Origin of the sequence: Alcanivorax hongdengensis A-11-3 (assembly GCF_000300995.1) — a bacterium.
GTDB classification, from domain to species: domain Bacteria; phylum Pseudomonadota; class Gammaproteobacteria; order Pseudomonadales; family Alcanivoracaceae; genus Alcanivorax; species Alcanivorax hongdengensis.
This window is the reverse complement of sequence record NZ_AMRJ01000001.1, coordinates 169,813-227,078: the sequence shown is the minus strand read 5'-3', so window position 1 is coordinate 227,078 and position 57,266 is coordinate 169,813. Positions and strand designations below refer to the sequence as shown.

Here is a 57,266-nt window from a genome sequence, read left to right as displayed (position 1 = left end):
GGTTGTCCATCAGGTAGGCGCGCCGGTCCTTGATCACGGTGCGGTTACCCCCTTCCTTGCGGACGGCTTTTTCCAGGGCGTGATGCACATTGCGCTCGATCATGGCGTCGCTGAAGAACAGCCCCTGTAATTCGCCGCCGCTGTCCACGCTCACATCGTCCAGTGGCTGGCAGTCACGCGGCGGGCTTTTCAGCAACAGCACATCGTCAGCCTGACAGACCGTGGTAGTCAGTAGCAGGCCGACCAGTAGCCATGGGCGCATGGGCACCCTCCTTGTTGTTGTGATTTATTCGCCACAGGCCCGGCGGGCCTTGCTGACGTTTTCCTGTAAATGCCGTGGGTTGATGGTGCCGGCAATGATGCTGCTGACCCCGTCGGTGCCCAGGATGCGGTTGAGACTTTGCTGCACCGGGTCGTCCCCGTCATGGCAAAGATGGCCGCTGGCAAAGGCCTTCTTGATCAGAATGCCCTTGCCGTGGCGGGCAGCATGTTCGATCACCGGCACCTCTTCATCGTGGGCCAGATTGTAGGTGACCATGGCCACGTCCGCTTTTTCCAGGGTGGCGATACCGCCGGCCACGGTCTTGGTGGACATGCCGGTGGTCCGGATCAGCCCCTTTTGTTTCAACGCGTTGAGCGCGTCCAGGGTGCCCAGGTGCTGGATAATCTCCAGATCGTTGCCGTCGGAATGCACCAGCACGCAATCCAGGTAGTCGGTGTTGAGCCGTGCCAGGCTGCGCTCCACAGAGCGCTGCACATGCTCCGGGGTGAAGTCGAAATGGCTGTCGCCAGTGTCGTTGTCGAACTCCTCGCCCACCTTGGTGACGATCACCCAGTCCTGGCGCTGGTGCAGCAGTTGGCCCAGCCGTGCTTCGCTGTGGCCATAGGCCGGCGCGGTATCAATCAGGTTGATGCCCAGATCCCGGGCCCGGGCCAGCAGATCGGCCACCGCCCTGTCATCGGGGATGGTGAAGCCGTTGGGGTATTTGACGCCCTTGTCGCGGCCGATCTTTACCGTGCCAAGGCCAAGGGCGCTGACGGTCAGACCTGTATTGCCCAGCGGGCGCATGAATGCCATGAGAAAATCCTTGAAAACAATCGGACGTCAGAGGTCAGACGTCAGCCCTTCATTAAAGCAGGTGTGCCAGTAAGGTACGCCCATGGGAGCCTGTTCCAACTCGGCCGGCACGGTTAATGGCGTCGCCCCCGGTTTCAGTCCGGATTCTTCCACCAGTGCCATGACCCGGTCGCCCAGATCCGGCGCCAGGGTCAGCTTGGTGGGCCAGCTGATGATCAGGTTGTGATCCCGGCGGGCGTAGGCGTTGTCCGGTTTGACCAGGCTCTGTTGTTTCGGTTCGGCACGCACCACGTTCAGGGTGGCCAGCTGTGCCTGGCTGAAGTCCAGCCACGGGAACAGCTTTTTCAGTTCCGCCCGGCCGGCGGCCAGTTGTTGCTCGTCGCTGCGGTCCACGCCCTGCTCGGCCAGATCCCCGCCCAGATACCAGACCAGCTTGCCGTCCGGGCAGTCATGGGTGGTGACGGTGAGCACCGGCTTGTTGCTGGTGCCGACGCAGTGGGCATAGAGGCGGTGGCCCAGATCGTGTTTGACCAGCACCATTTTCAATGGCCGCAGCTGACTGTGCTCGTCGGCCAGCAGGTGGGCCTGGTGGGCGCCGTCGAGCAGGCCCGGGTTACCGTTGCCGGCGGCCAGGATGGTCATGGCCGGTTCAATGCGCACGCCATTGACGGTGACGGCCTTGAGGCCATGGTCGCCCCATTCCAGGGTGTCGCGCTGGCCATCGAAACGCAGCAGGCGTTGGCGCACCGGCGCCGCCAGTGTTTCCAGCAGGGATTCGGTGTTGATGACCAGGTCGTCGAGCCTGTAGACGTTGCCCTTGAAGGCCTTGTCGGCCAGGGCACTGGGGAAATTGGCGCGTTTCAGTTTTTCGATGCGGCCGCGCAGCATCTTGCTGGCGAAAAAGTTCGTCATGCGCGAGGCCACCGAGCCGCTGGACCACATGTGCTGGGTGTCGCTAAGCACCTTGAGGCCACGCAGGTCCACCGGGTCGTCACCGGCCATGGCCGCGCGCCAGCGATCCGGCATGGCGGCAATGGCTTCCGATTCGCTGGACAGGTTGCCACCCAGGGCGTACTTGAGGCCGCCATGGATAATGCCCTGGCTGGCCAGGGTCTGGTCGCCGCCCAGGCTGGCATTTTCCAGCAGCAGACACTGGTAGCCCTGCGCCTGCAGCCGATTGATCAGCCACAGGCCGGCAATGCCGCCGCCGAAGATTAGAATGTCGGGTTTCAGGGTGGAGTCAGTCATGGCTCACCATCGTTGAACAGTGCGGCTATGCTAGCATAGACGGGTCGGGCGCCGGGTGTCCGACGTCCGACGTCCGACACAAGAAACCCTATGCGAACCTTTTACTCTGTCATCTGGTATTTACTGCTTCCTTTTCTGTTCCTGCGGCTGTGGTTGCGGGGGCGGCAGGCGCCGGCCTATCGTCAGCGCTGGAAGGAGCGCATGGCCTGGGGATACCGGCCCGGTACCCTGAAAAACAGTCTCTGGGTTCATGCGGTGTCGGTGGGGGAAACCCTGGCGGCGGTGCCGATGATCGAGCGGTTGCTGGCGGATTACCCGGATACGCCGCTGCTGGTGACTACCACCACGCCCACCGGCTCGGAGCGGGTCAAGGCCCTGTTCGGTGACCGGGTGACCCATGTGTATTGCCCCTGGGAATTGCCCACGGCACTGAACCGTTTCCTGCGGGCTTTCGATCCGAAAACGGTGATCGTGCTGGAGACCGAGTTGTGGCCCAACCTGTGTGCGGCGGTGAAGCGTCACGGAGCCAAACTGATGCTGATGAACGGGCGGCTGTCGGAGAAAAGCTACCGGGGCTACCGCAAGTTTCCCCGTCTGGTGCGGCCCATGATGGCGCGCTTCGATGCCCTGGCGGTGCAGACCCCGGTGGAGGCGAAACGCTATGTGGCTCTGGGTGCCTGGCCGGAACGGGTCCATGCCATCGGCAGCGTGAAATTCGACATGAGTTTGGATGATGCTGTGCGTCAGGCGGCAGGGGATTTACGTGCCGCTATTGGCGAGCGTCCGGTGTGGATCGCCGCCAGTACCCATCCCGGTGAAGACGAGCCGGTGCTGGCAGCGCACAAGGCTCTACTGGAAACGGCACCGCAGACCCTGCTGATGCTGGTGCCCCGGCATCCGGAGCGTTTCGACAGCGTGGCCCAGCTGGTCCGCCAGCAGGGACTTGGCCTGGCCCGGCGCAGCAAGCAGGACACCATCGCCGCCGACACCCAGGTTTACCTGGCCGATACCATGGGCGAGTTGTTGATGTTGTTCGGGGTGGCCGACGTGGCCTTTGTGGGCGGTTCCCTGGTGCCGGTGGGCGGGCACAATCTGCTGGAACCGGCCGGCTGGGGAAAGCCGGTGCTCACTGGCCCCCACCTGCACAACTTTACCGCCATCTCCAATCTGCTGGATGACGCCGGTGCCCTGACCCTGGTGGACAATGCGGATGCCCTGGCCATTGCCCTGCAGGCGCTGTTCCGTTATCCGGATCAACGCCAGCGTCAGGGGCAGGCGGCAGCAGCGGTGGTGGAAGCCAATCGTGGGGCGCTGGAGAAGGGGCTTAAACTGATTAGTGAACAGTAAAAGCAGGGGCTGTTGTAGGAGCCATGCTCGCATGGCGAACCTCACGAAACGAAGCACAAGCACCACAGGGCGAGAAGGCGTATCCGATTCCTCAGGTGAGATTCCGGAGGATCCTGCAACGCCTTTTCCTCGCTAGGGCTCGGTTCGCCATGCAAGCATGGCTCCTACATTGCCTTTCAATAACGTGTATCCGGCACCAGCGCGTCGCTGCGGCCTTCCAGGTCCGGCTGGTAGATGTTCAGAGTTTCCGTGTCCGACAACCACTGGTTGATGGCCGCCAGGTCGCCCTGCTGCAGGTCGCCGGTGGTGGATTTCAGGGTCAGGGAGTTGATGATGTAGTCGTAACGGGCGTTGGCATAGTCGCGCTCGGCGGCGAACAGCGCCTGTTGGGCGTTGAGCACGTCCACCACATTACGGGTGCCTACCTCGTAGCCGGACTGGGTGGCCTCCAGGGCAGAGCGGGCAGAACGAATGGCCTGCTTGCGGGCGCTCACGCGCAGGGCGTCGGCTTCCACCGTGCGGTAGGCGCTGCGCGCCTGCTGGCTGATGTCGCGAATCGTCTGCTGGTACCGCTGGCCGGCGGCGTCGGCGAGCAGGGCCGCCTGCTTGCGCTGGCTGTTGAGGCCGCCACCGCGGAACAGCGGCACGGTTACTTCAATGCCGATAGTCTTTGAATTAGTGTCCGGTTGCGTCGAGTAGAATTGCGTGAGTTGATTGCCGGGATCGCCTCCCGAGACGCTTGGATCGGTATTGTGGTTGTGCTGATACTCAGCGAACAATTGAACCTTTGGAAGCATGGCCCCCAGTTGTCGGTCGGCCGTAAAACCCGCTGCTTTGGCGCTGTAGCGGGCGGCGAGAATCTGCGGATTCTGGTACGCGGCCTTATCGATCCAGGCATTCATTTTTGACGGTTGCGGCCCCTCCATCGGCAGATTGTCGCGCAACTCCGCCAGCGTCTCCCATTTACGACCAGTGAGTGTTTCTAACTGGTCGCGGGCGATATCGAATTCCTGCTCGGCGACGATCAGGTTCACCCGGGCCAGGTCGTAGGCGGCGCGCGCTTCTTCCACATCGGTGCTGGCCACCAGGCCCACGTCGAAACGTTCCTGGGATTGTTCCAGCTGCCGGCTGATCGCCTTCTCCTCGGCCTGGGCGGACACCAGGGTGTCCCAGGCGCGCAGCACGCCGAAGTAGCCCTGCGCCACGCGCAGCACGAAATCCTGGCGGGACTGGTAGAACTCGGCCTGGGCTACGGAGGTCAGCGACTTGGCTTCCTTGTAGCCGTAGAAGGCATCCAGGCGGAACAGCGGTTGCGTTAGCGTCACCGAGGTGGAACGAGATCTACCGTCTATCTCCAGGTCACCCGTCGATTCGTAGGTTTGGTTGATTTCCGAATGGCGGTGGCTGGCATCGATGGTCGGCAGCAGCGCGGCCCGCCCCTGTACCAGCGTTTCCTGATCCGCTTCCCAGGTCTGGCGGGCGGCGCGCCAGGTGCCGTCGTAGCTCCAGGCTGCGTTGGCGACTTCAGTAAGGTCAGCGGCCTGAACGGCACTGGCCAGTGAGGTAAGAAGAAGAACTAGGGGCGTTGCCGGGCTACGCTTCATTCTGGTGCACTCTTTTTGTGTGTCTGGTTAATCATTATGGTACTGGCAAGTACAGAAAATTAACACCGCCTGTTTGGGCCAGTTCCGCGGTTGTTCGGCTGTTGGGCGCTGGCGTATAGTGTCCGCCATTCCTGAATTTCTCTTATTTGCTTCTGGAGGCCGACGTGCCAGACGATCAGCGCCCCATCGCCAACGCCATTGACGAATCCTGCCAGCCTATCGCGGGTTCACGAAAGATCTATGTCACGGGATCGCGCCCGGACATTCGTGTCCCCATGCGAGAAATCCAACAGCATCCGACCCCATTGGCGGACGGAAAGTTCGAGGATAACCCACCGCTGTCGGTTTATGATACCTCTGGTCCCTATACCGACCCGGATACTCAAATCGACATCCGTAAAGGGCTGAATCCTATTCGGGCTGCCTGGATTGATGAGCGGGATGATACCGAGCAGCTGGCCGGGTTGACCAGCGAGTATGGCCGCAAGCGGGCCAACGACGTGGCCAAGGCCGGCCTGCGTTTTGAGCACACGCGCATTCCTCGCCGCGCCCGCGCCGGCAAGAATGTCAGCCAGATGCACTACGCGCGCCAGGGCATCATCACTCCCGAGATGGAATATATCGCCATCCGCGAAAATCAGCGGCTGCGTGAGCATCGCGAAGCGGGCCTGCCGGTGAACCAGCATCCGGGGCAGAGCTTCGGCGCGGCGATTCCGGCGGAAATTACCCCGGAGTTCGTCCGTGATGAAGTGGCTCGGGGCCGGGCGGTGATCCCCGTCAACATCAACCACCCGGAAATCGAGCCGATGATCATCGGCCGCAACTTCCTCACCAAGATCAACGCCAACATCGGCAACTCGGCGGTGACCTCTTCCATTGAGGAAGAAGTCTCCAAGATGACCTGGGCCACCCGCTGGGGCGGTGACACGGTGATGGACCTGTCCACCGGTGACAATATTCACGAAACCCGCGAGTGGATCCTGCGCAACTCGCCGGTGCCGATCGGCACGGTGCCGATCTACCAGGCACTGGAGAAGGTCAACGGCATTGCCGAGGACCTGACCTGGGAGATCTTCCGCGACACCCTGATCGAGCAGGCGGAGCAGGGCGTGAGCTACTTCACCATCCACGCCGGCGTGTTGCTGCGCTATGTGCCGATGACCGCCAACCGGGTGACCGGCATTGTCTCCCGCGGCGGCTCCATCATGGCCAAGTGGTGCCTGGCGCATCACAAGGAAAACTTCCTCTACACCCATTTCGAAGACATCTGCGAGATCATGAAGGCCTATGACGTGACCTTCAGTCTCGGTGATGGTCTGCGCCCCGGCTCCATTGCCGACGCCAACGACGAGGCCCAGTTCAGCGAGCTGCGCACCCTGGGCGAGCTGACCAAGATCGCCTGGAAGCACGACGTACAGGTGATGATCGAAGGCCCGGGTCACGTGCCCATGCACATGATCAAGGCCAACATGGATGAGCAGCTGGAGCACTGTGGCGAGGCGCCGTTCTACACCCTGGGCCCGCTGACCCTGGATATTTCTCCGGGTTACGACCACATTTCCAGCGCCATCGGCGCCGCCATGATCGGCTGGTACGGCACCGCCATGCTCTGCTACGTGACGCCCAAGGAGCACCTGGGCCTGCCCAACCGGGAAGACGTGAAGGAAGGCATCATCGCCTACAAGATTGCCGCCCACGCCGCCGACCTGGCCAAGGGCCACCCGGGCGCCCAGCTGCGTGACAATGCCCTGTCCAAGGCGCGCTTCGAGTTCCGCTGGGAAGACCAGTTCAATCTGGGGCTGGACCCGGACCGCGCCCGTGCCTTCCACGACGAGACCCTGCCCAAGCAGGCTCACAAGGTGGCGCATTTCTGCTCCATGTGCGGGCCCAAGTTCTGTTCCATGAAAATCAGCCAGGAAGTCCGCGAGACCTACGGCGACGGCAAGGCCCAGGTGCAACAGGCCGACGCCGAGGCCGGCATGGAAGAGAAATCCCGCGAATTCCGCGAGCAGGGCAGCGCCCTGTACCATGAGGCCCATGACTGATATCCGCCCGCCGTTCGGTCCGGAGGATGTGGAAATCCTGGAGCGGGAAACGCCGTTCCAGGGTTTCTTTCGCCTGGATACCCTGACCCTGCGTCACCGCCTCTATCAGGGCGGCTGGAGCGGGCCTATTCGCCGTGAACTGTTCGTACGCCACCGGGCCGCCGCCGTGTTGCCCTATGACGCCGATAACGGCCTGATTCTGCTGGTCGAGCAGTTCCGGGTGGGCGCGCTGGAATGGCGTGACAGCCCCTGGTGCCTGGAGCTGATTGCCGGCCTGGCCGACAAGGATGGCGAGAGCGCCGCCGACCTGATTCGCCGCGAGGCGGTGGAAGAGGGCGGCCTGACCCTGGGCGAGATGCTGCCGGTGACCCGCTACATGCCCAGCCCCGGCGGCACCAACGAGCGCCTGGAAGTGTTTCTCGGCCAGGCCGACCTGAGCCAGGCCGGTGGGTATTTCGGCCAGGCCGACGAGGGCGAGGATATCCGCGCCCTGACCGTGCCGGTGGACGACATCCCGGCGCTGTTGGACAGCGGCCGGATGGATAACGCCGCGTCCATCATCGCCCTGCAGTGGTTGCTGCTGCATCGCGAGCGTATTGATGCCCGCTGGAGGCGGCGGTGAGTCGGCGAAACCGCTACCGGTTGGATTTTCGCGCGCTGATGACACAGTGCGAGGAAAACTATGCCCGTCTGTTGCCGTTGATGAAGGCGCTGGGCGAGCGCGATGCCATGGATGTGCAGGTGGGGCATGACCATCACCCGCATACCCTGCACATGAAGGTGCTGGAGCGCTCTCCCTACACCACCACGGTACGCCTGGAGGACCAGGAGCTGCTGGCACACATGCCGGCACCGCGCCTGACTGTGCGCCTGTATCACGATGCGCGCCTGGCGGAAGTCACCGAGGCGCGGCCTTTCCGCCGCGTCAACGCCCGCTATGCCTACCCCAACCGGCATATGCATCAACCGGACGAAAAGGCGCAATGGAACCTGTTCCTGGCCGAGTGGCTGCGCCATCTACATGACCATGGCCGGGACAACAGCCAGGATTGGCGTCGCCGGGTCAGTGGCGGACAGTGAGACGCTCTTCCTAGAAAACTGCCATCATCTTGGTTATAAGTGAGGCTGTGACGTCTACGACGTCCATGGGGATGGGGCCCCAGAACCAAGAAAAAACGACATGGGAGCGGGGATCTTGACGCAGCAGTTGCAGCCCCTACGAATTGTGCAGTTATCGGACTGCCATCTGTTTGCCGATACCGAAGGCAAGCTGCTGGGGCTCAATACCCAGTTCAGCCTCGATCGGGTGCTGGATCTGATCCGCCAGGAGCAGCCCAACCCGGACCTGATCCTGGCCACCGGCGACCTGTCCCAGGATGCCTCCTTCGAGTCCTATCAGCGGCTGGACCAGGCCCTGGCCGGCTTTCCGGCGCCGGTCTACTGGCTGGAAGGCAACCACGACAAGCCCGCACCAATGCTCAAGGCGCTCAATTCCCACCACCATCGCATGAGCCCCTGCGTGCTGGATGTGGGCAACTGGACCATCGTCATGCTCGACTCCACCATCCCCGGTGAGGTCCCCGGTGAGTTGTTCGACGAAGACCTGAAATTCCTCGACCAGTCCCTGCGCGATGCCAAGGGCGATAACCTGATGGTGTGCCTGCACCACCACCCGGTGCCCATGGACTGTGCCTGGCTGGATACCCAGGTGGTCGGCAGTGCCGACAAGTTCTTTGAAGTGATCGACCGCCACCCGCGAGTCAAGGCCATCATCTGGGGCCATGTGCACCAGGAATACGACAGCGAGCGCAATGGCGTGCGCATGCTGGCGGTGCCAAGCACCTGCGTGCAGTTCAAACCGAAAAGCGACGACTTCGCCGTGGATGATGCCAACCCGGGCTACCGCTGGCTGGATCTCTACCCGGACGGTCGCATCGACACCGCCGTCAGCCGGGTGCAGGGCATCACCTTCGAGGTGGATTTCTCGGTGAAGGGCTACTGATTAATGGATAATTGAGAATTGATAATGGACAACGACGGCGGGGCTTGAGAGCCTCTTTTGTTATCAATTATCCATTCTCAATTATCAATCGGGTATCCACATGTCTGCCCCGCAAACCTCCCTCCTCTACATCCACGGCTTCAACAGTTCCCCGGCGTCCCACAAGGCGGGGTTGCTGCGGCAGGTGTTTGAGCAGGCGGGCTGCCCGCAGCGCTTGATCACCCCGGCGTTGCCGCCCTCGCCGAAGCTGGCCATGGCCGAGCTGGATGCGGCCATCGCTTCCGCCGGGCCGGTGGCCCTGCTGGGCTCCTCGCTGGGCGGTTTCTACGCCACCTGGCTGGCCGAGCACCATGATCTCAAGGCGGCGCTGATCAATCCGGCGGTCAGACCCTGGCGACTACTGGACAAATACACAGGTATCCAGCATAACTATCACACCGGCGAGGCCTGGGAGTTCGATCCGGCCTGGCTGGCGGAGCTGAAACGCTACGAAGTGGCGGATATCAGCCAGCCGGATAACCTGCTGCTGCTCACCCAGACCGGCGACGAAACCCTCAACTGGGAAGACGGCTGGGACTACTACGGCGATTGCCACCGCTATTGTGGCTTGGGCGGCAGCCACGGCTTTGATAACTTTGACGCCTTCATTCCGCTGATCCTGCGGTTTTGTGGTGTAAGTCTGACGTCGGACGTCTAGAAGTCTGACGCTACAAACTGTTTGTCAGTCGTCCGACACTTGACGTCAGACGTCCGACCCTGAAATCAAGACAATCTATGGCCAATAATTATACGTCCGAAAATATTGAAGTTTTGTCGGGCCTGGAGCCGGTGCGTAAGCGCCCCGGCATGTACACCGATACCTCCCGCCCCAATCACCTTATCCAGGAAGTGGTCGACAATTCCGTCGACGAGGCCCTGGCGGGGCACGCCAAGTCCATCAAGGTGACGCTGTTCAAGGATGGCGGTGTGGAAGTGGAAGATGACGGTCGCGGCATGCCGGTGGACCTGCACCCGGTGCAAAAGAAACCCGGTGTGGAAGTGATCCTGTCCACCCTGCATGCCGGCGGCAAGTTTTCCAACAACAACTACCAGTTCAGCGGCGGGCTGCATGGGGTGGGCGTGTCTGTGGTCAACGCCCTGTCGAAAAAGCTGGAGATTCTGGTCAAGCGTGATGGTCAGCTGCACCGCATGGAATTCGGTGACGGCGAGAAGCGCAGTGACCTGGAGGTGATCGACACCGTGGGCAAGCGCAACACTGGCACCAGTCTGCGCTTCTGGCCCGATGAAAAATATTTTGATTCGCCCAGGGTCTCGGTGCCGCGCCTGCGCCATTTGCTGCGCGCCAAGGCGGTGCTGTGCCCGGGCCTGCTGGTGACCCTGGATAACCAGGCCACCGGTGAAAGTGAAAGCTGGCAGTTCGCCGACGGGCTGGTGGAATACCTGCTGGAATCCAGCCGTGGCTGGGAGCGGGTGCCGGAGGAGCCGTTCGAGGGCGCCATGAGCGCCGAGACCGAAGCGGTGGACTGGGCGGTGACCTGGTTGCCGGAAGGCGGTGAGCTGATTCAGGAATCCTACGTGAACCTGATCCCCACCGCCCAGGGCGGCACCCATGTGAACGGCCTGCGTTCCGGCCTGCTGGATGCCATGCGCGAGTTCTGCGAGTTTCGTAACCTGCTGCCGCGGGGCGTGAAACTGACCCCGGAAGATATCTGGGACCGTGCCGCCTACGTGCTCAGCGTCAAGATGCAGGACCCGCAGTTCGCCGGTCAGACCAAGGAGCGCCTCAGCTCCCGGCAGACCGCCGCCTTTGTCTCCGGGGTGGTCAAGGATGCCTTCTCCCTGTGGCTCAACCAGCACACCGATGAAGCGGAGAAGCTGGCGGACCTGTGTATCAATAATGCCCAGAAGCGTTTGCGGGCGGCCAAGAAAGTGACCCGCAAAAAAGTCACCAGTGGCCCGGCCTTGCCCGGCAAACTGGCCGACTGCACCAGCGATGATCCGTCCCAGAGTGAAATCTTCCTGGTGGAAGGGGACTCCGCCGGCGGCTCCGCCAAGCAGGCCCGTGACCGGGTCTACCAGGCGATCATGCCCCTGCGCGGCAAGATCATGAATACCTGGGAAGTAGATTCCGGTGAAGTGCTGGGTAGCCAGGAGATCCACGATATCGCCGTGGCCCTGGGCATCGAGCCGGGCAACGATGACCTCAATGGCCTGCGTTATGGCAAGGTCTGCATTCTTGCCGATGCGGACTCCGATGGTCTGCACATTGCCACCCTGATCTGTGCCCTGTTCCTGCGCCACTTCCCGGCGCTGGTGAAAAACGGCCACGTGTTCGTGGCCATGCCGCCGCTCTACCGCATCGATGTGGGCAAGGACGTCTACTACGCCCTGGACAAGGATGAACGCGACGGCGTGCTGGATCGCATCAAGGCCGAGAAGAAGCGCGGCAAGGTCAACGTCACCCGCTTCAAGGGGCTGGGGGAAATGAACCCGTTGCAACTGCGCGAAACCACCATGGCCCGTGATACTCGCCGGCTGGTGCGCCTGTCAGTGAGCGGTGATGACGATACCCACCAGCTGATGGACATGCTGTTGAGCAAGAAGCGCGCCTCGGACCGCAAGCACTGGCTGGAAACCAAGGGCAACCTCGCCGAAATATGATTTTTAAACCACAGAGCACACCGAGTGCACAGAGAGGCAGGCCTTTCAGTGGCTTTGTGGCTCCGCTGGTTGCAGGCGTTGAGTGGTTTGTAATTTGATTTTTCCCCAGTGATCCCCGTGATCTCTGTGGTCAATAAAAAAGAGCTGAGACATGGCTGACGAATTTGAAAGTTTTCCCCTGAGGGAATACACCGAAAAGGCGTACCTGGACTATTCCATGTACGTGATTCTCGACCGGGCCCTGCCCAACATCGGTGACGGCCTCAAGCCGGTGCAGCGTCGCATCGTCTATGCGATGAGCGAGCTGGGGCTGAAGAACACCGCCAAGTACAAGAAGTCCGCGCGTACCGTGGGCGATGTGCTGGGCAAGTATCACCCCCATGGTGATTCGGCCTGTTACGAGGCCATGGTGCTGATGGCGCAGCCGTTCAGTTACCGCTACCCGCTGGTGGATGGCCAGGGCAACTGGGGCAGCCCGGACGACCCGAAGTCGTTCGCGGCCATGCGTTACACCGAATCGAAACTGGCCCCCTACGCGGAAGTGCTGCTCGCCGAGCTGGGTCAGGGCACGGTGGAGTGGGTGCCCAACTTCGACGGCACCATGGAAGAGCCCAAACTGTTGCCGGCGCGCCTGCCCAATGTGCTGCTTAACGGCACCACCGGTATCGCCGTGGGCATGAGCACGGATATTCCGCCGCACAACCTGCGCGAAGTGGCCAACGCCTGTATCCACCTGCTGAAAGATCCCGGCGCTTCGCTGGACGATCTGATGCAGTACATCCAGGGGCCGGATTTCCCCACCGAGGCGGAAATCATCACGCCGCAGAACGACATTATCCGCATGTACGCGGAAGGGCGCGGCACCCTCAAGCAGCGGGCCGTGTACGAGCGCGAAGAGGGTGACATCGTTATCACCGCGCTGCCCTACCAGGTGTCCGGTGCCAAGGTGCTGGAACAGATTGCCGACCAGATGCAGAAGAAAAAGCTGCCCATGGTCAGCGATCTTCGTGATGAATCCGACCACGAAAATCCCACCCGCCTGGTGGTGACGCCGCGCTCCAACCGGGTGGACGTGGCGCAACTGATGAGCCACCTGTTCGCCACCACCGACCTGGAAAAGAACTACCGGGTCAACCTGAACATGATCGGCATTGATGGCCGTCCGCAGGTGAAAAGCCTGGATACCATTCTCAACGAATGGTTGCAGTTCCGCATGGTCACGGTGCGGCGTCGCCTGCAGTACCGCCTGGACAAGGTGCTGGAGCGGCTGCACATCCTGGAAGGTCTGCTGGTGGCCTTCCTCAACATTGATGAAGTGATTCATATCATCCGCACCGAAGATGCCCCCAAGCCGGTGCTGATGGAACGCTTCGGTATTTCCGACCGCCAGGCGGAAGCCATCCTCGAACTGAAACTGCGCCACCTGGCCAAGCTCGAGGAAATGAAGATCCGCGGTGAGCAGGACGAGCTCAATGAAGAGCGCGAATCCCTGGAAGCGACCCTGGGCTCCATGGCCAAGATGAAAAAACTGGTGGCCAAAGAGCTGGCCGATGATGCGGAAAAATACGGTGATGAGCGTCGCTCGCCGCTGGTGGAGCGCGATGCCGCTTCCGCCCTGGACGAAACCGACCTGGTCAGCGCCGACCCGGTCACCGTGGTGCTGTCCGAGAAGGGCTGGGTGCGTGCCGCCAAGGGCCACGAGGTGGATGTGGAAGGCCTGAGCTACAAGGCCGGTGACAAGTACCTGGCCTCGGCGAAGGGTAAATCGAACCAACCGGTGTGCTTTATCGACAGCACCGGGCGCAGTTACTCCTTGCTTGCCCATACCCTGCCCAGTGCACGAGGGCAGGGCGAGCCGCTGTCCGGGCGCGTCAATCCGCCGTCCGGTGCCAGCTTCATGGCGGCGGTGATGGGCAAGGAGAAGGACGCCTTCCTGATGAGCACCGATGCCGGCTATGGTTTTGTAGTGCGCTATACCGACCTGCTGGCCAACAAGAAAGCCGGCAAGACCGTGCTGACCGTGCCCAAGGGCGCCAGGGTGCTGTCGCCGAAACCGGTGGGCTCCACCGAGGAAGACCGGATCGCGCTGATTTCCAACGAAGGCCGCCTGCTGGTGTTCCCGGTCAAGGAGCTGCCGGAAATGGCCCGTGGCAAGGGCAACAAGATGATGTCGATCCCCGGTGCCCGGGTGGCCGAACGGGTGGAGTTCGTGCAGGACGTCCAGGTGTTGGGCCCGGAGGATGCCCTGACCATCTATGCCGGCAAACGTCACCTGACGCTCAAGCCCTCGGACCTGGAGCATTACTACGGTGAGCGGGGGCGCCGTGGTGCCAAGCTGCCGCGCGGCTTCCAGAATGTCGATCGCATGAGCGTGGACAGCAAGGACGGGTAAGCGGCTTCATCGACGGACAGGGAAGGAAACGGATGGGCGTGTTGCGAGGGATAACCGGCAGTATCCTGCTGTTGCTCAACACTGTGGTACTGATCGGCCCCATGATGGTGCTGGCGTTGTTACGATTGCTGGTGCCGGGGGCCGCCTTCAAGGGCGCCTGCGCCCGGGGCGTGATGGCGATTGCCGAGACCTGGGCAGAAATCTGCAAGGCGATTTTTGCCCTCGTCACGCCCACCCGCTGGGATATCCGTTGTGATGAAGCCCTGAGCCGGGATACCTCCTACCTGGTGGTCTGCAATCACCAGAGCTGGGTGGATATTCCGGCACTGGTGCAGACCTTCAATCGCAAGACACCGTATTTCAAGTTTTTCCTCAAGAAAGAGCTGATCTGGGTGCCGTTCCTGGGGCTGGCGTTCTGGGCGCTGGATTACCCCTTCATGAAGCGCTACTCCAAGGCCTTTCTGGCAAAACACCCGCACCTGAAAGGCCAGGATCTGGAGATCACCCGTGCCGCCTGCGAGAAATTCCGCGGCATGCCGGTGACCGTGGTCAATTTTCTGGAAGGTACCCGGTTCACCGCCGCCAAGCATGACCGGCAACAGTCGCCTTACCGGCACCTGCTGCGGCCCAAGGCCGGTGGTGTGGCGTTCGTACTGGCGGCCCTGGGCGACAGCCTGGATGCCCTGCTGGATGTGACCGTGGTCTACCCCGGCGGCCGGACGCCCGGATTCTGGGATCTGCTGTGCGGGCGTGTGCCACGGGGGATCGTGGATGTGCGCACCCGGAATCTGGATGCGGCCCTGTGGCAGGGCGATTACCAGAGTGACCCGCAGGCCCGGGAGCGGGTACAGCGGTGGGTCAGTAACCTCTGGGCCGAGAAGGACAGGCGGCTGGCAGACCTGTCCCGGGACTGACGGTCATGGGCTTGTCATGAGTATCTGCTATTTGCAAATGCGAACACTTCTCATATAACATTCAACTCCCGCTAACCTTTTCACCGCAGGGTCGTTATGCCTGATGATCTGAGCCATGTCGTTTCGTCGTCCCTGGGCAAGGTGCGGGTGGGAGCCCGCGGCATTGTCATGGGGCTGGATATGGCCGGTCGCGACGCGGATCTGGAGCGCCTGTTGCTGGAAATCGGCTTTGTCGAAGGCGCCCGTGTGGAAGTGCTCCACGAAGGCCCCTTCGGCCGGGATCCCATTGCCGTACGCGTGGATGACATGCGTGTCGCGTTGCGTCGCCGCGAAGCCCTGGCGGTGCTGATACAACCGGACCAAGAGACCTGAATTTGTGGATGCCGCTGTCGATCTGACCCGCCTTGCCCTGGTGGGCAACCCCAATTGTGGCAAGACCGCGCTGTTCAACGCCCTCACCGGCAGCCGCCAGAAGGTGGCCAATTACGCCGGTGTGACGGTGGAGCGCAAGGCCGGGCTGTTCACTACCCCCGCTGGCCGGGCCGTGCATATTCTTGACCTGCCGGGCACCTACAGCCTGCGGGCGCGCAGCCCGGACGAGCAGGTGACCCGGGATGCGGTGCTCGGCCAGCTGGCCGGGGAAAGCGAGCTGGATGCCTTTGTTTGTGTGGCCGACGCCACCAACCTGCGGCTGATGCTGCGCCTGGTGCTGGAACTCAAGCAGATCGGCCGGCCCATCGTGCTGGCCCTGAACATGTACGACATCGCCCGCCGCCAGGGCTGCGAGATTGATGTGGCGAGCCTGGCCCGGGAGCTGGGGGTGCCGGTGGTGCCCACGGTGGCGGTCAAGCGTGATGGCACCCGAGCCCTGCTGGATGCCATTGATGCCCTGCAGGTGCAGGCCGACGTGCCGGCCAGTCAGTGGCAGGAGCCGGATGCCAATGCGGTGCGCGCCACCCACAAGCAGGTGGAGCAGATCCTCGCCGACTGCGTCCGCGTGCCTGACAATGCGGATCGCTTCACCACCCGGGTGGACCGCATTCTGCTCCACCCGGTGGCCGGTCTGCTGGTGTTGTTCAGCGTGCTGTTCCTGATGTTCCAGGCGGTATTTACCTGGGCGGCGCCCCTGATGGACATGATCACCGTACTGTTTGACGGCGCCGGCGCTCTGGTCCAGCAGGCGCTGCCCGCCGGCATGCTGCAGAGCCTGATCTCCGACGGCATCATTGCCGGGCTCGGTGGCGTGCTGGTGTTCCTGCCGCAGATCATGATCCTGTTCCTGTTCATCATCCTGCTGGAAGATTTCGGCTACATGGCCCGGGCCGCCTTCCTGATGGACAAGCTGATGGGCCGTGCCGGCCTGCATGGCCGCGCCTTCATCCCCCTGCTGTCCAGCTTTGCCTGTGCCATCCCCGGCATCATGGGCACCCGGGTGATCAGCAGCTGGCGTGACCGTCTGGTGACCATTCTGGTGGCGCCGCTGATGACCTGCTCGGCACGGATACCGGTGTATACGCTGATCATTGGTGCCTTTATTCCGCGCGGCAAGGTGGCCGGCGTGATTGATCGGCAGGGGCTGGTGATGTTCGGCCTGTACGCCGCCGGCATCGTCAGTGCGCTGGTGGTGGCCATGGTCATGCGGCTGTTCTTCTGGAAGGGCGAATCCGAGCCTTTCATCATGGAGCTGCCCGGCTACAAGATTCCCGATGTGCGCAACGTAGTGCGGGGCGTGTTGCAGCGTGGTCAGATATTCCTGCGCCGCGCCGGCACCATCATCTTTGCCATGATGGTGGTGATCTGGTTCCTGAGTACCTTCCCCGGTGCGCCGGAAGGCGCCACCGAGCCGGCCATCAATTATAGCCTGGCCGGTATCATCGGGCATGCCATCGAGCCCCTGCTGGCACCCATCGGCTTCAACTGGCAGATCGCCATTGCCCTGATCACCGGTATGGCCGCCCGGGAAGTGGCGGTGGCCGCGCTGGGTACCGTCTATGCGGTCAGCGGTGAGGAAACCGGGGGGGCGCTGGGCGCGCTGCTGGCGGCGCAATGGTCGCTGCCGGTGGGCCTGTCTTTCCTGGCCTGGTATATCTTTGCCCCCCAGTGTGCGTCCACCCTGGCGGTGGTCAAGCGCGAGACCAACTCCTGGCGCTGGCCACTGTTCATGTTCGGCTACATGGTGACCCTGGCTTACGCGGCCTCCTACTTGGTCTACCATGGCGCCATGATGTTGTTCGGAGGCTGATATGTGGCAGCAACTGATCACCTATCTGATCGTGGCGTTGAGTGCTGCCTGGCTGGTCTGGCACCTGTTCCTGCCCGCCGCCCTGCGTCAGCGCCTGCGCCCCGGCAAACCGGTGGCCCAGGGCTGTGGCAGCGGTGGCTGCAATGACTGCGCCACCGGCTGTGCGCCGACGGGCGCGCAACCGGTGGTGATCAAGCCGGCGCCCCGGCGTTAGTGTTGCCTAGAAGTTGAGCGCCAGCGCCACGTAGGGACCACCCATGGTCAGGTTCGTATCCATGTTGTTCAGGTCATCCAGCGTTAGCTGCATGTGGCTGTAACCCAGCTCCACCCCCAGCAGAAAATCAGAGCGCCAGCCCAGCCGCACGTTGTAATCATTGAGGCTGTTGCCGTCGTAGCCAATGGCATTGAGCTCGGCACCGGCATAGACGCCGGGAACCGGCAGGTCGGCTTTCACCGCGGCGTACAGCATCGGCAGGGTGATATCGATGTCCTTGGCGGTCTTGGCCGCCACGCTGTTGAGATCCAGCGTGCCGTCCACCTTGCGCACGGTCAGCCCCAGATCCAGTTTCAGGGCATTGTCGATGGGCGAGTAGTAGAGGGTGCCGTCCAGCATGTTCAGGTCAAAGTCCGAGTCCACGCGGGTATTGGCGACGAACTGTTTGCCATTGAAGGTGAAGCTTTTGCTGATGCGGTTGCTGGCGGTGTCTGACAGGTCCATGTACCGCACCCGCATGTTGGGCACTACCGGTACCGCATGCTCCACGCCAACATAGAACACCGACTGGTCCGCCTTGTCGAAGCCCAGGTCGTCACGCACATCCACATCCCGGTTACCGGCGTTGAAGTCCCCTTCCATGGTCGCCTGCCAGCTGTAGGCGCCGCCGTAGATATTCAGTCCCGGCGCCGCCTGGGCCAGGGGTGTCGCAAGCAGTAGCAGTGGCATCAAAAAACGTTTCATGGCATTCCCTGTTGTCATTTGCTGTCGTCATTGTCTAACCCTGACACCAAGCCCCGGCGATTCTGTTAATATGGCGGCAAATACACCCGCAGCGCCGGGCCTTGGCTTCCGTGTTCAAGGTACTGCCAAACGTGATGGTTTCCTATGTTTCTTGATGAAATGCCCGGTCAGTTTCGCTACCCCGAGCCGGAGGATGCGGAAGATCGGGAACTGCTGGCGGATATCCAGCGCAAGGGTTGGCACCATTTTGCCGTGGCCGGTGGCGACGGGCAGCCGGGTTACACCTTCAGCGTCGGCCATTTCCTTAACCAGAATCACCCGGAGCTGATCGTGGTGGGCCTCAAGGACAGTCTGGCCAGCCGCCTGCTGGACAGTGCCGCCATCCGTATTCGCGGCCTCAACAAGCCCTACCAGCCCTACCGGCTGTACGGGGATATTGCCGATGGCCTGGAAGTGATGTTTCTGCCGGTGGCATTTCCCCATTACAAGGAATACCTGGGCTTTGCCAACTGGTTTTACCAGAGCCTGCCGGCACCGTATCCGGCGTTACAGATGGTCTGGCCGGACCCGAAAGGCGTGTTCCCCTGGCAGCCGGGTTACGATGCGCGCTTTCATCGTGCCCAGCCGTTACTGGGGCCGGCGCCGGCCTCGCCCCTGATGCAAAAATCCCGTTGAACCCGAGCGTAGAGAGAATCCTCCGATGGCCAACTCCCTGCAGCAACAACTGATGAAATCCGGCCTGGCGGACGCCAAGAAGGCCCGCCGCGCCAAGCAGCAGAAACGCGAAGACGCCAACAAGGCCAAACGTGGCGAAATCGAGCTGGACGATCCCGCCGAGCGGGCTCGGCGCCAGCGGGCCGAGCAGGCGGAAAAGGATCGCCAGCGCGAGGAGCAACGCAAGGCCGAACGCGAGCAGAAGGAAATCGCCGCCCAGATTCGGCAGATGACCGAGCAGAGCCGGCTGGACCGCCAGGCCGGGGATGTGCCGTTCCAGTTCGTGCAGGACAAGAAGATCAAGAAGGCCTATGTGACCGCCAAGCAGCAGAATCAGCTGGAGCGCGGGCAGATTGCCATTGTCGCCCTGGATGACAGCTACGAGCTGGTGCCCACGGTGGTGGCCGAAAAGATCCGTCAACGTGACGAACAGGCGGTGCTGTTCCTGGCCGAGCGCAACAGCAATGATGTGGACGAGGACGATCCCTACAAGGACTTCCCGATCCCCGATGACCTGATGTGGTGAAAACCCGATGACCGAGTCCCCCGCGCCCCGTATAGGTACCCGCCAGTCCCTGGAAGTGTTGCGACGTGTACGCAATGGCCTGTTGCTGGATGGTGGCCCCCTGGGCGACGTGCTGTTGCCGGAACGGGAGCTGGACGATGACACCCTGGCCCCCGGCGACAGCCTGATGGTGACGCTCTACAGTGACGGCCAGGGCCGGCCCATGGCCAGCCTGCGCACGCCGCGGGTGCAGCGGGGTCAGGTGGCATCGTTGAAGGTGGTGTCCACCAGCAAGCTGGGTGCCTTCCTGGACTGGGGCATGCCCAAGGATCTGCTGCTGCCGTTTTCCGAGCAGCGCGGCCCGGTCCGTGAAGGCGGCTGGGCACTGGTGATGGTGACCACCGACCGGGAAGGGCGGCTGCTTGCCAGCGCCCAGCTGGACCATTTTCTCAAGGACACCTGTGACGCCTACCAGCAGGGCGACGAGGTCTCGCTGGTGGTGTCCCACAATACCGACCTGGGCTGCAAGGTGGTGGTGGACCAGCGTTACTGGGGCATGATCGCCGCCAGCGAACTGCGCGCGCCGCTACGCCCTGGCCAGCGTGTCACCGGCTACGTGGGCCGGCTGCGCCGTGACGGCAAGCTGAGTCTGTCTCTCAATGCTCCCGGTGCCGCCAAGCGCGACGGCCTGGCCGACCAGATCATGGCGGCCCTGGAAGCGGCCGGTGGCTCGCTGGCACTGAGCGACAAAAGCAGCCCGGAAGATATCTTCGCTGCCTTCCGTTGCAGCAAGAATGCCTTCAAGCAGGCCATCGGCGGGCTCTACCGTGCTCGCCGCCTGATTATCGAACCGGGCCGTATCCGTCTGCCCTGAAATATCTACGCACTTCCCTCAGGCATTGATGCGCCGCAGTAACTCGGCAATCTCTCCGGCGTCCTCTTTGCCCAGGGCCATCAGCACCGCGCCGCTCTGGCCGCGGGTCTCAATGGTGATCATGTCCCAGATCAGTCCCTCCCGGTGACTGAAACCGGCGATTTTTTCAAAGCGCAGAATTTCGTTGCTGCGGGTCAGGCCGAACAGGGCCGGGGTGGTGACGATCAGACGGTCGGTTTCAAAGGCAATGGTTTGCGGCAGAAAACTCAGTCGAATCAGCAAGCATCCAGCCACTGACGCGGCAAAGCGCCGGGGCTCGATATCCAGCACCGTGGCGTCTTCCACCAGCGGCGTCTGGCACCATCCGCACAGACGAGCCTGGGGGCGGTTATGGTTGGCGCATTGTGGACACTGCAGGCCATCGATACGGGTATGGCAGTGCTGGCATACCTGGGCGGCGGCGGCAATCTCGCCACCACATTCAAAGCACAGTTTCTGTTCCATGACGATCTCCCTCGCTGCCAGCACATTATCGCGCCAGCCCCTTTTGTAAAAGTGTGAGCCCGGTGAACGGCGGGGTCATCATCTCTGTCATAATGACGTGCGGGCAATCTGGCCCGCATGGATGAAAGAACAAACAAGGAGTCACAATGAACGCTCTGCATCGTGGTGTAATCGGGGTCTCTCTGCTGGCCATGTTGTCCGGCCCGGCCCTGGCCTTTGATCTGAAAAGCATGACCGACTCCGCCAACAAGGCGGTGGATGATGCCTCCAAACAGGCGACGGGTGCCATGGACAGTGCCAGTGACAAGATGTCGCTGACGCCGGAAACCCAGGGTATGGTTGATAGCCTTACCAGCCAGCTGGGGGTGACCCCCAAGCAGGCCGCCGGTGGGGCCGGTGCCATGCTGGCGCTGGCGCAAAACCAGCTTTCCTCCGACCAGTTCAGTGCCATCACCAGCAAGGTGCCGGGCCTGGGTGCCCTGTTGGGCGGCGGTGACGGCTCCTCCAGCCTGACCAGCTCCATGCTCAGCAAGGTCACCAGCCTGAGTGGTGTGAAGAGCGCGTTCAGCGCGCTGGGCCTGAGCCCGGAAATGGTCAGCCAGTTTGCCGGCCCGATGCTCAATTATCTGGGCAGCCAGGGGGTGGGTGGCACCGTGCTGAACAGCCTGAAAGGCCTGTGGGGTGTCGCAGCCTGAGACGGCGGCCGTGGCATGGGTGCCACGGCGCCACCGTTGTGATCAGCGTGCGGCGGTATAACGCTGGCGCTGTTCACCGGGCTTGCTGAAGACCCACTGCCACAGCTGAATGTCACGGGCCTGGAAGGCCCCGGCACAGCAGTTCAGATAATAGCGCCACATGCGGTAGAAGCGCTGGTCGTAGCGCTCCTGCAGCTGTGGCCAGTGACGGCAGAAATTGTCGTCCCAGGCCCGTAGGGTGGTGGCGTAGTCCGGCCCGAAGTTGTGCACGTCCTCCGGTACAAACCAGGGCTCCGCCGCCCGTGAAATCTGACGAATGGAGGGCAGCTCGCCGTTGGGGAAGATGTACTTGTCGATCCAGGGATCGTGGCGGTGGCTGTTGAAATTGTTGCCGATGGTGTGCAGCAGCATTAGTCCGCCCCGCTTGAGCAGGCGGGCGTTGTGTTTCATGAAGGTGGCGTAGTTCTTGCGGCCCACATGTTCGAACATGCCCACGGACACCACCCGGTCGAAGGTCCCCTGTACCTTGCGATAATCCTGTAACTCGATGTCTACTGGCAGATCCCGGCAACGCTGCCGGGCCAGGCTGGCCTGTTCTTCGGACAGGGTGACCCCGACGCCCCGGATGCCGTAGTGCTGGCTGGCATGGTGCAACAGCCCGCCCCAGCCACAGCCGATATCCAGCAGCGTCATGCCCGGTTCCAGTTGCAACTTGCGGCAGATCAGATCCAGCTTGTTGTACTGGGCCTGTTCCAGGGTGTCGGCATTGCGCCAGTAGCCACAGCTGTAACTCATGGACGAATCGAGCATCGTCTCGAACAGATGGTTGTCCAGATCGTAGTGCTGCTCGGCCACCTTGGTGGCGCGGCTAAGACTTTGCCGGTTGAAGATCGCCTGCCCCAGCCATTGCAGCACCACCTGCCAGCGCGCCTGACTGACACTGTCGCCACCATGGCGCAGCAGGCGGTAGAAGAACTGGTCCAACGCCTTGCAGTCCCACCAGCCATCCATATAAGACTCACCCAGACCCAGCGAGCGTTGCAGGGCGATGCGTGACAGGGTGCGAGGGTGATGGATCTGCATGTCCCAGGGGCGGGAGCCGTTGATGCGGATATCCGCGTTGGCCAGCATCTGCTGGACCCTGGCCGGCAGGCCGCGTGTTTGCTGGTGTGCATCCAGAGGTTGTGATTGCAGTCCCGACATGACGCCTCCTTGCAGGGATAAGGCGCGGCATCAGCGCAGAGGCGCGTGGCGCCGCGCGTTGCAATGTATCGCAATCTGGCAGGGCGACTGGCTGGCTGCCCTTCAGGGCTGTTTTCCAACAGCCTGCTACCTGTCTAGCATAACGGTCGGGTAAAAAACTGTGATCCCGGTCGGCCGCCCGGTAACGGGCGAGGACAGGCCTCTTCATTGTTGTTTCACGGCATGCTCACGGGCAACAAAGGCCGGGCTATGTCTGTGATCGGGATTTTTTATCACGGTATGTCGGGCGTTATTCCAGCCCCAGATGGCGGAACCAGCACTGGCGACCGGCCAGAATGAAGTCCGGCATCAATTTGACCAGTTGTGCCCGCGGGGAGGTGCCGGCCAGGCTTTGGGGTAGCAGCGGGTCGGTATTGAGGGCGCGGATGCTGGCCCGGCCCAGCTGCAGAAAACGCCGACAGCTTTGCTTGTCCTGGGGGGCGGTTTTCTTCATCAAGTCCTTGATCTGCCCGTACACGTCTTCCAGCAACCGGTGGCGCTGTTGAACGCCCCATAAGGCGGGCTTGGGCGCCAGCGAGATTTGGGAGGCCTTGGCCAGCACGGTATTTTCGTGCATGCCCAGTTCGCTGAGTTCGGACCATAGTTCATCGAAGCGGTTTTTCAGGTTGGCCGGGCGCAGGAAGATATCCCGCCGGGCTTCCCGGAAGCCCCGTTGCAGCAGGGCGCGCTCGTGCTGGCGCCAGAGGCTGCGCTGGGCCCGTGGCACCAGGGCGGTGCTGGCAATCCACCAGTGCCCTTTCCACTGGTCGATGTCGTGGTCCAGCTGCATCTGCCAGCGCATCTGTTCCCGGGCCCAGGGGCTGTGCAGGGTCAGCTTCCATTCGCCCCGCTGTGGGCTGTGCAGCAGGTCCTGGGCGGCCAGGCGGCTGATGGCCACGCGGATGGCGCCGGGCTTGAAGCCCATCAGTTCACCGCCGGTCGCCAGCGCCGGGGTCGGCATGCTGCGCCCGCCGGCGGCACTGAGAATATCCAGTACCACGGTTTTCGGGGTCAGCCGTGACAGGGCCTTGATGGACAATGGAACCGGTTGTGGATCAGTCAACGCCGTTACCTCAGCAGGCAATCAACGGAGCACCAGTTCCTTTAGTCGGTCCGTTTTTATGTGTGTGACCGGGATTCAGTCCCACCCGGCCAGCACCAGTTTACCAATGGTACTGGCGGATTCCAGTCGCCGATGGGCGGTCTTGAGATTGCTGGCGTTGATGGGGCCAAGCCCCTCGCTAACGGTGCTGTCGATGGTGCCGGCGTCCACCAGCTCGCTCAGTTGCGCCAGAATGTCGCCCTGGCGCTGCATCTGGCTGGCGAACATGGCGCGGGTGAACATGAACTCCCAACAGAAGCGGGCGCTCTTGGCTTTCAGCGGATTCAGGTCGAGCGGCGCGCGGGCATCGACAATGCCGCAGATGCCGCCCAGTGGCGCAATCAACTGACATACCGACGGCCAGTACTCATCCGGCTGCTGGGCCAGCAAAATGGCATCCACCTGCTCCAGCCCCAGTGATGCCAGCTGTTCGGGCAGCGGCTTGCGGTAATCGACAATGGCATCGGCGCCCATGGCCTGGCACCAGTTGGCGGAGGTTTCCCGGCCGGCGGTGGTGATTACCCGCAGGCCAAAATGCCGGGAGGCCAGCTGGGTGGCGATGGAGCCCACGCCACCGGCGCCGCCGATGATCAGCAGGGTTTTGCCGCTGTCTTCACCGGGTTTGAGGCCCAGTTGATCTTCCAGTGCTTCCCAGGCCGTCAGCGCGGTCAGGGGCAGGGCGGCCGCTTCCTGCATGCCCAGTTTTCTGGGCATGAGGGCCACCAGCCGTTCATCCACACACTGGTACTGGGCGTTGCTTCCCTGGCGTTGCATGGCGCCGGCATACCAGACCCGGTCGCCGACACGGAAATTCTTCACCTCGGCGCCCACCGCTTCCACGCGGCCGGCGGCATCGTAACCCAGTACCCGGTAGCCGGGTTGCTCCAGCGGGCGCTGGCGAATTTTGGTGTCCACCGGATTGACGGAGACCGCCTGCACTGACACCAGCAGATCCCGGGGGCCGGGGGTGGGCAGGTCCAGCTGGATGTCCTCCAGCGCGTGCACGTCTTCAATGGCTCTGGGTTGATTGAAACCAACGGCTTTCATGGGGCCCCCTTGTCGGAAACGCTGTCTGTGCGATTTTCATTTGGCACAACCGGAAGGGCAGACTATGCCACAGTAACGGTTTTATCGTCTTGCGGCGGTGCCGACAAAGGCCCATTTTGTGCTGCGGATATCGGGAGAGAGGAAGACAACAATGAAGTTCGAGGAATACCGGAAATTTGATGCCACTGGCCTGGCAGCGCTAGTCAGCAATGGCGACATTACCGCCGGGGAGCTGCTGGAGCTGGCCATTGCCCGCGCCGAGCAGGTCAACCCGGCGCTTAATGGTCTGATTATCCCTCTCTATGAGCAAGCCCGTGAGCGGGCCGGCCAGTCACTCGGCGGGCCCCTGGCCGGGGTGCCCATGCTGGTCAAGGATCTGTTCCAGGAAATGGCCGGCGCACCGGATTACCAGGGCAACAAGGCCCGTCGCAAAAACGATATTCGTGCCGAGCAGGATTCCACCCTGGTGGCCCGCTGGAAGGCCGGCGGGCTGGTGCCGTTCGGGCGCACCAACACGCCGGAGTTTGGCGCCAAGGGCATCACCGAGCCAGAGTCCTTCGGGCCCAGCCGTAACCCCTGGAATACCGATCATACCCCCGGCGGTTCCTCCGGCGGCTCGGCGGCCATGGTGGCAGCCGGTGTGGTGCCGGTGGCCGGCGCCAATGATGGCGGTGGCAGCATCCGCATTCCGGCGGCCTGCTGCGGGCTGTTCGGCCTCAAGCCCGGCCGTGGCAGAACCCCCTGGGGGCCCACCTTCACCGAGGCCATGCATGGTATCTCGGTCAACCATGCGTTGACCCGTTCGGTGCGCGACAGCGCACTGCTGCTGGACCTGACGCACGGCGACGAATGCGGCAGCCTGTTCCATATCGCGCCGCCGGCACAGAGCTATCAGGTGGCCGCGGCGACCCGTCCGGGCAAGCTGCGCATCGGCTATACCAGCCGCTCGCCGCTGGGCACGCCGGTGGACCCGGAAGCGGTGAAGGCGGTGGAAAACACCGTCGCCCTGCTGCGTGAGTTGGGCCATGAGGTGATCGAGGCCGAGCCGCAAATGGATGCCCGACAGATGTGTATGGACTGGCTGAATATCTGGTTTGGTCAGTGTGCGGCCACCGTGGATGCGGTGCGCGAACAGACCGGCTGCGGCAATGAGGGCTTTGAGCTGGATACCCTGGCCATCGCCGCGTTCGGGCGCGCCACCCCGGCTCATGAATACGTCAAATGCCAGGCCCGCTGGCAGCAGTACATGATCGCCCTGGATACCTTCCTGGCACAGTACGATTTCTGGCTGACGCCGACCCTGGCCATGCCGCCGGCACGTATCGGCGAGATGGACACCCCGGGCTGGCAGCAGAGTGCGCTGAAAATGTTGCTCAAGGTCGGTGGCGAAAAACTGTTGATGAAAACCGGCATGATCGAGCAGATGGCACTGGAAAACTTCAAGTACATGCCGTTCACCCAGTTCGCCAATGTCACCGGTGTGCCGGCCATGTCGGTGCCACTGCACTGGTGCCAGAACGGCTTGCCATTGGGCGTGCAGTTTGTCGGTGGGCATGGCGATGAAGGCAAGCTGTTGTCACTGGCTTCCCAGCTGGAGCAGGCAAAGCCCTGGTTCGACCGTGTGCCGATGACGTGATTGGCCGTTGCCAAAAGAAAGCCCCGCTCAGGGCGGTAATGCCGTTCAATTAAGCTCAGGGTGTCTGTGGGAGCGTGCTTGCACGCGAATGGCGCATTCTGAAATAAAGGCTTCGCGTGCAAGCACGCTCCCACAAAAAACCAAAATCACGACCTCAGTGAACAGCATTACCGCTCAGGGCGGGGCTATCATTAACTACAGTGCGATATCGTCGCTACTGCATCATGGCTTCCCGGGCCGCCGGTGAGCGGGCCAGGTAGGCCAGTGCCTGTTCGGTGTCCCCCTCGTGGATCGGGTGGAAGCGCGGTGAAATCCAGCGCAGGGTGGCGTTGACCAGGAAGCTGAAGGTCGGCACGTTGTGGCTCTGGTTGCCGACATTCTGCAGCTCCAGCAGCAATCGCGGAATCATCATCCTGGCGAGCTCACGGGCGCGCTTGTCCTTGTCCTGCCGGGCCAGACTGCGACCGCCTTCGGCGATAAAGTAGATGAACAGCGGGAAGACAATAGCCATCAGTGCCTGGCGGCTGACGTAAAAACCCAGCTGGCTCTTGCACAGATGCTCGAACAGGTCATAGGCCACGGTGCGGTGTTCCACTTCCTCGGCCAGGTGCCACTTGAACAGGTCCACCATGGTGGCGTCGCCATTCTGCTCCCAGCTTTCGTTGTCCATGGCCCATTGACCCAGCACCCCGGTGAAGTGCTCGATGGCCGCGATGATGCCCACGCGCATGATCAGCCACTGCTTGGCGAAGGCCCGGCGTTGCAGCTGTTTGATGCCAAACGGGGCATCTCCCAGGAAGGTGCCGAACAGCCATTCCACGCGATTGACGAAGGCATCCACGCTTAGCCCGTGGCGCTCCAGGTAGAGCTGGGCCTTGCTGTGTGCTCGCGAGTGCACCGCTTCCTGACGGATGAAGCCTTCCACATCGGCACGCAGTTGATCATCAGTGACCAGCGGCAGGGCCTGGTTGTAGACCCGGCAGAACCACAGCTCGCCGGCGGGCAGCAGCAAGTGAATGCCGTTAATCACATGGGTCGAGAACGGATCATCACGGAGCCAGTGCAACGGTGTGTCATCAAAGTTGAACTGCACGCGACGAGCTTTCAGTTGATGGCGAACAGGCGCATTCATGGTTGGTGTCCCCCTCCGGTCAGGGCGTGATATCCAGACGAGCCACGCGCCGGGACAGCACCGGTGCAAAGCGGCTCAGTAAACGGGTGGTCCAGGCTTCGGCGCCGACCAGTGACAGTGCCGGGTTGTTGAGCACGGCATCGACAATGGCATCGGCTACTTCCTCCGGGGAGAAGTTGCGGCGCTTGTAGAGCGCGTCGGCCTTGGCGCGTTTTTGCGCCTGTTCTTCTTCGCTGAGGCCGGCGTATACCGTGTTGCTGGCAATGCCGGTGGCCACAAAGCCGGGGCAGATGGCGGTGACACCGATCTGGTTGTCGGCCAGCTCCGCGCGCAGGCATTCGGTAAGCATGTGCACCGCCGCCTTGCTGGTGGAGTAGGCGGCCAGCTTGCGATTGGGGGCGAAGGCGGCGGCGGAGGCCACGTTAATGATGTGACCGGCGCGGTGGGCATCGACCATCTGCTGGGCAAACAGGCGGGAGCCGTGGATCACGCCCCACAGGTTGACCTTGAGAATACGGTCCCAGTCCTTCACCGAGGTCTCCAGCACGCCGCCGGCCATGCCGATGCCGGCGTTGTTGACCACGATATCGGCGCCACCGAGTTCCTTTTCCACCCAGTTGGCCAGGCGCTGCATGGCCTGGGCTGCGCCCACATCCACCTTGCGCGCCCAGGCGGCGGCGCCCAGCAGACGGGTCAGGTCGGCGGTGCGCTCGGCGGCCTCTTCATTGATGTCCACGCACACCACATCGGCGCCCTGCTCGGCAAAACGCAGGGCGGTGGCGCGGCCGATGCCGGAGCCGGCACCGGTGACCACGGCGGTCTTGCCATTGAGCGGCAAATGCAGGCGCTCCGGGCGAACGCGGGCGTGTTGCAGGGCGCCGCTCATCTTGCCGCTTTCCACCCCGGCCACGAATTCACCGATCCAGGCCGCGATTTTTTGCGGATGGCTCAGGGGCACCCAGTGATTGGCATTAAGATCGCGGCGGTAGAGTTCATCCACCCAGTGATGCAGGTCTTCAAACAGTTGCGTGCCCACATAGTTGTCGCGGGTGGGGACGATCAGCTGCACCGGGCAGGCGGCATGGCGCTCTTGCGGGTTGATCAGCTTGTTGCGGAAATTAGCCCGGTAGAGCTGCACGCCGTGCTTGCCGTCCTTGCCCTGGGTCGGGTTGGCTTCCGGTTCTTCCACCCTTTCCCGGTGCTTGAGGTACTGGGGCCAGAGCTTGTCCAGCCCGCCCTGCCAGGCACTGGGCGCCAGCACCGGCAGATGGAAAAAGCCGATGTACCAGGAGCTCAGCGCCTGCTTGAAGACCTTGGCTTTGGCGGATGGTGACAGGTTGAAGGTGCGCTCGCGCATCCAGTAACCCATGTGATCCAGGCAGGGGCCGGAAATGGTGGTGTAGGAGAGAATACGGGTCTTGAGCGGACCGTCGGCGGTGACCGATTCCCAACTCTGGATGGAGCCCCAGTCGTGGCCGGCCAGGTGAAAATCCCGGCCGGGGATGATGGCATCCACCACCGCGGCCAGATCCGCTGACAGCAGGCTCATGCGGAAGTCGGCCTGCTTGCGTGGCACGTCGGATTCACCCGCCCCGCGCACGTCATAGGTGATGACGAAATATTTTTTGGCCAGCAGCTTGGCCACCGGCTCCCAGACGCTGTGATTGTCCGGGTAGCCGTGCACCAGCACGATGGCGGTTTTCTTGCTGTCGCCGTAGGTATAGGCCTGCAGCTTGATGCCCTGGTTGTCGACGGTAATGGTGTTCATGCAGTCTCTCCCTGAACCGGCCACAGGCCACGTTCTTTCCAGCGCCGTACATGGGGGACGTCATCGTCCAGCCAGTAGGCATCATCTTCGGTAATGACCAGCAGCTCTTCGAACTTGGCACCCACGCCGCGGAAGCCCAGGTGAGGTTCCACCGCCCACAGGCCGGGCACCGGCGGGTGGTTGGAGCCCTCGCCGGAATTCCACAGCGGTGACCAACCCTGTTTTCTGGCCACCAGGGCGACACGGCCCAGGGTGGCGAGGAAATCGGTGCCGAATTTGAACGGCATGGTGCGGCGCGGTGTGTCGCGCGGTTCCATGCGGGTGACCTGGTGGGCCAGTACCTCGAAGGGGTAGGCCTTGTGGCGCGGCTCGAAACCCTGCTTGAGGATCAGCTGGTCCACCGCCCGGGACACTTCGCTCATGGGCAGGCCCTGGCGGATCAGCTTGAGGATCAGCGCCCGGTGTTCGGCCAGGTCATCGAGAATGCGGTCGAGTATCGGGTTCTCGCCCAGCACGCCGGCATAGCCGATATCGGCGGTGTAGCCGTTCAGCACCGGGGCATTGTCGAGAATGAACGGCATGTTCTCTTCCAGCCGCCGGTTGGTGGGCAGGAACTGCACCGCCACGCGAAAGCCCTGAAAGGCAGTGCGGTCACCAAACCAGGCAAAGGGGGCATGCAGCCAGTCGTGCACACCGTGGTCTCGCAACCAGGTCTCCTGCAGGGCGGCGGCCTGCTTTTCGGTCATGCCGGGTTTCAGTTCGGCGGCCACGGCTTCGGCGGCGGCGTAGGCCAGGCGCTGGGCGGCACGAAAACCGTCCAGCTCTTCGTCAGTGGCCAGGTAGCCACGGGCTTCCGGGACATCAGCAGGGTTCAGAAAAGGCATAATTCATCCATCTGGACAACGTCAAGATAAAATGAATGTATCAGTGCCCAATGTAACGGTCAACACACTGTTTATGGCTCTGCTGACAGACGGTGGTGGATTGCAGGGTCAAGGGAGCGGCGGTGGCCGTGGGCCACCGCCAGAGGGGGGAGCGGGCGGATCAGTTGCTGACGGTGCCCGGGTTGTTGCTGGTGGTCGGGGCCGGGGCGCTGCCCATGGACCCGGCACCCTGGATGGATTCGATCTTGTCCACCTCGACGATACTGCGACCGTCGTCGTGGTCCACCTCACCGGTAAAGGCCAGTTGGGTGCCGGCCTTGAGCGGGCGGCCGGAGGTCAGGTCGTCATCCAGTTCGATTTCCACCTGGCCCTTGCGGTCACGCAGCAGGTAATGCTCATCGCCCAGCGGCTGCACGATTTCACCTTGCAGACGGACCTGAGTGCCTTCCTTGAGGCCCTGCTGGATCGCTGCGCTGTCGCTGTTGATGATATTGCCGGCGGCCGCGGTGGCGGTGGCGCCAATCAGTACAGAAGCCAGAATCAGCTTTTTCATGTCATCCTCCTTGGTTGACGTTGGCAAGCTGTTAGTGGCGATACGCGAGGGCGTCGTTCCGGCGCTTTTGTAAAAAGCCCGTCAGAAAGGGGCCAGTGCACAGCCCGGCTGTGCACCGTTTCACAGGCAAGCGCGGATCAGGCGCCGTTGCCCTGGCTCAGGGGTGGCCACCAGTGGCGGATGGCGCCCCGCTCCCAGGCGGCCAGGTCGCCGAACTGCAGCAGCACGAACTCGCTCTGGGTGGGCCGGAAAAACAGCTGGTCATCCTGGTTGAGCGCGGTGGTGGTGGCGCCGTTGAACATCATCTGGTTGGTGCTGACGCCGTACAGCGGGTTGCTGGCAATGCCCGCCGGCGATACCGGCTCGGCTTTCCAGTAACCGCCGTAAATGAAGTAGGTTTCCCGGCGGTTGGGGTTCCACAGGCTCCAGGCCTTGCCCAGCGGCAAGGGGCCGGGCAGGTGCAGGCCGTCGATTTTTTTTATCACCGGGGTGGCGATGAAGGCGGCGGGCTGGAAGGCCTCCAGCAGCGGCAGGTCAAAGTCCGTGGCCTTGACCAGGCAGGAGCCGGCGGACAGTTCGTTCAGTGGCGTGCTGTCGTCATAGAGCGCGATCGTGGGGCTGCCGGCGCCGTTGAAGCACAGCGTTTGCTCGCGGTAACCCGGGTCAAAGGCATAGAGCCGTTCGATGTAGCGCCGGTAGAGGGCATCGGTTTGCCGGTGGCCCTCTTCGGCACTCTGGATAAAGGCCGGCAGTTTGCCCACATGGGCGTCGTAGCCCATGAAGCCGCTGAAGCGAAGATGGGCCGGGTTATCGCGGATCACGGCCAGCAGGGCGTCCAGCTGAGCCGGGTCGGTAAGGCCGCCACGGTGCAGGCCCACATCGATTTCCACATTGATGTTCAGTCGCCGGTTCTGCTGCCGGGCCAGCGCCAGGTATTGTTGCAGACGCTCGCCGGAATCGATCAGCCATTGCAGTTGCTGCTGTGGATCGAAGCCGCTATCCGTCGGCAGTTCCTGGTAAAAGCGGCGCGCCGCATTGATCGGCATGGGCTTGCCCAGCAGCATGTCGCAGCCGGGTTCGGCCCGGGCCAGGTCGGTCATGAAAGGCTGGTGGAAGACCATCACCCGGTGGCTGCCGGTGTCTGCCATCACCGCCTGAATCAGCGGCACGCTGGGTAGCGACTTGGCCACAATCCGGTAGTGACAGTGGGCCGGGAGCATGGCCATCAGCTGTTTGCCATTGGCGGCCAGGCGTTGGCGGTCGATCAGCATGATCGGATGGCCGGGGCCTTCTCTCTTCAGGTAATCATTGAGGGCCTGGAAGTAGGGTGTGTAGGGCGTGCCCTGATTGCCCGGGCGCAACCAGACGGCGCCCACCGTGGCCGCCCCGAGGCCGATGAGAAAATGGCGACGTCGCATATCACACTCCCAGAACGGTTTTCAGGTGGCCATTGAGCATCTTGCCGTTGGGGTCCAGTTGCTGGCGCACGGCCAGGAAGCGGTCGAAGGCCGGGTAGAGCTCACGCAACTGCCGCGCCGACAGGGTGTGCAGCTTGCCCCAGTGCGGGCGGCCCTGATAACGGCGCAACACCGGTTCCACCGCCTGGAACAGGGGCTGGTAGTCCTGTTTGAAGTACTGATGCACGGAAATGCTGGCGCCGGCGCGTCCATGGAACATGGACAGCAGCCGGTCGTCGGCGGCGATGTAGCGGAACTCGATGGGGAAGAACACGTTGATGTCGTCGCGCACAATGGTGTCGCAGACCTCGCGCAGACATTGCAGGCCCTGCTCCAGCGGCACCGTGTATTCCATCTCGTTGAAGCGCACCGTGCGGCGATTGGCATAAACCTGATGGGCCGGCCCGCGGCGCCATTCCTCATCCACGAACACCGATAGCAGCTTCTGGATGCTGGCGGTCAGCCAGCCGGCCCGCATGGATACCTCGCAGGCCATTTCCAGTGTCTCGTTGCTGTCTTCCGGCGGTGGTGTGTCTTCCGGGTTGTCGGTCTTTTCCATGGTCTTGACGATGGCGCTGCCGCCCAGCGGGAAGGCGAAGCATTCGATGCTGCGAAATTTGTCCTTGTGGCTGTCGACAAAGTCCAGCGCGTCATCCAGATCCATCACCCAGCTGTGTTCCTGCAGGCGGAAGGCCGGTGCATGCTCAAAGGTCACATCGCTGACAATGCCCAGGGCGCCCAGGTGGCAACAGGCGGCCAGAAACAGATCCCCGTCATCGGCATCCAGGGCCAGGGTGTCACCGTCCGGGGTGATCAGGGTCAGCGCCTGTACCTGGGCGGACAGGCTGGGCAGGGTGACGCCGCTGCCGTGGGTGCTGGTGGCAATGGCTCCGGCCAGCGATTGCAGGTTGATGTCCGGCTCGTTGACGAAACTGCTGCCCTGGGCATAGGCCATGGCGCTGGCCGCGCCCAGCCGGGTGCCGGCGCCGTAGCGGATGCGGTGGGCATCGTCCTGTTGCTGAATACCGCTAAGGGCTTCGATGGATAGCAGGGTGTCATCGCAGGGCACCAACGGACTGAAGGAATGGCTGCCGCCAAACGGGCGCACGATGCCCTGGCTGTTTTTCAGCAGGTTGGCGACCTGGTCCGTGCTGCGTGGATAGTTGAGCCGGGCGGGGCTGGCCTGCTGGTTGCCGGACCAGTTCTGCCAGTGAGGGGGCGTGTTGCCGTCGGCGAGCAGGGTAGCCGGGGTCAGGCCGGCGCTGGCGCCGAGGGCGGAAAGCGCCTTGAGAAAGGCGCGGCGGTTGACGCTATCAAAAGCAGGCATGGCATTCCCTTACGATCAGATTTCTTTTTATTGGAACGATCGTACCATATCGTCCGGCTAACGCCAGAGTGTATCGTCAGAGGGTAGCAATGATGGTGAGGGTTTTCGCGGCAGCCCGATCCAGGGTGATGTGATAGCCCGAAGTGCATGCCGGCAATGCCTTCGGGCTTATTGTTTACGAATTGTCGGGCTTGTCCGCGTTGCCGTCTTGGCTGGTGCCAATATGGTAAAGCGTTGCGGGCGGCTGGCTCGACACAGGCTTTAATGGTGCCTGGAGGCTGGGAGATAGCTGACTGTAGTCATGATCGAGTATCACGATATAGCCATGACCCTGTTTCTCCAATTGCTCCAGTTGCTTGTTGTCGATTACGCGCGTGTGGCCCCGGGTGTAGAACTCCGCAGAGTAATAGCGCTTATCCAGATAATAAAGCGGGTTGTCGTCGTTCTCCCGCATTTGTTCCCAGGCTTCTACAATCGGCAGCTGGCTGGCCTTGGGGAGGAGTTTCTGATTGAACACGGTTATCCCGGAGAAGATCAGCGCGACGATCGGTGCAAACATGGCCATTATGCCGATCGTCAGAAGTCGCCTGCGGGTATCCGGGTGTGGCCAGTATATGGCCAGTAGCATAGCGGCAGCCGGCAGCCCCACTAGTGGATAGGTGGGGATAATGTTGCGGCAGGGCAGGAACATGAGCGGCACCAGGGCCCAGCACAGCAGGTATCGGCGCATGGATTGGCTGGTGGTTTCAGCGGGCTGCCAGCGCTGGCGAATGCGGCGCCAGATAAGGCCCAGCAGTGCCAGGCACCATGGGAAGGTGCCTGAAGCCCAGTAAAGCAGGATTGTTCCCATGGGTTCGCGGTGGGCGTTGCCATAAAGGTCGCCCTGCCAGCCGGGAATCAGAAAACGGCTCAGGTACTCGCCGACGATAAAGTAGTGAAGAAATCCGGGCGTGCGATATTCGGCGAGAATGTACCAGGGCAGTGCAATAATGCACATCAGCAGCGTGCCACTAATCCAGGGTAGCGTCAGCAGTCGCCGCAGGGGTTCGCGTTGCCATAGCAGCCAGGGGGCGATGCCCAGACCGGCAAATGCAATGGCTACCGGTCCTTTTGCCAGCAGGCCCAATCCCAGGCTGGCGAAAAAGACCCAACCCCAGCGTTTGTCCCCAGTTTGCCAGGCATACCAGAAACTGACCATGCTCAACGTGGTGGCGAATACCAGGCTGATATCGGTCATTACCGTGCCGCTGACGGAATAGGTGAGCAGCATAGTGCTGAGAATGGTTGCGCCCAGCCAGGCCCGTTGCAGCCCGGCAGTTTTACGAAGCATGTAGAAGCAAAGCCCGATAAGTGCCGCCATCAGCAGCAGGTTGGGCAGTCGAGCGGCAAATTCATTAATGCCGAACAGCTTCATTGAAAAGGCAGATACCCAGGTGGAGAGTGGAGGCTTGGCCCAGAAGGGAATGCCGTAATCGTGCCAGAGGGTGACCCAGTTACCGGTCTCCAGCATCTTGCGAGCGATTTCCCCGTAGCGCGCTTCAGTGGTGTCGGTCAGCGGGAGCAGGGCCATGGCGATTAGTCGGATAATGACGGCAATGACGATCAACCACTGACAACGTCTGATTAATGCATCTGTGGCGCCTGGAGAATCAAGGTGTGATGTTGTGGGTGCCGGACGCTCAGTTACCTGTTTGGAAACATTCATATGAACTACTTGTTATCGGATATTCGGAATTACGCCCTTTGATGAGGCACAAGTGAAAAGACAGGGCGTAGGGATTGTAGTTCAATTTATCCCCAATAAAACTGGCTTCTGGCGAGTTATTTACCAGCGTTAAAATAAAGCGCACATATAATATTGCCTTAACGTTGGCGTGCTATGTATACAAGATTTTGCCTGTGATTCTGCACGCCCTTAATCAAGGCCCAAGCTAGTCCAGAGTTCATCCACCCTGGTTTTCACCTCATCACTCATGCTAATGGCCCGGCCCCATTCCCGGTGGGTTTCTCCCGGCCACTTATTGGTGGCGTCCAGACCCATTTTCGAGCCCAGGCCGGCCACCGGAGAGGCGAAGTCCAGATAGTCGATGGGGGTGTTGTCGACCATGACGGTATCCCGCTGCGGGTCCATGCGGGTGGTCATGGCCCAGATCACGTCCTTCCAGTCACGGGCGTTCACGTCGTCGTCGCAGACAATCACGAACTTGGTGTACATGAACTGGCGCAGGAAAGACCACACGCCCATCATCACCCGTTTGGCATGGCCCGGATACTGCTTCTTCATGGTCACCACCGCCATGCGATAGGAGCAACCTTCCGGTGGCAGGTAGAAGTCGACGATCTCCGGGAACTGCTTTTTCAGGATCGGCACGAAGATTTCGTTCATGGCCACGCCCAGCACCGCCGGTTCATCCGGCGGCCGGCCGGTATAGGTGCTGTGATAGATCGGCTCGCGACGATGGGTAATGCGCTCCACCGTGAACACAGGGAAGCGCTCCACCTCGTTGTAGTAACCGGTGTGGTCACCGAAGGGGCCCTCGTCGGCCATCTCGCCGGGGTAGATGTGGCCCTCCAGCACGAATTCGGCGCTGGCCGGTACCTGCAAGTCGCTGCCCATACATTTGACCAGCTCGGTCTTGGAGCCGCGCAGCAGACCGGCAAAGGCGTATTCACTGAGGGTGTCGGGCACCGGCGTCACGGCTCCGAGAATAGTGGCCGGGTCGGCGCCCAGGGCCACAGCCACCGGGAAGGGTTCGCCAGGGTGCTGTTGCTGCCATTCCTGGAAATCCAGGGCGCCACCGCGGTGGCTGAGCCAGCGCATGATGAGCTTGTTACGGCCAATCAGTTGCTGGCGGTAGATGCCAAGATTCTGACGTTCCTTGTGCGGACCGCGGGTAATGACCAGGGGCCAGGTTACCAGTGGCCCGGCATCGTCCGGCCAGCAGGTCTGGATGGGGAGCTGATAGAGGTCCACGTCGTCGCCCTCCAGCACCTTTTCCTGGCAGGGGCCGGAGCTGCTGACCTTGGGGCCCATGTTCAGGACCTGACGGAATATCGGCAGTTTTTCCCAGGCATCGCGAAAGCCCTTGGGTGGCTCCGGCTCCTTGAGAAAGGCCAGCAGCTCGCCCAGTTCGCGCAGCTCAGCCACCGAGTCGCGGCCCATGCCCAGGGCCACGCGCCGTTCGGTACCGAACAGGTTGCCCAACACCGGAATCTGCGAACCGCGCGGATTCTCGAACAGCAGCGCCGGCCCGCCGGCGCGCAGGGTGCGGTCACAGATTTCGGTCATTTCCAGCTTTGGGTCCACCGGCACCGTGATGCGCTTGAGTTCGCCCAGTTGCTCCAGCTGGTTGATGAAGTCTCGCAGGTCGCGATATTTCATAGGCTTCCTTGTTGTTCGGCTAACCGGAAGGTTGTGCGGCGAGTATAGCAGGATGAACGCTGGACGCCTGATGCTCGACGCAAGGGGCAAAACAGAACGCAGGCGCAAGTGTGCGGCGGGCAGAATGAAGGGTAGGTGATCTTGTCAGGCCGGTTTCGCCCAGGTGAGCTGGGCTCCTGCAAAAAACTCCCTTGCTACGAAGCCGCTGTGGGAGCTTGCTTGCAAGCGAATCAGTCTTTCCTGGCACCGTTTCGCTTGCAAGCAAGCTCCCACAGAAGTACGGCACGCAGTGCAGCCCAGAAGGGGTAGCGAATAATTGACCTGTTCTGGAAACACAAAACCCCGCCGAAGCGGGGTTTCGCGTGTTGCATGATGCGTGTTGCGTTTCTCGACTACTTGCGCTTCATGGAATCGAAGAATTCCAGGTTGGTCTTGGTCTGCTTCATGCGGTCGATGAGGAACTCCATGGCGCCGATTTCGTCCATGGGGTGCAGGACCTTGCGCAGGATCCACATCTTCTGCAGCTCGTCCTCGCTGACCAGACGCTCTTCGCGACGGGTGCCGGACTTCTTGATGTTGATGGCCGGGAACACACGCTTTTCCGCCACCTTGCGGTCCAGGTGCAGTTCCATGTTACCGGTACCCTTGAATTCCTCGAAGATCACTTCGTCCATCTTGGAGCCGGTGTCCACCAGCGCGGTGGCGAGGATGGTCAGGCTGCCGCCTTCCTCGATATTGCGCGCGGCACCGAAGAAACGCTTGGGTTTTTCCAGGGCGTGGGCGTCCACACCCCCGGTGAGCACCTTGCCGGAGCTCGGTTGTACGGTGTTGTAGGCGCGGGCCAGGCGGGTGATGGAGTCCAGCAGGATGATTACGTCCTGCTTGTGTTCTACCAGACGCTTGGCCTTCTCGATCACCATTTCCGCCACCTGCACGTGACGGGCCGGCGGCTCGTCAAAGGTGGAGGCCACCACTTCACCGCGCACCGTGCGGGACATTTCTGTCACCTCTTCCGGACGCTCGTCGATGAGCAGCACGATCATGTGGGATTCGGGATTGTTGCGGGCGATGGAGTGGGCGATGTTCTGCAGGAGCATGGTCTTGCCGGCCTTGGGCGGGGCCACAATCAGGCCGCGCTGCCCTTTGCCGATGGGGGCCACCAGATCAATCACCCGGCTGGTGATGTCCTCGGTGGAGCCGTTGCCGATCTCCATCACCAGACGCTCGGTGGGGAACAGCGGCGTCAGGTTCTCGAACAGAATCTTGTTCTTGGCGTTTTCCGGCTTGTCGGTGTTGATCTCGTTGACCTTGAGCATGGCGAAATAGCGCTCGCCATCCTTGGGGGGCCGGATCTTGCCGGCAATGGTATCGCCGGTACGCAGGTTGAAGCGCCGGATCTGGCTGGGCGAGACGTAGATGTCGTCCGGGCCGGCCAAGTAGGAGCCCTCGGCAGAACGAAGGAAACCGAATCCATCCTGAAGAATTTCCAGCACGCCGTCTCCGTAGATGTCGGAGCCGTTCTTGGCGGCGCGCTTGAGGATGGAAAAGATAACGTCTTGTTTGCGAGTTCTTGCCAGGTTCTCCAGACCGAGTTCCTTGGCAATATCCAGAAGTTCTCCAATCGGCTTCTGCTTCAGTTCAGAAAGATTCATTGGCGTCTGTTAGGTGTCATTGGATGAATTGAGAGGAAACGCCAGCGGGCGCATCGGTTGTTTTTTGGTAATCCGTTACTCGGAATCTGGCCCGGCAAGCCAAAAAGGGGCCATTAGATATGAATAACCAGAGGTTCCGAAGGATTTGCTAAAAGGGGGTGCTGATTAAAGCTGACTCTGGAATCTACCACCCTGCATGGGGGCTGTCTACCCTTGTCTGTCAAGAGCCATGACATAAAAATCCCCCCGCCGGGCGGCGGGGGGAAGGTACCATCTTACAGAGTGCTGTCCAGGAAGGCGGTCAGCTGGCTCTTGGAGAGCGCGCCCACCTTGGTGGCTTCCACGTTGCCGTTCTTGAATACGGTCAGGGTGGGGATGCCACGAACCCCGTATTTCTTGGGGGTTTCCGGGTTGTCATCGATGTTGATCTTGGCAATGGTCAGCTTGCCGTCGTACTCGCCAGCCAGCTGCTCCAGGATCGGCGCGACCATTTTGCAGGGGCCACACCAGGGTGCCCAGTAATCCACCAGCACCGGGCCGTCTGCGTTAATGACCTGGGCTTCAAAGTCCGCATCGGTCACATTGATAATCTCGCCGCTCATTGATTTCTCCTGATTAACGGGGTTTAGAGCCGGACATGGTGTCAGGGCCAGCCCTTTATGCTGGGGAATAATATCAGGTTGAGGGTGGCGAATTTCAAGCGAGTCGGGCAATTATGCTGAGAGCAGCAGCCTATGGCACCGTTGACCGGCTGTCTGGCGGGCCGTGAATTCGGCGTTTGTGACATCGTAACGCCATGATTTTTGGTTAGAATCGGCCCATTGGAAAGGAGTTCTTATGGAGCAAGGCGAACATCTGGCCGCCATCGATCTGGGGTCAAACAGTTTTCACATGGTGGTGGCCCGGCAGGCTCAGGGGGAAATCCAGTTACTGGACGGCCTGTCTGAGAAGGTGCAACTGGGGGCCGGCCTGGACAAGGAAAACTGCCTCGACGAAGACACCCAGCAACGGGCGCTGGACTGCCTGGGCCGCTTTGCCCAGCGCATTGCCGACATACCGCGTGGCAGTGTGCGGGTAGTGGGTACCAACACCCTGCGTCAGGCACGTAATGCCCGCCAGTTCATCCGCCGGGCCGAAAAAGTGCTGGGCCACGATATCGAGATCGTGGCCGGCCGTGAGGAAGCGCGTCTGATTTATCTGGGTGTTGCCCACACGCTGGCCGATGATGCCGGTCGGCGGCTGGTGGTGGATATTGGTGGCGGCTCCACCGAACTGATCATCGGTGAGCGGTTCGAATCCACCGAGACAGAGTCACTGCATATGGGCTGTGTCAGTTTCGGGCAGCGCTTTTTCCCGGAGGGCGTGATCACCGAGAAGGCCTTCGACCGGGCGGTGACCGCAGCCCGCCAGGAAGTGCTGTCGATCCACGCCAACTACCGGCGTCTGGGGTGGCAGCAGGCTGTGGGCGCCTCCGGCACCATCAAGGCCATCTGTCAGGTGTGCGTGGACAATGGCTGGTCGGAAGCCGGCATTACCATGGATGCCATGAAGAAGGCCCGCAAGCGGGTGATCAAGGCCGGGCAGGCCGACAAGCTGGATCTGAAGGGGCTGCGTGATGATCGCAAACCGATCTTCGCCTCCGGACTGGCGATTCTCTACGGTATTTTCGAGCAGCTGGATATCGACCGGATGGAGGTCTCCAGCGGCGCCCTGCGTGAGGGGTTGCTCTACGACCTGCTGGGCCGCTTCGGTCACGAGGATGTGCGCGAGCGCAGCATCCAGGCGCTGATGAACCGCCACCATGTGGAGCGCAGTCAGGCCGAGCGGGTCTGCGAGACCGCCGAACAGCTCTATCAGCAGGTGGCCTCCGCCTGGCAGCTGGACAACGACGAACTGGCCGACACCCTGCGCTGGGGCGCCCTGCTCCACGAGGTGGGGCTGGCCATTTCCCACAGCCAGTTCCACAAGCATGGCGCCTACCTGGTCACCAACTCCGACTTGCCCGGGTTTTCCAACCAGGAGCAACTGGCCGTTGCCTTGCTGGTGCGCGGCCATCGTCGCAAGCTGCCCACCTCGCTGCTGGCGGATATGCCCGATGACGAGCAAGCCGGCCTGTTGCGCATCTGTCTGTTGCTGCGGCTGGCCACCCGGCTGCACCACGCCCGGGGCGATGCGCCGCTGCCGATGATCACCCTGGCGGCCAGTGACAGCACCCTGACCCTGTCCTTCCCGGCCGGCTGGCTGGAAGAGCACCCACTCACCCTGGCGGACCTGGAGCAGGAACAGAGCTATTTCGAGGCGGTGGACTACCGTCTGGAGATCGGCTAGTGCCGCCCGTTAATACCGCAAGATGAGTCAGGCCTGCCGCACACCAACTTGGCATAGTGGCCGCCGTTGAGGAGGTGTGTGGCATGCAGGACGACAAGATTGCGGGTTATGAGGCGCGTTTTGGCAAGGTGTTTGATTACATCAATGAGCACCTGGACGAACCCCTGTCACTGGAACGGCTCAGCCGGGTGGCAAACTTCTCCAAGTTTCATTTTCACCGCCAGTTTTCCTTGTATGCCGGGATTAGTGCAGCGCGTTACATCCAACTGATGCGGCTGCGCCGTGCGTCCTACCGGCTGGCTTTCGAGGACGAAACCCGCGTTATCCAGATTGCTCTGGAGGCCGGCTTCGAGAATCCGGAGTCGTTTTCGCGGGCGTTCAAGCAGGCCTTCGGGCAGACGCCGACTCAATTTCGCGAGGACGCGGCCTGGCAGCCGTGGAATCAGCAATTTCAATTCCCCGTACGTACAAGGACGGCCAATATGGACGTGAAGATTATTGAATTCCCGGAAACCCGGGTGGCGGTGCTCGAACACCAGGGCCCGCCGGAAACCGTTAACGATACGGCCCGGCGCTTTATCCAGTGGCGCAAGGAAACCGGCCTGTCGCCGGTCTCCACCAGCCTCAGCCTGGGGCTGGCCTATGACGACCCGGCCACCGCCGAGCCGGCCAGCTTCCGGTTTGATCTGTGCGGCTCGGTCAAGTCGCCGGTGCCGGCCAATCGCCAGGGTGTGATCAACAAGGTGATCCCTGCCGGTCGTTGCGCGGTGGTGCGCCATTACGGCTCCCATGACTGCATTGGTGATGGTGCCTACTTTCTTTACCGGCAGTGGTTGCCGCAAAGTGGTGAGGAGCTGCGCGATTTTCCGTTGTTCTTCCAGTATCACAACCTGATGCCGGAGACGGCGGAGCACGAGCTGATTACCGATATCCATCTGCCCCTGCAGGGCTGACCCTTATGGGGGGCGGTCAGTGACCGCCGCCCAGGTTTTCCAGCAGTTCCTGCTGAGCGATGAATACCGGCTCGTCGCCCTCGGGCTGCGCTTTGAGGTAGTTGCCATCGGCCTGCAGCAGCCAGGCCCGGCTGTTGTCACGCAGGTAGAAGTGCAGCCCCTGTTCCAGCACCTGTGCCTTGAGCACCGGGTCGTTGACCGGGAAGCAGGTTTCCACCCGGTTGAACAGGTTGCGGTCCATCCAGTCGGCGCTGGAGCAGTAGACCAGATCGTCACCGCCATGGTGGAAGTGATAGATGCGGGTGTGCTCCAGGAAGCGACCGACAATGGAGCGCACGCGGATGTTCTCCGACAGGCCGGGGATGCCCGGGCGCAGGCAGCAGATGCCGCGCACGATCAGGTCGATCTGAACTCCCGCCTGGCTGGCCCGGTACAGGGCCTGCATGATCTTCTCTTCGGTGAGCGAGTTGAACTTGGCAATAATGCGTGCCGGCTTGCCGGCCATGGCCTGCTCGGTCTCGAACTCGATCCATTCAATCAGCGACGGGTGCAGGGTAAAGGGCGAGTGCTTGAGCTGCTTGAGCCGGGCGGCCTTGCCCATGCCGGTGAGCTCCTGGAAGATCTTGTGCACGTCCTGGCAGATGCCGATGTCACTGGTCATCAGGCCGTAGTCGGTGTACAGCTTGGTGGTCTTGGTGTGGTAGTTACCGGTGCCCAGGTGGGCATAGCGTTTGATGCCGTCACCGTCGCGGCGCACCACCAGCAACATCTTGGCGTGGGTCTTGTAGCCCACCACGCCGTACACCACGATGGCGCCGGCTTCCTGCAGGCGCCGCGCGCCCTCGATGTTGGACTCCTCGTCAAAGCGGGCCCGCAGCTCGACGATGGCAGTCACTTCCTTGCCGTTACGGGCGGCGGTTTCCAGATGATCAAGAATCTCCGACTTGGTGCCGGTACGGTAGAGCGTCTGCTTGATGGCCAGCACCTTCGGGTCCCGCGCCGCCTCGGCCAGCATGTTGACCACCGGCTGGAATGACTCGAACGGGTGGTGCATCAGGATGTCACCCTGGTCGATGGCATCGAACACGGTCTCGGTCTTGCGGATCAGCGCCGGCAGCTTGGGAGTGAAGGGCGGGTAGTGCAGGCGCGGGCGGTTAACGCTGGTGAACATGCGCGCCAGGTTCACCGGGCCGTTCACTTCATAAAGGTCATGCTCGGTGAGTTCGAACTGTTCGAGCAGGTAATCGATCAGATGGCGCGGGCAGTTGTCCGCCACTTCCAGACGCACCTCGTCGCCATAACGGCGAGATAGCAGCTGGCCCTTCAGGGCGCTGGCCAGGTCTTCCACTTCCTCGTCCACTTCCAGGTCCGCGTTGCGGGTCACCCGGAACTGGTAGCAGCCGGTGGCCTTCATGCCCGGGAACAGGTCGGACACATGGGCGTGAATCATGGACGACAGGAACACGAAGTTGTCGTCACCGTCGGCGCTGATTTCATCGGGAATACGGATCAGCCGCGGCAGTGAGCGCGGCGCCGGCACGATGGCAAGGCCGGTGGAACGGCCGAAGGCATCCTTGCCATCCAGCGGTACAATAAAGTTGAGGCTCTTGTTGACCAGCCGCGGGAAAGGGTGTGACGGGTCCAGGGCAATGGGGGTCAGTACCGGGTAGATCTGCTCACGGAAATACTTCTTCACCCATTCGGCCTGTTCCCGGGTCCAGTCTTCCCGGCGCAGGAAATCCACGCCTTCCTCGCGCAGGGCCGGCAGCAGGATGTTGTTGAGGATATGGTACTGGCGGTCCACCGCCTCGTGGGTGATGCGGCTGATTTCGGTCAGCACTTCATCGGCCAGCAGCCCGTCCGGGCCCGGCTCGCCGGTGTGGGTTTCCAGCTTGTTCTTGAGCCCGGCCACGCGGATCTCGAAGAACTCGTCCATATTGCTGGAGAAAATGAGAAGAAAGTTGAGCCGCTCCATCAGCGGATGGTTGTCATCCATGGCCTGCTCGAGGACACGCAGATTGAACTGCAGCAGGCTCAGTTCCCGGTTCAGGTAGTAGTCCGGATTGTTCAGATCGATGGCGTTATGGTCGCTGGCAATATCGTTCATGGTCTGCCGTCCAGGCTGGAGACTTCGGTGCTCCCTATTGCATGACATTCATGTGACACGCGAATGACAGACGCTCCTTGCGGGCACCTTCAGACAAAGCATAACGCCGGCCCCGTGACAGGGCGAGGGCGGCAGCATGACAGAGATAAAAAAGGTTCATCGAGGAATTCCGGGAAAACAGACAAGGTCGGACGTCAATCTCAACCCCGACAGTTGGCGCGGCACTGAGATTTCGGGGCGTCTCTTGCATGCGCGCACGCCTCTATGCCCTCCACCTGCAAACCGCCTCCTACAAGCCCTGGCATTGCCTGTGGGAGCGTGCTTGCACGCGAACAAGCACCCATGGGGGCGTAATGCTGTTCACTTAAGCGGTGCCAATCTGGCTCAACTCTTTCAGGCTGATCCCCTCTCCCCAACCCCTCTCCCGCAAGGGGAGAGGGGCTTAACATCTCAAGAGAACAGCATTGCCACAGGGGACGAGTCGGTGGGGGGGGGCTTTGGAGTTTCAACCTATCGCGTCCGACGTCAGACCTCAGACGTTGGACCAAGCTGATTTCCCTCTAATCCGCGAAGAACCATAAAAAAGCCGCACGGGGATGAGGCGTGCGGCTCTTTGTCTGCCCGGTGGAGATCAGCCCTGGAACATCCAGGCCGGGTTGATCAGCTCCAGTTGCTGTTGCTCCTGCTCGGTGAGAGCGCGGGGCTGGTCGTCGTTGCTCTGCGGTGCCGCGGGGGCGGCATGGGCCAGGGCGGCAGAGAAGCCCAGGACAATAGCCAGGTAACGCATAACACTTTCCTCATCAAACAACACGGTTACCGCCGGCCCAGCGCCAGGCCGAGCGGTAAACAAATGATAAGGATGTGTATGATCTAGTGCATTGACCTGGTCAGACAATCCGCAAAATATACGGTCAGCAACAGGGTGTTTACTTTTTCAGCAGGCGGGCGGCGTCCCTGGCGAAGTAGGTGAGAATGCCGTCGGCGCCGGCGCGCTTGAAGGCCAGCAGCGATTCCATCATCACCTGTTCCTTGTCCAGCCAGCCATTCTGGAAGGCGGCCATGTGCATGGCGTACTCGCCGCTCACCTGGTAGGCATAGACCGGTACCTTGAATTCGTCCTTCACCCGGCGCACCACATCCAGGTAGGGCATGCCCGGTTTGACCATCACCACATCGGCGCCTTCGGCCAGATCCAGGGCGATTTCGTGCAGCGCCTCGTCACTGTTGGCCGGGTCCATCTGGTAGGTTTTCTTGTCGGCCTTGCCCAGATTGCCCGCCGAGCCCACCGCATCCCGGAAGGGACCGTAGTAGGCACTGGCATACTTGGCCGAATAGGCCATGATGCGGGTATGGATGTGGCCGGCCTGTTCCAGCGTGTTGCGAATGGCGCCGATGCGCCCGTCCATCATGTCCGAAGGGGCGACAATATCGACGCCGGCCTCGGCGTGGGACAGGGCCTGTTTGACCAGCGCTTCCACGGTCTCGTCATTGAGCACATAGCCGTTGTCATCGATGATGCCGTCCTGCCCATGGGTGGTGAACGGGTCCAGGGCGCCATCGGTGATCACGCCCATCTCCGGCACCGCTGCCTTGAGGGCGCGTACCGCCCGCTGGGCCAGGCCGTCCGGGTTCCAGGCTTCCTGGCCGTCCAGGGTTTTCACTTCCGCCGGGGTCACCGGGAACAGCGCCATGGCCGGCACGCCCAGGTCCGCCAGTTCTTTCGCTTCCTCCACCAGCAGGTCGATGCTCTTGCGCTCCACGCCGGGCATGGACGGCACTGCCTCGGTCTGGTTTTTGCCCTCCAGCACAAACACCGGGTAGATCAGATCATCCACGGTCAGCGTGTTTTCGCGCATCAGGCGACGGGAAAAATCGTCGCGGCGCATGCGGCGCGGGCGAGAAGCAGGCCAGGGGGCACGAGTGACAGACATGGGGTGGCGTCCTTTAGTAACATGGGGCGCCGGATGCCGTGACCGCGGTGGCCAAAGTGCCGTCGGGTTTGAGCGGGCATCCGACTGAATGACGAGAGTTTAGCAAGAGCCGTAGACGATGGAAAAACAGCCGGCCTTTCATTTGGCCTTTCTGGTGAGCGAGCTGGAAGACGCCGCCGATTTCTATTGCCGGGTGCTCGGTGGTCGCCGGGGCCGTGATGCACCCAACTGGATTGATGTCGACCTGCATGGTCATCAGCTGTCCCTGCACCAGGGCGAGAATCTGCAGCCTATCCAGGGCTACAGTGACGTGGATGGCCACCCGGTGCCCATGCCTCATTTCGGCGTGGTGCTCGACTTTGCCACCTGGGAAACCCTGGTGGAACGGATCTACGAACACGACTGGCCGTTTCTTCTCAAGCCCCGCGAACGCTTTGTCGGCCAGCCGGCGGAGCAGGGCACCTTCTTCGTACAGGACCCCACCGGCAACGTGCTGGAGTTCAAGGGCCTGCGCGAGATCGACCGGATCTTCGAAATCTGATGGGACGCTGGCGACCAAAGGGCACCCCCGCCTCCAAGTACATTACCCCGGAAGGGTACAAGGCGCTCAACGATGAGCTGCAATACCTGTGGAAGGAAAAACGCCCGGCGGTGACCCAGTCGGTACAGGAAGCCGCCGCCCAGGGTGACCGCTCGGAGAACGCCGAGTACATCTACGGCAAAAAGCAGCTGCGTGAGATCGATCGCCGGGTGCGTTTTCTCAGCAAGCGCCTGGATGACATGACCGTGGTGGATCGCCTGCCCGAGGACCAGAGTCGGGTGTTCTTCGGCGCCTGGGTGGAGCTGGAAAACGAAGACGGCAAACTGGAAACCTACCGGCTGGTGGGCCCGGACGAGACCGATGCCCGGCGGGGTTACATCAGCATTGATGCGCCACTGGCACGGGCCTTGCTGAAGAAACAGGTGGACGATGAGGTAGAAGTGCGAACCCCCACCGGCGAGCGCTGTCTGTTCATCAACCGAATCTGGTATCGCAACGAAGACACTGACAATGAGCGCTAACCGCCGTATCTGGTTTTTTGTCCGCAAATCCCTGCTGGGTGGCCTGACCATCCTGCTGCCCATTTCCATCATCGTGTTCTTCTTCCGCTGGATCTACCAGACGGTGACCGAGATGATCGCGCCCTTCACCTCGGTGTTCATCAACGCCTTCGGCCTGCCCAAGTTTGTGGCGGACTGGCTGGCGGTGCTGGCCATTCTGGTGCTGTGCTTTCTGATCGGGACCCTGGTGGCCACCCGGGTCGGCAGCTGGATCTGGCACCAGTGGGAAGAGCAGGTGATGACTCGCCTGCCCGGTTACCGCACCGTGCGGGAAGTGATTGCCCAGTTGATGGGCAACAGTGAAGACAGCCCCTTTAACCGGGGCGAGGTCGCGCGGGTATGGCTTTACGGCCGTGACACGCCGGTGTCGGTCACCGCGCTGATTACCTCCCGGCACGCCGATGGCCACCTCACCGTGTTCGTGCCCACCGGCCCCAACCCCACCAGCGGGTTTATCTACCACGTGGCCGAGGAACTGGTGGAACGACATCCGGAAATCGGCGTGGAGCAGATGATGAAAACTGTCGTCGCCTGCGGCGCCGGCACCGCCACCCTGTTCCACAAGGGCCCGCCGCCGTCGGCGTAAGACTTTCGCGACTCGAGCGTCGCACCTACAGGTGTTTTATCCCCTGTTGTAGGAGCGACGCTCGAGTCGCGAACATGCCTGCGACAAGCCCTCTTCTTTACCCCGCCAGCTCCACGTCCCGCTCTACCAACGCCTGTTTCATGAAATCGCGCATGGCCTTCAGATACAGGCCCTGGTCCAGGTGCAGCAGATGGTTGCCCGGGAACCAGTGCAGGTCGCAGCGGTTCCAGTGTTGCCAGAGTAGCTGGCTGTGCTTGGGTGGGGCGAAGCGGTCGCCGGCGCCGCCGATGATCATGCGCCCGGACTGGGGCACCCGGCATGGCCAGGTCAGGGGTGAATGCAGGGCGGTGAGTTTGCGCAGGCCGCTCATATCGGTGTCGAAGATTTTCTGGAACAGGGGAATCTGCTGGTTGATCGGGAACCAGCTCTTCATCAGGTCCATGATGCTGACCAGCGGCACATTGGGAATGGCAAAGGCCAGGTCGTCTTCCAGGGCGGCCAGCAGGCCGGTGGTGTAGCCGCCCAGGGAGATGCCGGTGGCGCCGATGGCCGGGCTGCCCTGATCGCGCAGCATGGCCATGAACAGGCGCAGGTCATGGATGGCATGGGCAAAGGTCTCGTTGAGCATGGCCATGCCCTGGCTGAAGAATTCCGCCCCGCTGAACGGTGCCAGCCGCCCCTTGCGCCGGCCATGGAAAGGCAGCGTGTAGAGCAGCACATCAAAGCCCTGCTTGTAGAACCAGGGCAACGCCAGCCAGCGGGTATTGAGCCAGTACGGGTCGGCGACAAAACCGTGGATCATCACCAGCGTCGGGCGCGGCTCACCATGATGGCGCCAGTGCTGGGCCCAGGCGGTGCCGTTGGGTTTGTGGGCATGGTAACGCTCACGCAGCTCCGGGTTGCGGGTCTCGAACGGTGAGCGGAAATGCAGGGTGTAGGCGTCACCGTCTTCCGGCTGGAAGTGATAGCGGGCCACCGGGGCACGGTGAATGTCCGCCCGCTGCTGCGGCGGTGCAAAAAAGACATTGGGGTCGTCCTCGTCGAGGAACGACTGGTAAAAGCGGCTTTGTTCCCGATCCTGTTGCTGGCGTTGCTTGTTGAGCGCCGCAGGCAGCGCCGCGGCGCCGGCCATGCAGGCCAGGCCGGTACGGGCGATATTGTCGATGGATGCGGTGTAATCAATGCGCCAGCGGGTATCGCTGTCGGCCAGGAAGTGGTCCGGCAAGGCATGAAAATAACGTGGCAGGGTATCCCACCAGGGCTGGATCAGTTCCGGCAGGTCCTCATCGCAGTAATCGTGGGGGTGAATACGTGGCAGTTCGGTCATGCCGTCTCCCGGTTCGTGATCAGCGCAGAAACCTCAAGTAGACGCTGGCATGGCCGGGCCGACAATGACCCAAAGGGGCGCGATTTTGTCAGCCCGGCGCGGGCCCTGCCAGCCTGATGCTGTCAGTGGGCCTGGATGAAATCCACCACCCGCTTCACGTCTTTGCGGGCCTCCGGCAGGAAGGGCACCATGATCGGCCAGACATGGAAGACGCCACCGCGCTCCAGCCACTCCACCTTGACCCCGGCCTTCTCGGCGGACTTGCGCACCAGCTTGGCGTCCGCATAGAGCACCTCGTCGGTACTGGCGGTGATCATCAGCGGGCAGATGCCGGTGTAGTCGGCCAGGCCCGGTGAGGCGTAGGGGTGCTGGCGGTCCTGCGGGTCGGGCACATAAATATCGATCACGGTGCGGATGATATCCGCCGACAGCATGGCATCGCTGGGGTCCAGAGCGGCCAGTACCTTGTCATCCGGAAAACAGCTGCTGCCCGGCGAGAAGGTCACCGCGCAGCGCGGTTGCGGCAGCTGCTTGTCGCGCAGGTGCAGCAGTGTCGCCAGGGTCAGGCCGCCACCGGCGGAGTCACCGGCGATAACGATATCCTGGGGCGACTTGCCCAGGCTCAGCAGGTATTCATAGGCTTCCAGTGCCCGGTTTACCGCCGCCGGAAAAGGGTGTTCCGGCGCAAACGGGTAAGTGGCCAGGTAGACCTCGCCATGCAGTTGCCTGGCCAGCCGGCCGGCCAGGTTGTGGTAGGTCCTGGTAACGCCGCCGATGTAGGCGCCGCCGTGCAGGTAAAGCACGGTCACGCGTGGATCGCGCACACTGAGGCGTTCGCCCTGGAAGGCCGGCACCTTGATCTTCTCCAGCTTGACGCCGCGCGGCAGCAGGGTGATGGAGGGCGTGTTGTTGAAGACCTTGCGCAGATGGCGCACCAGCTGCTCCTGGTTGAGGCCATCACGCTTGATGGTGCGGCGGGTCACCGCCTTGATGATTCGGGCCTGGATACTCATTGCTGCGTCCGTTTGTTGTTGTGCTGGTGATCGGGTTCGTATGGATGCCTCAATGTAGAGGCTCGGGCCCCGCCGTGGCAGGGCCGATGGGGCCAGTCCGTGGTCAGGCCCGGCGTCGGGGCGCCTCCACCGGCGGGTTGTGCTGGCCCAGGGCCGGGCTGTCACCGTCACGGGTCTGCGCATTCACAAACCTGATCGGTGAGCGCAGCACCGGGCCGCGAGCGTTGCGGGTCATCAGCTCGCGGGCCTGCACCTGCTCGTTCGCCAGCGCCTCTTCCAGCGTCAGGATCGCCGACACACAGGTGTCCTTGTGGGCCAGGCGCGCCTCCCACTGGTCGCGGGTGCGGGTCAGAAGAATCAGCTGAATCGCCCAGCGCACCGGCACCATCAGGCGGCGCAGTTTTTTCGGGTCACCGGCCAGTTTGGTGAGCGCATCGTTGCCACTGCTTTTCGGTGTGCGGGCCGCGCTGTTCGGGGTGTTAGACGTTTTACTTTTGGCTTTCTTGCGCCACAGAAACGCCGGCGTGATTTCCTTCAGGAACGCCATAAAGAACTTGGGTTCCAGGGAGCCCACGGCCAGGTACCTGCCATCACGGCAGCGGTAGATGTTGTAGTTGGCCAGGGCACCGGTGAGCATGTCCTTGCCACGGGGCTGGCTGCTGCCATGCTGATGATGGGTGGCCAGCGCCATGCTCTGCAGGGCCAGGGCGCCATCCAGCATGCCCACGTCCACCCAGCAGCCCTCGCCGCTCTGGCGCGCGCCCATCACCGCCGCCAGGATGCCGATGGCGCAGTTCTGCGCGCCGCCGGCCAGGTCGGCAATCTGCACATTGGACATGGCCGGGCGCTTGCCCGGCAGGCCGGTCTGGTCGAGCACGCCGGCATAGCCCAGGTAGTTGAGGTCATGGCCGGGGCGGTCCGCATAGGGCCCGGTCTGGCCGTAGCCGGTGAGCGAGGCATACACCAGTTTCGGGTTGATCGCTCGCAGCGTGTCATAGCCGCAGCCGAGCTTGTCCATGACGCCGGGACGAAAGGATTCCAGTACCACATCGGCGTTCTTCACCATGGCCTTGAAATGTTCCACATCCTCGGCCAGGCGCAGGTCCAGGGTGATGGACTGCTTGCCCCGGTTGACGATATCGAACAGCTCCGGTGACAGCTCGCGGGCATAGTCCCCGCCGTCCGGTTCCTCGATCTTGATCACCTCGGCGCCCAGTTGCGCCAGCGTCAGCGAGCAGAAGGGGCCGGGCAGCAGGCGGGACAGGTCCAGGACCTTGAGGCCATCCAGTAATGGGTTCATGGGCAATACCTGTGCAAGAAGCTGGCACGCAGACATGTTTCACGTTGGTACGGCAAACCGTTGTGACTCGGTGAGCCAGGGCCACTCATGCTGTGTGCGTGTTGCGTTGTTATGGGCAGGGCGGAGATTGGCGAATGCCAATCTCCGCCGTTGGAGTTGTAGCGGGTTGACGGCGGAGAGGGGCTGACGCCCGTTTCCGCCCTACGGATCGATTACTCGCCGGACGCCTTGGCCAGTTCGTAGGCCGGCGGTTGTTCCATGCCGCCATCGCCGGTGGCGCTCATGGCCGGGATACCGCCGGCACCGTAGTATTCGTCCTTGGTAAACACGTCCACTTCAATGGCCTGCAGGCAGGCGGCGGTGGCGTCATTGAGCAGCGCCAGCTCGGCGTCGGTGATCACACCCTGGGCGGCGGCATCTGCGGCCACCTGGTCGATCTTGCCACGGCCCAGTTTGCGGGCTTTCTGGGCCGCACGAATTTTCTCGCGCACCGGCTCGGCCTCGGTGGTCAGGCGGAAGGCCTTGAGCAGGCGGCCCAGGCCCTGGTCGCTTTCCGGCGGCATGTAGTTGCCACCCACCAGACGCTTGTACTGGTCGCCATAGCTTTGCAGGGCCAGTGCTGCCTGGTGGCTGAGCTGATCATTGGGCAGTTTGGCCAGCGGGTTGAGGCCCAGCCAGACACGACCAACGGTTTTCAGGATCACGCCCACCGGGCCATCGAAGTTTTCGTAGATGCCTTCAAAGGCGTTCTGGATCTGGGCCAGGCCGTATTCGCCGGCGTACTGCACCAGGGCCAGGTCTTCGGCCTTGCGGCCTTCCGCCTCGAAACGGCGCAGGGCCGAGGTGGTGATGTAGAGCCAGGCAACCACGTCCGCATAGCGGCCGGTGAGATTGCCGCGGGCTTTCAGCTTGCCGCCCACGAAGAACATGGCCAGGTTGGTGAGCAGGCCGAAGCGGGTGGCCGCCCAGCCCAGACGGCGGTAAATGCTCCTGGTCTGCGGCGCCACACTGGGCACCTTGACGGTGAAGAAACCACGGGTGACGCCGCGTACCAGGGTCATCACAAAGCCGAGCAGGAACTGCACCATCCAGCCGGTCAGATTCTTGCGGAAAGCGCCCACGTCATTGTTTTCCACCGCCTGTACCACCTTGTAGGCGTACGGGTGGCAGCGGGTGGCACCCTGGCCGAAGATCATCAGGGTACGGGTCATGATGTTGGCGCCTTCCACGGTGACGCTCACCGGTGCGGAGTTGTACAACCGGCCCATGGTGTTGTTGGGGCCCTGCATGACGCCGTAACCGGCGGTCACGTCCATGGCATCGGTGCCGGTGTCGCGGCCCATCTCGGTGGAGTAGGCCTTCATGATGGCGGAGGTCACCGGCGGCTGAATGCCGTGGTCCACCGCGGAGCAGCCGAACACGCGGGCGGCGTCGAAGGCGTAGGTCATGCCGGCGGCCTTGCCGATCTTGTGCTCCACCCCTTCCATGCGGCCCACCGGAATGCCGAACTGCTGGCGCACCATGGAGTAGGCGCCGGCGATCATGGCGCCGTGGCGAATACCGCAGATACCGGTGGCGGGCAGGGAGACCATGCGCCCGCCGGCCAGTGCTTCCATCAGCATCTTCCAGCCCATGCCGGTGTATTCCACGCCGCCAAGCACATTGCCGGCGGGCACGATCACGTCACGGCCGACAATGGGGCCGTTGGGGAAGTGCTCGCCAATCGGTTGGTGGTGGTCGCCGATATGCAGGCCTTCGGTGCCCGGCGCGCCTTTCTCGATCAGTACCACGGTAATGCCCGGTTCCTCGCCCTTGCCGAGCAGGTTGTCCGGGTCGTGCAGACGCACCGCCAGGGAGACCAGGTTGGCCACCGGCGCCAGGGTAATGTAGCGCTTGCGGAAGTTGAGCTTGAATTTGATCTGGCCGTCACTGTCCTTGAACACCACGCCTTCGGCCTTGATGGAGGCCGCGTCGGAGCCGGCGGTGGGCTCGGTCAGGCCGAAGCAGGGCATGAACTCGCCCTTGGCCAGTTTCGGCAGGTAATAGTTTTTTTGCTCGTCGGTGCCGTAGTGGCCTAGCAGCTCGGCGGCGCCCAGGGAGTTGGGGATCACCACCATGGCGCTGAGCAGGCCGGAGTAGGAGCTGACCTTGGCCATGATGCAGGACTTGGCCTGGGTGGACATGGGCATGCCGCCGTATTCCTTGGCGATCTGCATGGCGAAGAAGCCGTTCTCGGCCATGAACTTGAACACATCATCGGGCAGTTTGCGGGTGCGCGACAGTTCATAGCTGTCAGCCATCTGCAGCAGCTCTTCCACCGGGCCATCCAGGAAGGCCTGCTCGTGGGCGGGCAGGGTGTCGTAGTGTTCGGCGAGGATTTTTTCGAAATCCACCTTGCCGCCGAAGAATTGCCCGTCGATCCACACATCGCCGGCTTCCAGCGCCTGGCGCTCGGTATCGGAAATTTGCGGCAGGACCTTGTTGTCCCGCATCCAGTTCATCAGTTGGTTAAACATGGTTGTTGCCATCCTGTTGGGTTATTCATGCCCTGCCTGGCAGGGCGTTATCTTTTCGGCGCCGGGCGTCCGGCGTCTGACGCTTCATTAATCCTGATAAAAGCGGGCTTTCTTTTTCGCCATGTCGATCAGTATCGGTGCCGGCTTGAAGCGCTCGCCGTACTGCTCGGTAAGCCGCTCCAGGGTGCGTACCGCGTTGACCAGGCCGAGGCTGTCCATGTAGCGGAACGGGCCGCCGCGGAACGGCGGGAAGCCGAGGCCGAAGATGGCGCCGATGTCACCGTGCATGGGCTCGCTGATGATGCCTTCCTGCAGGCAGTAGGCCGCCTCGTTGATCATCATCCACAAACAGCGGCTGACGATTTCCTCGTCGTCCGCATCCCGTGAGGTGGTCACATTCATCAGCTCGTAGAGCGCGGTGTTCACCGGTTTCTCGCCCTTGGCCACGCCTTCATAGATATAGAAGCCGCGGCCACTCTTGCGGCCCAGATAGTTGTTCTCGATCATCAGGCCGGCGGCATCCGGCGACGCCATACGCTCGCCAAAGGCCTTCTCCAGTACCGGGCCCACCTTGGTGCCCACGTCCACGCCCACCTCATCGAGCAGGGTGATGGGGCCCACCGGGAAGCCGAAGCGCACCAGCGCCTGGTCCACCTGTTTCACGTCCACCCCTTCGGTGAGCAGGCGGGTGGCCTCGTTCAGGTAGGGGGCGAGAATGCGGGTGGTGTAGAAGCCGGGGCCGTCCTTCACCACGATCACCGTTTTGCCCTGGGCCTTGCCGAAGGCCACACAGCCGGCGGTCACCGCCGGGTCGGTCTGGTCGGTGGTGATGATTTCCAGCAGCGGCATTTTTTCCACCGGCGAGAAATAGTGCAGGCCGATCACGTTCTGCGGGCGCTTGGCGGCGCGGGCAATCTCGGTGATGGGAATCGACGAGGTGTTGGAGGCAAAGATGGTCTGGTCGTTGCCGTGTTCTTCCACGTCCTTGAGCATCAGGTGCTTGAGCTTCACATCCTCGAACACCGCTTCCACCACCAGGTCCAGGCCCTTGAAGCCGCTGTAGTCGCTGGTGAAGCTGGCGCGGCCCAGCTCGGCGCTGGCATCGGCGGCGCTCATGGCGCCTTTTTTCACGCGCTTGTTGTAGAAGTCGCGCAGGTATTGCACGCCATGGGCCAGGCCCTTGTCGTCCCGGTCTTTCAGGCGCACCGGCAGCTTCGCCTTGTTGACCGTGGTCAGCGCGATACCGGCGCCCATCAGGCCGGCACCCAGCACCCCGGTGCGATGAATCTGGCGCGCCTGCACGCCATCGGCCACGAAGGTTTCTTTCTTCAGGGTGTTGGTGGCGTGGAAGATGCCGCGCAGCTGTTTGGACTGCGACGACATGGCCAGCTCGCCGAACAGCCGCGCCTCGGTGGCGTAGCCTTGCGCCAGGCCGTTTTCGTAACCGGCTTCCACCGCATCGATGATCGCCGGCGGCGCCGGGTAAAGGCCGTGGGTTTTCTTCGCCGCCTGCTTGCGGGCCTGGTCGAACACTACCTTGCGCCCCAGGCTGTTCTGTTCCAGCGCGGCCTTGGTCAGGCCTTCTCTGGAAAAGTAGTCGCCCAGGCTGATGCCGGCGTCGTCTTTTTCGCCGGCCAGTTGCGCGGCGCGGGCCACGGCGCGGTCGTACACGGCCACCGCGTCCACCACTTCATCCACCAGCCCCATCTTCCTGGCCGGGCGGGCTTTCAGCTGGCGACCGGTGAGCATCATGTCCAGGGCGCTGGCAATGCCCACCAAACGCGGCAGGCGCTGGGTGCCGCCGCCGGCGGGCAGCAGCCCCAGCATCACTTCCGGCAGGCCCAGCACGGTGTCGCCACTATTGGCGGCAATGCGGTAGGAGCAGGCCAGCGCCAGCTCCAGGCCGCCGCCCAGGCAGGCGCCCTTGATGGCGGCCACCACCGGAATGCCCAGGGTTTCCAGCTTGCCGAAGGTCTGCTGGCAAAGGGTGGACAGGTCGCTGACTTGCTGGGCGTTTTCGGCCTTTTCAAACAGGTTGATGTCGGCACCGGCCATAAAGGAGCCGGGCTTGGTGGAATACAGCACCAGCGCCTTGGGCCTGGCGGATTCAATGTCACTGAACGCCGCGTTGAAGTCGTCGGCGAATTCCGCCTTGAGGGTGTTCTGGGCGTCGCCGGGGACATTGATCTCCAGCACCGCCACACCGTTATCCAGCGGTTTCACTGTAAAAGCGCGTGATTGGGTCATAACCGTTTCCTTGATTCCGCTGCTTATTCCGTTTCCAGCACCATGGCCGCACCGATACCGCCGGCGGCGCAGGCGGTGGTCAGGCCCAGGCCGCCACCGCGGCGCTGCAGTTCGTAGAGCATCTGGCTGATGATGCGCGCCCCGGTGGCACCGAAGGGGTGGCCGTAGGCAATGGAGCCGCCGTTAACGTTGAGGATGCTGCGGTCCACCTCGCCGGGGGCGGCCAGGCCGGTCTGGCTGCGTACATAGTCGTCGTCGGCCAGGCCGCGCAGGTTGCAGGCCACCTGGCCGGCAAAGGCTTCGTGCATGTCCACCAGGGTCAGGTCGTTAAGGCCCAGCCCGGCCCGCGCCAGGGCAGCGGGGGCGGCCAGCACCGGGCCCATCAGCAGGTCATCCTTGGGCGTGCGGGCGGCAAAGGCGTAGGAGCGGATATAGCCCAGCGGCTGGTAGCCCAGTGCCTTGGCCTTCTTCTCGCTCATCAGCAGCAGGGCGCCGGCGCCGTCGGTGAGCGGGCTGCTGTTGCCGGCGGTGACGCTGCCGGAGACCTTGTCGAACACCGGCTTGAGCTTGCTGTAGCCGGCCCGCTCGGAGTGCTTGCGCACCAGGTTGTCGTCTTTCAGCGGCGTGGCCCTGGGCGGCAGGAAGGCGGTCATCACCTGCTGGTCCAGGCGGCCTTCGGCCCAGGCGCGGGCGGCGTTGGAATGGGAGGCATGGGCCAGATCATCCTGCTCGTCGCGGCCCACGCCCCACTTCTTGACCATCTTCTCGGTGCTCTCGCCCATGGTTTCGCCCACCGAGTATTCGGTGATCGACGGCGCCTGGGGCAGCAGGTCCCTGGCTTTCAGCTGGCTGAGCAGTTTGATGCGATCCTTCATGCTCTTGGCAAAGCTGA

50 protein-coding genes (2 of these 50 only partly in view) are annotated in these 57,266 nt (G+C 62.3%); 22 read left to right on the top strand and 28 right to left on the bottom strand.

Translation table 11 applies throughout. From position 1 onward, the window contains the following. The 3 genes in view from A11A3_RS00975 to A11A3_RS00965 are tightly spaced (at most 27 nt apart) and all read right to left on the bottom strand, a layout consistent with a single transcriptional unit that may run on beyond the window. Positions 1-262, bottom strand: the 5' portion of a protein-coding gene (locus A11A3_RS00975; RefSeq protein ID WP_008927385.1) for a hypothetical protein. The gene continues 68 nt to the left of window position 1, outside the view; 262 of the gene's 330 nt are visible here — the first part of the coding sequence; the start codon lies at positions 260-262; its stop codon lies beyond the left edge, outside the window. Between the two features lie 24 nt (positions 263-286). Further along, positions 287-1,078 carry an aldo/keto reductase gene (locus A11A3_RS00970; protein ID WP_008927384.1) on the bottom strand — a complete coding sequence of 264 codons (792 nt, stop codon included), beginning with the start codon at positions 1,076-1,078 and terminating at the stop codon, positions 287-289. Positions 1,079-1,105: 27 nt separating this feature from the next. Further along, positions 1,106-2,326 carry an FAD-dependent oxidoreductase gene (locus A11A3_RS00965; protein ID WP_008927383.1) on the bottom strand — a complete coding sequence of 407 codons (1,221 nt, stop codon included), beginning with the start codon at positions 2,324-2,326 and terminating at the stop codon, positions 1,106-1,108. Positions 2,327-2,416: 90 nt separating this feature from the next. Between A11A3_RS00965 and waaA the strand changes: the two genes are divergently transcribed. After that, positions 2,417-3,673, top strand: a complete 1,257-nt coding sequence (waaA, locus tag A11A3_RS00960) for a lipid IV(A) 3-deoxy-D-manno-octulosonic acid transferase (RefSeq protein WP_008927382.1) — start codon at positions 2,417-2,419, stop codon at positions 3,671-3,673. A 176-nt stretch (positions 3,674-3,849) separates the two neighbouring features. Here waaA and A11A3_RS00955 read toward each other — a convergent pair whose 3' ends face one another. After that, a complete protein-coding gene (locus A11A3_RS00955; protein WP_008927381.1) occupies positions 3,850-5,277 on the bottom strand; it encodes a TolC family outer membrane protein in 1,428 nt (475 codons plus the stop codon). 164 nt (positions 5,278-5,441) lie between these two features. Between A11A3_RS00955 and thiC the strand changes: the two genes are divergently transcribed. From thiC to A11A3_RS00900, 11 genes are all read left to right on the top strand, one after another. Further along, positions 5,442-7,322, top strand: a complete 1,881-nt coding sequence (thiC, locus tag A11A3_RS00950; protein ID WP_040296578.1) for a phosphomethylpyrimidine synthase ThiC — start codon at positions 5,442-5,444, stop codon at positions 7,320-7,322. Beyond that, positions 7,315-7,944: an NUDIX domain-containing protein gene (locus tag A11A3_RS00945; RefSeq protein ID WP_008927379.1), complete on the top strand. Its 630-nt coding sequence runs from the start codon at positions 7,315-7,317 to the stop codon at positions 7,942-7,944. The genes thiC and A11A3_RS00945 overlap by 8 nt, the downstream gene beginning before the upstream one ends. Then, on the top strand, positions 7,941-8,402 hold the full coding sequence (locus A11A3_RS00940; protein WP_008927378.1) for a DUF1249 domain-containing protein: 462 nt from the start codon (positions 7,941-7,943) through the stop codon (positions 8,400-8,402). The genes A11A3_RS00945 and A11A3_RS00940 overlap by 4 nt, the downstream gene beginning before the upstream one ends. Before the next feature lie 100 nt (positions 8,403-8,502). Then, entirely contained in the window at positions 8,503-9,324 is an 822-nt protein-coding gene (cpdA, locus tag A11A3_RS00935; protein WP_008927377.1) for a 3',5'-cyclic-AMP phosphodiesterase, read from the top strand. Positions 9,325-9,424: 100 nt separating this feature from the next. Further along, positions 9,425-10,021, top strand: coding sequence for a YqiA/YcfP family alpha/beta fold hydrolase (locus A11A3_RS00930; protein WP_008927376.1), 597 nt, complete (start codon positions 9,425-9,427; stop codon positions 10,019-10,021). Between the two features lie 77 nt (positions 10,022-10,098). Then, entirely contained in the window at positions 10,099-11,985 is a 1,887-nt protein-coding gene (gene parE / locus A11A3_RS00925) for a DNA topoisomerase IV subunit B (RefSeq protein ID WP_008927375.1), read from the top strand. Between the two features lie 151 nt (positions 11,986-12,136). Continuing rightward, a complete protein-coding gene (gene parC, locus A11A3_RS00920; RefSeq protein WP_008927374.1) occupies positions 12,137-14,377 on the top strand; it encodes a DNA topoisomerase IV subunit A in 2,241 nt (746 codons plus the stop codon). Positions 14,378-14,409: 32 nt separating this feature from the next. Beyond that, the gene (yihG, locus tag A11A3_RS00915) at positions 14,410-15,291 is read left to right on the top strand and encodes a 1-acylglycerol-3-phosphate O-acyltransferase, YihG family (RefSeq protein WP_008927373.1); all 882 of its coding nucleotides are present in this window, start codon (positions 14,410-14,412) and stop codon (positions 15,289-15,291) included. Positions 15,292-15,387: 96 nt separating this feature from the next. Further along, positions 15,388-15,663: a FeoA family protein gene (locus A11A3_RS00910; RefSeq protein WP_008927372.1), complete on the top strand. Its 276-nt coding sequence runs from the start codon at positions 15,388-15,390 to the stop codon at positions 15,661-15,663. Between the two features lie 4 nt (positions 15,664-15,667). Beyond that, positions 15,668-17,533 (top strand): ferrous iron transport protein B, encoded by a 1,866-nt coding sequence (gene feoB / locus A11A3_RS00905; RefSeq protein WP_008927371.1) that lies wholly within the window; start codon positions 15,668-15,670, stop codon positions 17,531-17,533. Position 17,534: 1 nt separating this feature from the next. Continuing rightward, positions 17,535-17,747 carry a hypothetical protein gene (locus A11A3_RS00900; protein ID WP_008927370.1) on the top strand — a complete coding sequence of 71 codons (213 nt, stop codon included), beginning with the start codon at positions 17,535-17,537 and terminating at the stop codon, positions 17,745-17,747. Between the two features lie 6 nt (positions 17,748-17,753). Here the strand turns inward: A11A3_RS00900 and A11A3_RS00895 are convergent, their stop codons facing one another. Continuing rightward, entirely contained in the window at positions 17,754-18,491 is a 738-nt protein-coding gene (locus A11A3_RS00895) for a TIGR04219 family outer membrane beta-barrel protein (RefSeq protein ID WP_008927369.1), read from the bottom strand. 144 nt (positions 18,492-18,635) lie between these two features. Between A11A3_RS00895 and A11A3_RS00890 the strand changes: the two genes are divergently transcribed. From A11A3_RS00890 to A11A3_RS00880, 3 genes are read left to right on the top strand one after another with little or no spacing between them, the layout of a single operon-like run. Beyond that, a complete protein-coding gene (locus A11A3_RS00890) occupies positions 18,636-19,166 on the top strand; it encodes a DUF4262 domain-containing protein (RefSeq protein ID WP_008927368.1) in 531 nt (176 codons plus the stop codon). A 25-nt stretch (positions 19,167-19,191) separates the two neighbouring features. Next, positions 19,192-19,731: a DUF2058 domain-containing protein gene (locus tag A11A3_RS00885; protein WP_008927367.1), complete on the top strand. Its 540-nt coding sequence runs from the start codon at positions 19,192-19,194 to the stop codon at positions 19,729-19,731. Between the two features lie 7 nt (positions 19,732-19,738). Continuing rightward, a complete protein-coding gene (locus A11A3_RS00880; RefSeq protein ID WP_008927366.1) occupies positions 19,739-20,584 on the top strand; it encodes a CvfB family protein in 846 nt (281 codons plus the stop codon). 18 nt (positions 20,585-20,602) lie between these two features. Here A11A3_RS00880 and A11A3_RS00875 read toward each other — a convergent pair whose 3' ends face one another. Beyond that, positions 20,603-21,088 carry a double zinc ribbon domain-containing protein gene (locus tag A11A3_RS00875; RefSeq protein ID WP_008927365.1) on the bottom strand — a complete coding sequence of 162 codons (486 nt, stop codon included), beginning with the start codon at positions 21,086-21,088 and terminating at the stop codon, positions 20,603-20,605. Positions 21,089-21,234: 146 nt separating this feature from the next. Here A11A3_RS00875 and A11A3_RS00870 point away from each other — a divergent pair, with 146 nt between their 5' ends. After that, positions 21,235-21,783 (top strand): DUF2780 domain-containing protein, encoded by a 549-nt coding sequence (locus tag A11A3_RS00870; RefSeq protein WP_008927364.1) that lies wholly within the window; start codon positions 21,235-21,237, stop codon positions 21,781-21,783. Positions 21,784-21,825: 42 nt separating this feature from the next. On the opposite strand, the gene cfa is transcribed toward A11A3_RS00870, so the two are convergent. The 3 genes from cfa to A11A3_RS00855 all read right to left on the bottom strand — a co-directional run bounded on the left by cfa (position 21,826) and on the right by A11A3_RS00855 (position 25,174). After that, entirely contained in the window at positions 21,826-22,986 is a 1,161-nt protein-coding gene (cfa, locus tag A11A3_RS00865) for a cyclopropane fatty acyl phospholipid synthase (protein WP_008927363.1), read from the bottom strand. Between the two features lie 289 nt (positions 22,987-23,275). Beyond that, positions 23,276-24,088, bottom strand: a complete 813-nt coding sequence (locus A11A3_RS00860; protein ID WP_157375198.1) for a hypothetical protein — start codon at positions 24,086-24,088, stop codon at positions 23,276-23,278. A gap of 75 nt (positions 24,089-24,163) precedes the next feature. Continuing rightward, on the bottom strand, positions 24,164-25,174 hold the full coding sequence (locus A11A3_RS00855) for a zinc-binding alcohol dehydrogenase family protein (RefSeq protein WP_008927361.1): 1,011 nt from the start codon (positions 25,172-25,174) through the stop codon (positions 24,164-24,166). 151 nt (positions 25,175-25,325) lie between these two features. Between A11A3_RS00855 and A11A3_RS00850 the strand changes: the two genes are divergently transcribed. Further along, complete coding sequence (locus A11A3_RS00850; RefSeq protein WP_008927360.1) at positions 25,326-26,810, top strand: amidase; 1,485 nt, start codon at positions 25,326-25,328, stop codon at positions 26,808-26,810. Positions 26,811-27,024: 214 nt separating this feature from the next. Here A11A3_RS00850 and A11A3_RS00845 read toward each other — a convergent pair whose 3' ends face one another. The 10 genes from A11A3_RS00845 to trxA form a co-directional block, all read right to left on the bottom strand. Next, the gene (locus A11A3_RS00845; RefSeq protein ID WP_008927359.1) at positions 27,025-27,942 is read right to left on the bottom strand and encodes a metal-dependent hydrolase; all 918 of its coding nucleotides are present in this window, start codon (positions 27,940-27,942) and stop codon (positions 27,025-27,027) included. Positions 27,943-27,961: 19 nt separating this feature from the next. Continuing rightward, on the bottom strand, positions 27,962-29,710 hold the full coding sequence (locus tag A11A3_RS00840) for an SDR family oxidoreductase (RefSeq protein WP_008927358.1): 1,749 nt from the start codon (positions 29,708-29,710) through the stop codon (positions 27,962-27,964). Next, a complete protein-coding gene (locus A11A3_RS00835; protein ID WP_008927357.1) occupies positions 29,707-30,594 on the bottom strand; it encodes a M24 family metallopeptidase in 888 nt (295 codons plus the stop codon). The genes A11A3_RS00840 and A11A3_RS00835 overlap by 4 nt, the downstream gene beginning before the upstream one ends. Before the next feature lie 160 nt (positions 30,595-30,754). Continuing rightward, positions 30,755-31,147 (bottom strand): NirD/YgiW/YdeI family stress tolerance protein, encoded by a 393-nt coding sequence (locus tag A11A3_RS00830; protein WP_008927356.1) that lies wholly within the window; start codon positions 31,145-31,147, stop codon positions 30,755-30,757. Positions 31,148-31,284: 137 nt separating this feature from the next. Next, complete coding sequence (locus A11A3_RS00825; RefSeq protein WP_008927355.1) at positions 31,285-32,565, bottom strand: alanine racemase; 1,281 nt, start codon at positions 32,563-32,565, stop codon at positions 31,285-31,287. A gap of 1 nt (position 32,566) precedes the next feature. Continuing rightward, complete coding sequence (locus A11A3_RS00820) at positions 32,567-33,931, bottom strand: D-arabinono-1,4-lactone oxidase (protein WP_008927354.1); 1,365 nt, start codon at positions 33,929-33,931, stop codon at positions 32,567-32,569. A 175-nt stretch (positions 33,932-34,106) separates the two neighbouring features. After that, positions 34,107-35,636, bottom strand: a complete 1,530-nt coding sequence (locus A11A3_RS00815; RefSeq protein ID WP_083851633.1) for an ArnT family glycosyltransferase — start codon at positions 35,634-35,636, stop codon at positions 34,107-34,109. A 210-nt stretch (positions 35,637-35,846) separates the two neighbouring features. After that, entirely contained in the window at positions 35,847-37,313 is a 1,467-nt protein-coding gene (ubiD, locus tag A11A3_RS00810) for a 4-hydroxy-3-polyprenylbenzoate decarboxylase (protein WP_008927352.1), read from the bottom strand. A gap of 392 nt (positions 37,314-37,705) precedes the next feature. Beyond that, positions 37,706-38,965: a transcription termination factor Rho gene (gene rho / locus A11A3_RS00805; RefSeq protein ID WP_008927351.1), complete on the bottom strand. Its 1,260-nt coding sequence runs from the start codon at positions 38,963-38,965 to the stop codon at positions 37,706-37,708. Between the two features lie 275 nt (positions 38,966-39,240). Then, positions 39,241-39,567, bottom strand: a complete 327-nt coding sequence (gene trxA / locus A11A3_RS00800; protein ID WP_008927350.1) for a thioredoxin TrxA — start codon at positions 39,565-39,567, stop codon at positions 39,241-39,243. Between the two features lie 235 nt (positions 39,568-39,802). Between trxA and ppx the strand changes: the two genes are divergently transcribed. Next, entirely contained in the window at positions 39,803-41,293 is a 1,491-nt protein-coding gene (gene ppx, locus A11A3_RS00795; protein ID WP_008927349.1) for an exopolyphosphatase, read from the top strand. 83 nt (positions 41,294-41,376) lie between these two features. Next, a complete protein-coding gene (locus tag A11A3_RS00790) occupies positions 41,377-42,246 on the top strand; it encodes an AraC family transcriptional regulator (RefSeq protein ID WP_008927348.1) in 870 nt (289 codons plus the stop codon). A gap of 16 nt (positions 42,247-42,262) precedes the next feature. Here the strand turns inward: A11A3_RS00790 and ppk1 are convergent, their stop codons facing one another. From ppk1 to hemB, 3 genes are all read right to left on the bottom strand, one after another. Continuing rightward, complete coding sequence (gene ppk1 / locus A11A3_RS00785; RefSeq protein WP_008927347.1) at positions 42,263-44,353, bottom strand: polyphosphate kinase 1; 2,091 nt, start codon at positions 44,351-44,353, stop codon at positions 42,263-42,265. Positions 44,354-44,984: 631 nt separating this feature from the next. Then, a complete protein-coding gene (locus A11A3_RS17635; RefSeq protein WP_157375195.1) occupies positions 44,985-45,140 on the bottom strand; it encodes a hypothetical protein in 156 nt (51 codons plus the stop codon). A 139-nt stretch (positions 45,141-45,279) separates the two neighbouring features. Beyond that, complete coding sequence (gene hemB / locus A11A3_RS00780) at positions 45,280-46,284, bottom strand: porphobilinogen synthase (RefSeq protein WP_008927346.1); 1,005 nt, start codon at positions 46,282-46,284, stop codon at positions 45,280-45,282. Between the two features lie 118 nt (positions 46,285-46,402). Between hemB and A11A3_RS00775 the strand changes: the two genes are divergently transcribed. The 3 genes from A11A3_RS00775 to A11A3_RS00765 are packed head-to-tail and all read left to right on the top strand — an operon-like array spanning position 46,403 to position 47,971. Continuing rightward, positions 46,403-46,825 (top strand): VOC family protein, encoded by a 423-nt coding sequence (locus A11A3_RS00775; protein WP_008927345.1) that lies wholly within the window; start codon positions 46,403-46,405, stop codon positions 46,823-46,825. Next, on the top strand, positions 46,825-47,346 hold the full coding sequence (gene greB, locus A11A3_RS00770; protein WP_008927344.1) for a transcription elongation factor GreB: 522 nt from the start codon (positions 46,825-46,827) through the stop codon (positions 47,344-47,346). The genes A11A3_RS00775 and greB overlap by 1 nt, the downstream gene beginning before the upstream one ends. Then, positions 47,336-47,971, top strand: a complete 636-nt coding sequence (locus tag A11A3_RS00765; protein WP_008927343.1) for a DUF502 domain-containing protein — start codon at positions 47,336-47,338, stop codon at positions 47,969-47,971. The genes greB and A11A3_RS00765 overlap by 11 nt, the downstream gene beginning before the upstream one ends. Positions 47,972-48,068: 97 nt before the next feature. Here A11A3_RS00765 and A11A3_RS00760 read toward each other — a convergent pair whose 3' ends face one another. The 6 genes from A11A3_RS00760 to fadI form a co-directional block, all read right to left on the bottom strand. Beyond that, positions 48,069-49,298: an alpha/beta hydrolase gene (locus tag A11A3_RS00760; protein WP_008927342.1), complete on the bottom strand. Its 1,230-nt coding sequence runs from the start codon at positions 49,296-49,298 to the stop codon at positions 48,069-48,071. 122 nt (positions 49,299-49,420) lie between these two features. Then, a complete protein-coding gene (locus tag A11A3_RS00755; RefSeq protein ID WP_008927341.1) occupies positions 49,421-50,311 on the bottom strand; it encodes an alpha/beta hydrolase in 891 nt (296 codons plus the stop codon). 103 nt (positions 50,312-50,414) lie between these two features. Next, positions 50,415-51,611 (bottom strand): CaiB/BaiF CoA transferase family protein, encoded by a 1,197-nt coding sequence (locus A11A3_RS00750; RefSeq protein WP_008927340.1) that lies wholly within the window; start codon positions 51,609-51,611, stop codon positions 50,415-50,417. A 212-nt stretch (positions 51,612-51,823) separates the two neighbouring features. Further along, positions 51,824-54,127, bottom strand: coding sequence for an acyl-CoA dehydrogenase (locus A11A3_RS00745; RefSeq protein WP_008927339.1), 2,304 nt, complete (start codon positions 54,125-54,127; stop codon positions 51,824-51,826). An 87-nt stretch (positions 54,128-54,214) separates the two neighbouring features. Next, positions 54,215-56,374 carry a fatty acid oxidation complex subunit alpha FadJ gene (gene fadJ, locus A11A3_RS00740; RefSeq protein ID WP_008927338.1) on the bottom strand — a complete coding sequence of 720 codons (2,160 nt, stop codon included), beginning with the start codon at positions 56,372-56,374 and terminating at the stop codon, positions 54,215-54,217. Between the two features lie 23 nt (positions 56,375-56,397). After that, positions 56,398-57,266, bottom strand: partial view of an acetyl-CoA C-acyltransferase FadI gene (fadI, locus tag A11A3_RS00735; protein ID WP_008927337.1) — the 3' portion only. The gene runs 436 nt beyond the window's last position; only the last 869 of its 1,305 coding nucleotides appear in the window; its start codon lies off the right edge, out of view — the gene reads right to left on this strand; it ends in the stop codon at positions 56,398-56,400.

Excerpts from the sequence above, each read along its gene's own strand:
- A11A3_RS00970 (WP_008927384.1), bottom strand. The coding sequence starts at position 1,078 with ATGGCATTCATGCGCCCGCTGGGCAATACAGGTCTGACCGTCAGCGCC.
- A11A3_RS00965 (WP_008927383.1), bottom strand. The coding sequence starts at position 2,326 with ATGACTGACTCCACCCTGAAACCCGACATTCTAATCTTCGGCGGCGGC.
- waaA (WP_008927382.1), top strand. The coding sequence starts at position 2,417 with ATGCGAACCTTTTACTCTGTCATCTGGTATTTACTGCTTCCTTTTCTG.
- A11A3_RS00955 (WP_008927381.1), bottom strand. The coding sequence starts at position 5,277 with ATGAAGCGTAGCCCGGCAACGCCCCTAGTTCTTCTTCTTACCTCACTG.
- A11A3_RS00945 (WP_008927379.1), top strand. The coding sequence starts at position 7,315 with ATGACTGATATCCGCCCGCCGTTCGGTCCGGAGGATGTGGAAATCCTG.
- cpdA (WP_008927377.1), top strand. The coding sequence starts at position 8,503 with ATGGGAGCGGGGATCTTGACGCAGCAGTTGCAGCCCCTACGAATTGTG.
- A11A3_RS00930 (WP_008927376.1), top strand. The coding sequence starts at position 9,425 with ATGTCTGCCCCGCAAACCTCCCTCCTCTACATCCACGGCTTCAACAGT.
- parE (WP_008927375.1), top strand. The coding sequence starts at position 10,099 with ATGGCCAATAATTATACGTCCGAAAATATTGAAGTTTTGTCGGGCCTG.
- parC (WP_008927374.1), top strand. The coding sequence starts at position 12,137 with ATGGCTGACGAATTTGAAAGTTTTCCCCTGAGGGAATACACCGAAAAG.
- yihG (WP_008927373.1), top strand. The coding sequence starts at position 14,410 with ATGGGCGTGTTGCGAGGGATAACCGGCAGTATCCTGCTGTTGCTCAAC.
- A11A3_RS00910 (WP_008927372.1), top strand. The coding sequence starts at position 15,388 with ATGCCTGATGATCTGAGCCATGTCGTTTCGTCGTCCCTGGGCAAGGTG.
- A11A3_RS00900 (WP_008927370.1), top strand. The coding sequence starts at position 17,535 with ATGTGGCAGCAACTGATCACCTATCTGATCGTGGCGTTGAGTGCTGCC.
- A11A3_RS00895 (WP_008927369.1), bottom strand. The coding sequence starts at position 18,491 with ATGAAACGTTTTTTGATGCCACTGCTACTGCTTGCGACACCCCTGGCC.
- A11A3_RS00890 (WP_008927368.1), top strand. The coding sequence starts at position 18,636 with ATGTTTCTTGATGAAATGCCCGGTCAGTTTCGCTACCCCGAGCCGGAG.
- A11A3_RS00885 (WP_008927367.1), top strand. The coding sequence starts at position 19,192 with ATGGCCAACTCCCTGCAGCAACAACTGATGAAATCCGGCCTGGCGGAC.
- A11A3_RS00880 (WP_008927366.1), top strand. The coding sequence starts at position 19,739 with ATGACCGAGTCCCCCGCGCCCCGTATAGGTACCCGCCAGTCCCTGGAA.
- A11A3_RS00875 (WP_008927365.1), bottom strand. The coding sequence starts at position 21,088 with ATGGAACAGAAACTGTGCTTTGAATGTGGTGGCGAGATTGCCGCCGCC.
- A11A3_RS00870 (WP_008927364.1), top strand. The coding sequence starts at position 21,235 with ATGAACGCTCTGCATCGTGGTGTAATCGGGGTCTCTCTGCTGGCCATG.
- cfa (WP_008927363.1), bottom strand. The coding sequence starts at position 22,986 with ATGTCGGGACTGCAATCACAACCTCTGGATGCACACCAGCAAACACGC.
- A11A3_RS00855 (WP_008927361.1), bottom strand. The coding sequence starts at position 25,174 with ATGAAAGCCGTTGGTTTCAATCAACCCAGAGCCATTGAAGACGTGCAC.
- A11A3_RS00850 (WP_008927360.1), top strand. The coding sequence starts at position 25,326 with ATGAAGTTCGAGGAATACCGGAAATTTGATGCCACTGGCCTGGCAGCG.
- A11A3_RS00845 (WP_008927359.1), bottom strand. The coding sequence starts at position 27,942 with ATGAATGCGCCTGTTCGCCATCAACTGAAAGCTCGTCGCGTGCAGTTC.
- A11A3_RS00840 (WP_008927358.1), bottom strand. The coding sequence starts at position 29,710 with ATGAACACCATTACCGTCGACAACCAGGGCATCAAGCTGCAGGCCTAT.
- A11A3_RS00835 (WP_008927357.1), bottom strand. The coding sequence starts at position 30,594 with ATGCCTTTTCTGAACCCTGCTGATGTCCCGGAAGCCCGTGGCTACCTG.
- A11A3_RS00830 (WP_008927356.1), bottom strand. The coding sequence starts at position 31,147 with ATGAAAAAGCTGATTCTGGCTTCTGTACTGATTGGCGCCACCGCCACC.
- A11A3_RS00825 (WP_008927355.1), bottom strand. The coding sequence starts at position 32,565 with ATGCGACGTCGCCATTTTCTCATCGGCCTCGGGGCGGCCACGGTGGGC.
- A11A3_RS00820 (WP_008927354.1), bottom strand. The coding sequence starts at position 33,931 with ATGCCTGCTTTTGATAGCGTCAACCGCCGCGCCTTTCTCAAGGCGCTT.
- A11A3_RS00815 (WP_083851633.1), bottom strand. The coding sequence starts at position 35,636 with ATGAATGTTTCCAAACAGGTAACTGAGCGTCCGGCACCCACAACATCA.
- ubiD (WP_008927352.1), bottom strand. The coding sequence starts at position 37,313 with ATGAAATATCGCGACCTGCGAGACTTCATCAACCAGCTGGAGCAACTG.
- rho (WP_008927351.1), bottom strand. The coding sequence starts at position 38,965 with ATGAATCTTTCTGAACTGAAGCAGAAGCCGATTGGAGAACTTCTGGAT.
- trxA (WP_008927350.1), bottom strand. The coding sequence starts at position 39,567 with ATGAGCGGCGAGATTATCAATGTGACCGATGCGGACTTTGAAGCCCAG.
- ppx (WP_008927349.1), top strand. The coding sequence starts at position 39,803 with ATGGAGCAAGGCGAACATCTGGCCGCCATCGATCTGGGGTCAAACAGT.
- A11A3_RS00790 (WP_008927348.1), top strand. The coding sequence starts at position 41,377 with ATGCAGGACGACAAGATTGCGGGTTATGAGGCGCGTTTTGGCAAGGTG.
- ppk1 (WP_008927347.1), bottom strand. The coding sequence starts at position 44,353 with ATGAACGATATTGCCAGCGACCATAACGCCATCGATCTGAACAATCCG.
- A11A3_RS17635 (WP_157375195.1), bottom strand. The coding sequence starts at position 45,140 with ATGCGTTACCTGGCTATTGTCCTGGGCTTCTCTGCCGCCCTGGCCCAT.
- hemB (WP_008927346.1), bottom strand. The coding sequence starts at position 46,284 with ATGTCTGTCACTCGTGCCCCCTGGCCTGCTTCTCGCCCGCGCCGCATG.
- A11A3_RS00775 (WP_008927345.1), top strand. The coding sequence starts at position 46,403 with ATGGAAAAACAGCCGGCCTTTCATTTGGCCTTTCTGGTGAGCGAGCTG.
- greB (WP_008927344.1), top strand. The coding sequence starts at position 46,825 with ATGGGACGCTGGCGACCAAAGGGCACCCCCGCCTCCAAGTACATTACC.
- A11A3_RS00765 (WP_008927343.1), top strand. The coding sequence starts at position 47,336 with ATGAGCGCTAACCGCCGTATCTGGTTTTTTGTCCGCAAATCCCTGCTG.
- A11A3_RS00760 (WP_008927342.1), bottom strand. The coding sequence starts at position 49,298 with ATGACCGAACTGCCACGTATTCACCCCCACGATTACTGCGATGAGGAC.
- A11A3_RS00755 (WP_008927341.1), bottom strand. The coding sequence starts at position 50,311 with ATGAGTATCCAGGCCCGAATCATCAAGGCGGTGACCCGCCGCACCATC.
- A11A3_RS00750 (WP_008927340.1), bottom strand. The coding sequence starts at position 51,611 with ATGAACCCATTACTGGATGGCCTCAAGGTCCTGGACCTGTCCCGCCTG.
- A11A3_RS00745 (WP_008927339.1), bottom strand. The coding sequence starts at position 54,127 with ATGTTTAACCAACTGATGAACTGGATGCGGGACAACAAGGTCCTGCCG.
- fadJ (WP_008927338.1), bottom strand. The coding sequence starts at position 56,374 with ATGACCCAATCACGCGCTTTTACAGTGAAACCGCTGGATAACGGTGTG.